General features: G+C 63.8%; 43 protein-coding genes (2 of these 43 running past the window's edge). 20 read left to right on the top strand and 23 right to left on the bottom strand.

The genetic code is table 11. The features are described from left to right. The 6 genes from ACNFBR_RS06495 to gnd all read right to left on the bottom strand — a co-directional run. On the bottom strand, positions 1-289 hold the 5' portion of the coding sequence (locus ACNFBR_RS06495; protein ID WP_416734146.1) for a VOC family protein. Its footprint begins 68 nt before the window's first position; the window shows 289 of its 357 coding nt (coding positions 1-289); its start codon is at positions 287-289; its stop codon lies beyond the left edge, outside the window. Between the two features lie 59 nt (positions 290-348). Continuing rightward, positions 349-636, bottom strand: a complete 288-nt coding sequence (locus ACNFBR_RS06490) for a HigA family addiction module antitoxin (protein ID WP_416734145.1) — start codon at positions 634-636, stop codon at positions 349-351. Between the two features lie 16 nt (positions 637-652). Further along, complete coding sequence (locus tag ACNFBR_RS06485; protein WP_416734144.1) at positions 653-931, bottom strand: type II toxin-antitoxin system RelE/ParE family toxin; 279 nt, start codon at positions 929-931, stop codon at positions 653-655. 116 nt (positions 932-1,047) lie between these two features. Beyond that, entirely contained in the window at positions 1,048-2,844 is a 1,797-nt protein-coding gene (locus tag ACNFBR_RS06480; RefSeq protein ID WP_416734143.1) for a glycoside hydrolase family 15 protein, read from the bottom strand. 141 nt (positions 2,845-2,985) lie between these two features. Next, positions 2,986-4,491, bottom strand: a complete 1,506-nt coding sequence (zwf, locus tag ACNFBR_RS06475; protein ID WP_416734142.1) for a glucose-6-phosphate dehydrogenase — start codon at positions 4,489-4,491, stop codon at positions 2,986-2,988. Next, a complete protein-coding gene (gene gnd / locus ACNFBR_RS06470; protein WP_416734141.1) occupies positions 4,488-5,507 on the bottom strand; it encodes a phosphogluconate dehydrogenase (NAD(+)-dependent, decarboxylating) in 1,020 nt (339 codons plus the stop codon). The genes zwf and gnd overlap by 4 nt, the downstream gene beginning before the upstream one ends. Before the next feature lie 168 nt (positions 5,508-5,675). On the opposite strand from gnd, the gene ACNFBR_RS06465 reads away from it, so the two are divergent. From ACNFBR_RS06465 to ACNFBR_RS06425, 9 genes are all read left to right on the top strand, one after another. Further along, positions 5,676-5,843 (top strand): DUF6026 family protein, encoded by a 168-nt coding sequence (locus ACNFBR_RS06465; RefSeq protein WP_012273250.1) that lies wholly within the window; start codon positions 5,676-5,678, stop codon positions 5,841-5,843. 610 nt (positions 5,844-6,453) lie between these two features. Further along, complete coding sequence (gene glgA, locus ACNFBR_RS06460) at positions 6,454-8,013, top strand: glycogen synthase GlgA (protein ID WP_416734140.1); 1,560 nt, start codon at positions 6,454-6,456, stop codon at positions 8,011-8,013. A gap of 13 nt (positions 8,014-8,026) precedes the next feature. Continuing rightward, positions 8,027-9,769: a malto-oligosyltrehalose trehalohydrolase gene (gene treZ / locus ACNFBR_RS06455; protein ID WP_416734139.1), complete on the top strand. Its 1,743-nt coding sequence runs from the start codon at positions 8,027-8,029 to the stop codon at positions 9,767-9,769. Next, the gene (gene malQ / locus ACNFBR_RS06450) at positions 9,766-11,835 is read left to right on the top strand and encodes a 4-alpha-glucanotransferase (protein WP_416734138.1); all 2,070 of its coding nucleotides are present in this window, start codon (positions 9,766-9,768) and stop codon (positions 11,833-11,835) included. Before treZ ends, malQ begins: the two co-directional genes overlap by 4 nt. Then, on the top strand, positions 11,832-14,606 hold the full coding sequence (locus ACNFBR_RS06445; RefSeq protein ID WP_416734137.1) for a malto-oligosyltrehalose synthase: 2,775 nt from the start codon (positions 11,832-11,834) through the stop codon (positions 14,604-14,606). The genes malQ and ACNFBR_RS06445 overlap by 4 nt, the downstream gene beginning before the upstream one ends. A gap of 14 nt (positions 14,607-14,620) precedes the next feature. Continuing rightward, the gene (locus ACNFBR_RS06440; RefSeq protein WP_416734136.1) at positions 14,621-14,887 is read left to right on the top strand and encodes a DUF2934 domain-containing protein; all 267 of its coding nucleotides are present in this window, start codon (positions 14,621-14,623) and stop codon (positions 14,885-14,887) included. 144 nt (positions 14,888-15,031) lie between these two features. After that, positions 15,032-17,185 (top strand): glycogen debranching protein GlgX, encoded by a 2,154-nt coding sequence (gene glgX, locus ACNFBR_RS06435; RefSeq protein ID WP_416734135.1) that lies wholly within the window; start codon positions 15,032-15,034, stop codon positions 17,183-17,185. 153 nt (positions 17,186-17,338) lie between these two features. Beyond that, complete coding sequence (locus tag ACNFBR_RS06430) at positions 17,339-18,133, top strand: endonuclease/exonuclease/phosphatase family protein (protein ID WP_416734134.1); 795 nt, start codon at positions 17,339-17,341, stop codon at positions 18,131-18,133. 318 nt (positions 18,134-18,451) lie between these two features. After that, the gene (locus tag ACNFBR_RS06425) at positions 18,452-19,528 is read left to right on the top strand and encodes an autotransporter domain-containing protein (protein WP_416734133.1); all 1,077 of its coding nucleotides are present in this window, start codon (positions 18,452-18,454) and stop codon (positions 19,526-19,528) included. A 259-nt stretch (positions 19,529-19,787) separates the two neighbouring features. Here ACNFBR_RS06425 and glgB read toward each other — a convergent pair whose 3' ends face one another. The 3 genes from glgB to ACNFBR_RS06410 all read right to left on the bottom strand — a co-directional run bounded on the left by glgB (position 19,788) and on the right by ACNFBR_RS06410 (position 27,490). Continuing rightward, positions 19,788-21,998 carry a 1,4-alpha-glucan branching protein GlgB gene (gene glgB, locus ACNFBR_RS06420; protein ID WP_416734132.1) on the bottom strand — a complete coding sequence of 737 codons (2,211 nt, stop codon included), beginning with the start codon at positions 21,996-21,998 and terminating at the stop codon, positions 19,788-19,790. After that, positions 21,995-25,315, bottom strand: a complete 3,321-nt coding sequence (treS, locus tag ACNFBR_RS06415; RefSeq protein WP_416734131.1) for a maltose alpha-D-glucosyltransferase — start codon at positions 25,313-25,315, stop codon at positions 21,995-21,997. The genes glgB and treS overlap by 4 nt, the downstream gene beginning before the upstream one ends. A 156-nt stretch (positions 25,316-25,471) precedes the next feature. After that, on the bottom strand, positions 25,472-27,490 hold the full coding sequence (locus ACNFBR_RS06410) for an alpha-1,4-glucan--maltose-1-phosphate maltosyltransferase (RefSeq protein WP_416734130.1): 2,019 nt from the start codon (positions 27,488-27,490) through the stop codon (positions 25,472-25,474). A 139-nt stretch (positions 27,491-27,629) separates the two neighbouring features. Between ACNFBR_RS06410 and ACNFBR_RS06405 the strand changes: the two genes are divergently transcribed. Next, positions 27,630-27,791 (top strand): hypothetical protein, encoded by a 162-nt coding sequence (locus ACNFBR_RS06405; protein WP_015271006.1) that lies wholly within the window; start codon positions 27,630-27,632, stop codon positions 27,789-27,791. Between the two features lie 106 nt (positions 27,792-27,897). Here the strand turns inward: ACNFBR_RS06405 and ACNFBR_RS06400 are convergent, their stop codons facing one another. Then, entirely contained in the window at positions 27,898-29,580 is a 1,683-nt protein-coding gene (locus ACNFBR_RS06400; RefSeq protein ID WP_416734129.1) for an AMP-binding protein, read from the bottom strand. Between the two features lie 323 nt (positions 29,581-29,903). Here ACNFBR_RS06400 and ACNFBR_RS06395 point away from each other — a divergent pair, with 323 nt between their 5' ends. The 4 genes from ACNFBR_RS06395 to ACNFBR_RS06380 are packed head-to-tail and all read left to right on the top strand — an operon-like array spanning position 29,904 to position 35,463. Beyond that, the gene (locus tag ACNFBR_RS06395) at positions 29,904-31,067 is read left to right on the top strand and encodes an isovaleryl-CoA dehydrogenase (protein WP_079227258.1); all 1,164 of its coding nucleotides are present in this window, start codon (positions 29,904-29,906) and stop codon (positions 31,065-31,067) included. A gap of 20 nt (positions 31,068-31,087) precedes the next feature. Then, on the top strand, positions 31,088-32,695 hold the full coding sequence (locus ACNFBR_RS06390) for a carboxyl transferase domain-containing protein (protein WP_416734128.1): 1,608 nt from the start codon (positions 31,088-31,090) through the stop codon (positions 32,693-32,695). Between the two features lie 3 nt (positions 32,696-32,698). Beyond that, positions 32,699-33,514 (top strand): gamma-carboxygeranoyl-CoA hydratase, encoded by an 816-nt coding sequence (locus ACNFBR_RS06385; protein WP_416734127.1) that lies wholly within the window; start codon positions 32,699-32,701, stop codon positions 33,512-33,514. Beyond that, positions 33,511-35,463, top strand: a complete 1,953-nt coding sequence (locus ACNFBR_RS06380; RefSeq protein WP_416734126.1) for an acetyl/propionyl/methylcrotonyl-CoA carboxylase subunit alpha — start codon at positions 33,511-33,513, stop codon at positions 35,461-35,463. The genes ACNFBR_RS06385 and ACNFBR_RS06380 overlap by 4 nt, the downstream gene beginning before the upstream one ends. Before the next feature lie 163 nt (positions 35,464-35,626). On the opposite strand, the gene ACNFBR_RS06375 is transcribed toward ACNFBR_RS06380, so the two are convergent. Continuing rightward, positions 35,627-36,292 carry a LexA family transcriptional regulator gene (locus ACNFBR_RS06375; protein ID WP_416734125.1) on the bottom strand — a complete coding sequence of 222 codons (666 nt, stop codon included), beginning with the start codon at positions 36,290-36,292 and terminating at the stop codon, positions 35,627-35,629. Between the two features lie 129 nt (positions 36,293-36,421). Here ACNFBR_RS06375 and ACNFBR_RS06370 point away from each other — a divergent pair, with 129 nt between their 5' ends. Then, positions 36,422-36,733: a DUF6124 family protein gene (locus ACNFBR_RS06370; RefSeq protein WP_416734124.1), complete on the top strand. Its 312-nt coding sequence runs from the start codon at positions 36,422-36,424 to the stop codon at positions 36,731-36,733. A 437-nt stretch (positions 36,734-37,170) separates the two neighbouring features. Next, positions 37,171-37,683 (top strand): DUF4880 domain-containing protein, encoded by a 513-nt coding sequence (locus tag ACNFBR_RS06365; protein ID WP_416734123.1) that lies wholly within the window; start codon positions 37,171-37,173, stop codon positions 37,681-37,683. A 362-nt stretch (positions 37,684-38,045) separates the two neighbouring features. Here ACNFBR_RS06365 and ACNFBR_RS06360 read toward each other — a convergent pair whose 3' ends face one another. The 4 genes from ACNFBR_RS06360 to ACNFBR_RS06345 are packed head-to-tail and all read right to left on the bottom strand — an operon-like array spanning position 38,046 to position 43,931. Next, entirely contained in the window at positions 38,046-39,428 is a 1,383-nt protein-coding gene (locus tag ACNFBR_RS06360; RefSeq protein WP_416734122.1) for an efflux transporter outer membrane subunit, read from the bottom strand. Continuing rightward, positions 39,425-42,607 carry an efflux RND transporter permease subunit gene (locus ACNFBR_RS06355; protein ID WP_416734121.1) on the bottom strand — a complete coding sequence of 1,061 codons (3,183 nt, stop codon included), beginning with the start codon at positions 42,605-42,607 and terminating at the stop codon, positions 39,425-39,427. The genes ACNFBR_RS06360 and ACNFBR_RS06355 overlap by 4 nt, the downstream gene beginning before the upstream one ends. Continuing rightward, the gene (locus ACNFBR_RS06350) at positions 42,604-43,767 is read right to left on the bottom strand and encodes an efflux RND transporter periplasmic adaptor subunit (protein ID WP_416734120.1); all 1,164 of its coding nucleotides are present in this window, start codon (positions 43,765-43,767) and stop codon (positions 42,604-42,606) included. The genes ACNFBR_RS06355 and ACNFBR_RS06350 overlap by 4 nt, the downstream gene beginning before the upstream one ends. A 26-nt stretch (positions 43,768-43,793) precedes the next feature. Beyond that, positions 43,794-43,931, bottom strand: coding sequence for a hypothetical protein (locus ACNFBR_RS06345; protein WP_416734119.1), 138 nt, complete (start codon positions 43,929-43,931; stop codon positions 43,794-43,796). Between the two features lie 237 nt (positions 43,932-44,168). Here ACNFBR_RS06345 and ACNFBR_RS06340 point away from each other — a divergent pair, with 237 nt between their 5' ends. After that, on the top strand, positions 44,169-45,275 hold the full coding sequence (locus ACNFBR_RS06340) for an alkene reductase (protein ID WP_416734118.1): 1,107 nt from the start codon (positions 44,169-44,171) through the stop codon (positions 45,273-45,275). Between the two features lie 147 nt (positions 45,276-45,422). Here ACNFBR_RS06340 and ACNFBR_RS06335 read toward each other — a convergent pair whose 3' ends face one another. The 8 genes from ACNFBR_RS06335 to ACNFBR_RS06300 all read right to left on the bottom strand — a co-directional run bounded on the left by ACNFBR_RS06335 (position 45,423) and on the right by ACNFBR_RS06300 (position 55,455). Next, a complete protein-coding gene (locus tag ACNFBR_RS06335; RefSeq protein ID WP_416734117.1) occupies positions 45,423-46,100 on the bottom strand; it encodes a GntR family transcriptional regulator in 678 nt (225 codons plus the stop codon). A gap of 121 nt (positions 46,101-46,221) precedes the next feature. After that, positions 46,222-47,268: an ABC transporter permease gene (locus tag ACNFBR_RS06330; protein WP_416734116.1), complete on the bottom strand. Its 1,047-nt coding sequence runs from the start codon at positions 47,266-47,268 to the stop codon at positions 46,222-46,224. Next, positions 47,261-48,772 (bottom strand): sugar ABC transporter ATP-binding protein, encoded by a 1,512-nt coding sequence (locus ACNFBR_RS06325; protein WP_416734115.1) that lies wholly within the window; start codon positions 48,770-48,772, stop codon positions 47,261-47,263. The genes ACNFBR_RS06330 and ACNFBR_RS06325 overlap by 8 nt, the downstream gene beginning before the upstream one ends. Positions 48,773-48,827: 55 nt before the next feature. Further along, positions 48,828-50,069, bottom strand: coding sequence for a sugar ABC transporter substrate-binding protein (locus ACNFBR_RS06320; protein ID WP_416734114.1), 1,242 nt, complete (start codon positions 50,067-50,069; stop codon positions 48,828-48,830). Between the two features lie 32 nt (positions 50,070-50,101). Next, the gene (locus tag ACNFBR_RS06315; protein WP_416734113.1) at positions 50,102-51,610 is read right to left on the bottom strand and encodes an aldehyde dehydrogenase; all 1,509 of its coding nucleotides are present in this window, start codon (positions 51,608-51,610) and stop codon (positions 50,102-50,104) included. Positions 51,611-51,677: 67 nt separating this feature from the next. Next, complete coding sequence (locus ACNFBR_RS06310) at positions 51,678-52,952, bottom strand: carbohydrate porin (protein ID WP_416734112.1); 1,275 nt, start codon at positions 52,950-52,952, stop codon at positions 51,678-51,680. Positions 52,953-53,088: 136 nt separating this feature from the next. Beyond that, positions 53,089-54,261, bottom strand: a complete 1,173-nt coding sequence (locus ACNFBR_RS06305) for an iron-containing alcohol dehydrogenase (protein WP_416734111.1) — start codon at positions 54,259-54,261, stop codon at positions 53,089-53,091. Beyond that, positions 54,262-55,455, bottom strand: coding sequence for a glycerol dehydrogenase (locus ACNFBR_RS06300; protein ID WP_416734110.1), 1,194 nt, complete (start codon positions 55,453-55,455; stop codon positions 54,262-54,264). Between the two features lie 278 nt (positions 55,456-55,733). Here ACNFBR_RS06300 and ACNFBR_RS06295 point away from each other — a divergent pair, with 278 nt between their 5' ends. The 3 genes from ACNFBR_RS06295 to ACNFBR_RS06285 form a co-directional block, all read left to right on the top strand. Then, entirely contained in the window at positions 55,734-56,525 is a 792-nt protein-coding gene (locus tag ACNFBR_RS06295; protein ID WP_416734109.1) for a shikimate dehydrogenase family protein, read from the top strand. A gap of 59 nt (positions 56,526-56,584) precedes the next feature. Beyond that, complete coding sequence (locus ACNFBR_RS06290; protein WP_416734108.1) at positions 56,585-57,277, top strand: SDR family NAD(P)-dependent oxidoreductase; 693 nt, start codon at positions 56,585-56,587, stop codon at positions 57,275-57,277. A gap of 143 nt (positions 57,278-57,420) precedes the next feature. Next, positions 57,421-57,671, top strand: partial view of a glycerol dehydrogenase gene (locus ACNFBR_RS06285; RefSeq protein WP_416734107.1) — the 5' portion only. It continues 841 nt past the right edge of the window; the window shows 251 of its 1,092 coding nt (coding positions 1-251); it begins with the start codon at positions 57,421-57,423; its stop codon lies beyond the right edge, outside the window.

Here is a 57,671-nt window from a genome sequence, read left to right as displayed (position 1 = left end):
CGGGAAAGGCGAAGGTGGCCCGGCTGATTTTTGCCCCGGCGGCTTCGACCCTCTGCTGCGTGGCCTCCAGGTCGTCGGCGTACAGGATCACCAGTGGCCCACCCGGGCGTACCGGCTCACCCGTGGTGAAGCCACCGGTCAACCGGCCATCGCTGAACTCGGTATAGGTTGGCCCGTAGTCCGTGAATGCCCAGCCGAACACGCTGCCATAAAAAGCCTTGCTGCGTGCAATGTCACTGACATTGAACTCGATGTTGTCGATCTGCCGGTCAGTACCGCGAATGCCCATGTGTGCTCCGTGCCGAAGGGGTTTGGCCTAGTCTACTCCGGTCCTTTCACACTTTTACATCAGGCGGCCTGAAACAACCGGGTAATCACAGGCTGCTGTCGGTGGCGCGCCTGCCAGATATCATAATCAGCCTGAATGGCCAACCACAGGCGGGCGGTACTGATACCCGCCATCTCCAGGCGTACCGCCAAGTCCGGAGACAGCGCCGCGCGACCATGCAATACGCGCGAAAGCGCTTCGCGAGAAAACCCAAGATGAGACGCGAAAGCCTTCACCGTCAGGCCTAGTGCGGGTAGAACATCTTCACGCAAGGTTTCACCAGGATGTGGCGGATTGTGCAAAGGCATGATTCAGTTCTCCTTTTCAGTGGTAATCAAGGTAATCGACCAGTTCGACATCCGAACCCACGAAGCGAAAGATCAACCTCCAGTTACCAGACACACTGACTGACCAGAAGTCCGATAGCTCTCCTTTGAGCAGATGCAACTGCCAGCCTGGTACGCTCAGATCTCGCGCAGACATGGCGCACTCAAGAAACTGAAGCTGCCGCCTCAAGCGCTGTGCATGAGAAACCTGAATCCCGCGGGTGTTGCCCGTTTCATGAAAAATTCGCAGTCCCTTGTGTCGAAAACTGATGATCATGGTTAGCTCGCCGCGTCCATTTGGGAGACGAGCCAAGTGTGACCCCATGCATCACACGAAGCAAAGTAACATATGTGACGCAATGCGTCACACAATGATTGCCAAGTGACGCGACGCTATCCGCAATTCGCCCGATCACGCACCGGGCACTGCGCTCTGTGCAGGTTCAGCGCGGTGTTGATGATGCCGATATGGCTGAACGCCTGGGGGAAGTTGCCGAGCATGCGCTGGCCGGCCGGGTCGTACTGTTCGGCCAGTAGGCCGAGGTCGTTGCACAGGCCAGTCAGGCGTTCGTACAAGTCCTGCGCTTCTTGCTGGCGACCCAGCAGTACGTAAACATCGGCCAACCAGAACGAACACACCAGGAACGTGCCCTCGCCTGGCGTCAGGCCGTCGCTGCAGCTGTCACTGTCGTAGCGCAGCAGCAGGCCGTTCTTCAGCAGGCGCTGTTCGATCTGTTCGAGCGTGCGCAAAAAGCGTGGGTCATCTGCTGGCAGGAAGCCGGTCAGGGCAATCTGCAACAGGCTGGCGTCCATTTCGGTCGAGCCATAAGCCTGGACGAAAAACTGGCCGCTGGCGTCCAGGCCGTGCTCGCACACTTCGCGGTGAATCTCGTCAGCCACCTGGCGGTAATGCTGCCCGCGCTCGCGGCCTTCTTCAGTGGTGTCGGCCAGCCCTGCGGCACGGTCGAAAGCGACCCAGGCCATCACCTTGGAGTGCACGAACTGCTGCCGGCCACCGCGCACTTCCCAGATACCTTCGTCCGGATCGCGCCAGATACGTTCGACGTAAGGCAGGATCAAGCGGGAGATGGCGGCGCTGCGCGGATGACGCGGCAAGCCGCCTTTGATCGCCTGGCTCATGGCATCGGCCAGTTCACCATAGATGTCCAACTGCATCTGCTGCGAGGCTGCATTGCCAACCCGCACGGGTTGCGAACGCTCGTAACCGGCCAGCCATGGCAAGGTGTACTCCTGCAGGTCGCGCTCACCGGCCAGGCCGTACATGATCTGCATTTGCTCGGGGTTGCCGGCCACCGAGCGCAGCAGCCATTCACGCCAGGCCTGGGCCTCGTCGAAGTAGCCGAGGTTCATGAAGGCCAGCAGGGTCATGGTCGCATCGCGCAGCCAGCAGAAGCGGTAGTCCCAGTTGCGTTCGCCGCCTACACGTTCGGGTAGCGAGGTGGTGACGGCCGCGACGATGCCGCCAGTGGGGGCATAAGTCATGGCCTTGAGGGTGAGCAGTGAGCGCCGCACCAGCGCTGTATAGGGGCCTACCTGCGGGCAACGGGCGGCGAATGCCTGCCATTGGTCGACCGTTTGGGCAAAGGCCTGGTCGACATCGCTGTCGGGCTGCACCGGCAGGTGCGAAGGCTGATGGCGCAGGCTGAAGACCTGGCGCTGGCCCGCGCTCACGCGAAAACGGGCGACCGTATGGTGGTCGCGGGCATGCGGGGGCACGGTGCTGCACAGGATCAGCCGGTCAGGGCCGGCTACGGCGCTGAGGGTCAGTGGGTCGAGCCGTTCGACCCAAGGCACGCTGCGACCGTAGTCAAAGCGCATGACCAGGTCCATTTCAAAGTTGGTTTCGCCAAACAGGCCTTCGACGATGCGCACCACCGAATTGACTTCACCCAGCGGCATGAAGTCGAGTACGCGGGCCCGACCGGTTGCGGTCACCCAGGTGGTTTCCAGTACCAAGGTATCGTCCAGGTACTGGCGGCTGCTGTGTTCGACCGGGTCGCAAGGTGCCAGGCGCCAGCGGCCATTTTCTTCGTTGCCCAGCAGGGCGGCGAATACAGCGGGGGCGTCGAAGCGTGGCAGGCACAGCCAATCGAGCGAGCCATCGCGGCTGATCAGGGCGGCGCTGCGGCAGTTGCCCAGCAGGGCGTAGTCTTCGATGTGGGCGGGCATTGGGTCTCCATTGTGTGGTTGCCTGTGCCGGCCTCTTCGCGGGCTTGCCCGCTCCCACAGGGGCACCACGCCTTCAAGGGTTGTGGTGTTCCGGTGGGAGCGGGCAAGCCCGCGAAAAGGCCGGCACAGGCTTACAAAAACTCAGCCCAACCGGTGCCACTCGCGCTTGTCCCGCGCCAGCAATTCATTGCCAGCCTCGGGCCCGTCTTCGCCAGCCGGGTACTCATGCACTTCGCCGCCCTGGGCCCAGGCATCGAGAAACGGCTGCACCGCTCGCCAGCCGTTTTCGATATTGTCGGCCCGCTGGAACAGGGTCTGGTCACCGGTCAGGCAGTCGTAGATCAGCGTCTCGTAGCCGGTCGCCGGGGTCATCTGGAAGAAGTCCTTGTAGGCAAAACCCAGCTCGACATTCTCCATCACCAGCTCCGGGCCGGGCCGCTTGGCCTGCAGGTCGAACCACATGCCTTCGTTGGGCTGGATCTGGATTTTCAGGTAGTTGGGCTTGGGCCGCTCCAGCTCCGACTCGCGAAACTGCGCATACGGCGCGGGCTTGAAGCAAATGGCGATCTCGGTGTCGCGCACGCTCATGCGCTTGCCGGTGCGCAAGTAGAACGGCACACCCGCCCAGCGCCAGTTGTCGATCATCACCTTCAGCGCCACGTAGGTTTCGATCTGGCTGTCAGGCGCGACGTTGGCCTCGTGGCGGTAGCCGGGCAACTGCTTGCGCCCCTGCTTGCCGGCGCTGTACTGGCCGCGCGCGGAATTTTTCAAGGCCATTTTCGCCGACCATGGGCGAATGGCGCCGACTACCTTGGCCTTTTCACCGCGCACCGCATCGGCACCGAACGCGGCGGGCGGCTCCATGGCCACCATCGCCAGCAACTGGAACAAGTGATTGGGCACCATGTCGCGCAGGGCGCCGGTGCTGTCATAGAACGCACCACGGGTTTCGACGCCGACGGTTTCTGCAGCGGTGATCTGCACGTGGTCGATGTAGTGGTTGTTCCAGAACGATTCGAACAGGCCGTTGGAGAAGCGGCTGACCAGAATGTTCTGCACCGTCTCTTTGCCCAGGTAATGGTCGATGCGGTAGATCTGCCGCTCGCCCATCACTTTCAGCAAGCAGGCGTTGAGTGCCTCGGCGCTGGCCAGGTCGGTGCCAAACGGTTTTTCCACCACCACCCGGCGAAAGCCACCTCCAGATTCGTCGAGCAAGCCGGCTTGCCCCAAGCGCTGCGCCACCTCGGGGAAGAAGCGCGGCGAAGTGGCCAGGTAGAAAATGGCATTGCCGTGGCTGGTCTTGGCGATGCGCCTGGCCAGGGCCTGGTAGGTGGCCGGGTCGAGGAAATCGCCAGTCTGGTAATCCAGGCGCTTGGCCAGGCGTGCCCAAAGCTTTTCGTCCAGGCACTTGGCGCTGCCCTGGCCGCCTTTGTCACGCTCGAGCATGAACGCATGCAGCCGCTCGGCGAAATCCTCGGCGCTGGCCGGGTTGTGGTCGACGCCGACGATGCGCAGGTTACGGTCCAGCAAACCGTCACGGCTGAGGTTGTACAGCGCCGGCATCAGCAGGCGCTTGACCAGGTCGCCGTTGGCGCCAAACAGGAACAGGGTACAAGGGGGGGCGGGCGCAATGGTCTGTTTAGTCATTCGCCTTTCTTCTCGACGTGGCCACCGAAGCCCAGGCGCATGGCCGAGAGGATCTTGTCACCGTAAGTGCCCTGCTGCTGGCGTGAACGAAAGCGCGCGAACAGTGCGCTGGACAGCACCGGCACCGGCACCGCCTGCTCGACGGCAGCGTCGATGGTCCAGCGGCCTTCGCCACTGTCGGATACCGAGCCACTGAACTGCGCCAGCTGCGGGTCGGCCACCAGCGCATCGGCGGTGAGGTCGAGCAGCCAAGAAGTCACCACGCTGCCGCGCCGCCACACTTCGGCGATTTCGGCCACGTTCAGATCGAAGCGCTGGTCTTCCGGCAGCTCGTTGCCGCCTTTGCTGCGCAGCAGGTCGAAGCCTTCGGCATAGGCCTGCATCAGGCCGTACTCGATGCCGTTGTGCACCATTTTCACATAGTGCCCGGCGCCGGGTGGGCCGGCATGGATGTAGCCGTGTTCGGCGCGCTGATGCTCGCCGCTGCGGCCATGGGTACGCGGGATATCACCTACGCCCGGCGCCAGCGCCTTGAACAGCGGTTCCAGGCGCTCGAACACGTCCTTTTCGCCGCCGATCATCATGCAGTAGCCGCGGTCCAGGCCCCACACGCCACCGGAGGTGCCGACGTCCAGGTAATGCAGGCCGCGCTTGGCCAACTCGGCGGCGCGGCGCATGTCGTCCTTGTAGAAGGTGTTGCCGCCGTCGATGATCGCATCGCCAGGCTCCAGCATTTCGGCCAGCTGGGCGATGGTCTGCTCGGTGGGCTCGCCGGCTGGCAGCATTACCCACACCGCGCGCGGCGCTTTGAGCTTTTGCACCAGTGCACCGAGGTCGTGCGCGCCCTGGGCGCCCTCGCCCTCCAGGCCGCTGATGGCTTCACGGTTGCGGTCGTGCACCACGGTGCGGTGGCCGGCGCGCATCAGGCGCCTTGCGATATTGCCGCCCATGCGGCCCAGCCCGACGATTCCCAGTTGCATGAGCCAATGCTCCCCTTTCGAAATGGATGACGACACAGTCCAGCTGTTCAGATTAGTCCAGCATGCCGCCCGAGGGTTCAGCGACGAACGGCAAGACCACGATAAACAAAAAAGTTCCCAAGGCCTGCGAAAGAATTCAAAATGCGCCCCGCGTGAAGCGTCTACGCTTTGACTTGTCACCAGCCAAAACCGCGAGGTGTGCTCATGGGTACCTTGATGCCTGCCACTCCACCCCAGACTCTCTATGTCTCCGTGCGCCGTGATGAGCTGCGTAAACTGAAGGATGAACGTGACCAGCTTCGCCAGCAGGTCGCCCAACTGAACCTGCTGCTGGCGCAACAGCGTGATGGCGATAAAGCCGTCAGCCTCTGATACCTCCCCTCCGGCCCTGAACCCTACCGGTAACTGTAGGAGCAGCCTTGCGCTGCGAAAGGGCCAGCCCTGCTAACAAAACGCTCCTGCCGCTACGGCCTCTTCGCAGCACAAGGCTGCTCCTACACCACGGGCCACAGTGCACCATAAAGGTGCATTGCGTACTGCAAGCCACAATTTGGCGCAGCTCGAAACCCCCCTGCCCCACCCTCGCACATCTCTTTTCACATTCAGTCACATACGCCAACGTTTGCGTCTATTCCGCACATAACAATAGTGACCAGCGGGTCACCTTTTTATCACTTTCTCTCCTACACTCGGTTTTCGGCCCGCCATTTGCTCATTGGGAAGAGTGACCAAATTAAGTCGAACTTTCAGGAAAGCCGGCGGGTCATGAACAAAGAGGGCCAGACGCATTGGGCTATTCCCAATCCTCGGCCCACACACCCCACCAGTCCAATCGCCTTTGGCCGGAATGCCGATCGCGCTGTGCCTGCGCGCACGACCCTGGGGCATGGAACGCACTAAGCCGCTTCGAATTTAGAGAGAACCAACACGAAACATCGCCACGGGTGCCAGCACCCGGCCAAGCATAGGGACGGAGAGAAGTATGATCAGTGCCGCTGTCGAGCCTCACGTAGATTCATTCAACCCGGACAACCGCGAACCGCTTACCCCGGATTTCGCCACGACAGGCAAGGCACCCGGCGCCCAGCGCCAGCACAACCCGAACATGCGCAAGATTCTGTTCGTGACCTCGGAAATCGCCGACCTGGTGAAAACCGGCGGCCTGGGTGACGTATCCGCCGCCCTGCCCCGTGCCCTGGCGCACCTGCACGATGTACGGGTGCTCATCCCCGGCTACCGCCAGGTTATGGAAAGCGACAACCCGATCCATATCGTGGGTGAACTGGGCGGCCACGCAGCCCTGCCACCGTGCAAGATCGGGCGCATGGACATGGCCGACGGCCTGGTCATCTATGTGCTGATCTGCCCCGAACTGTATCAACGCGACGGCACACCCTATGGTGCCAACAACGGTCGCGACTGGCCCGACAACCACATCCGCTTCGCCCGCCTGGGCCTGGCTGCCGCCGAAATCGCTGCTGGCGAAGGCAAGATCCACTGGACACCGGAAGTGGTGCACGCGCATGACTGGCCCGCGGGCCTGGCCCCGGCCTACATGCACTGGCGCGGGCTGAGCACGCCAACCCTGTTCACCATCCACAACCTGGCCTACCAGGGTGTGTACAGCCGCGGCTGCAGCCCTGAGCTGGCGATCCCCGATCACGCCATGCAGCAAGAGGGCATGGAGTTCTACGGTAAGCTGTCGTTCCTCAAGGCCGGCCTGGCCTACTCCAGCCACATCACCACGGTCAGCGCCACCTATGCGCGGGAAATCACCACCCCGGAATTCGGCTGCGGCCTGGACGGGTTCCTCGCCAGCAAGGCCCAGCAAGGCCTGCTCGGCGGCATCCCCAACGGCATCGACGAAAGCTGGGACTCGGCCACCGACAAGCACCTGCAGCACAACTTCAGCATCAACGACTGGGAAGGCAAGGCGCGCAACACCCAGGAAGTGCGCGAGCTGTTCGGCCTGGAGGTTTCCGACGGCCCACTGTTCGCCGTGGTCTCGCGGCTGGTCTATCAGAAAGGCCTGGACCTGACCCTGGGCGTGGCCGACTACATCGTCGAGCAGGGCGGGCAGATCGCGATCATTGGCCGTGGCGAGCCAGAGGAAGAACAGGCCATGCGCGAGCTGGCGCTGCGTCACCCTGGCCGCATCGGTGTGCGCATCGGTTTCAACGAAACCGACGCCCGGCGCATGTTCGCCGGCAGCGACTTCCTGCTGATGCCGTCGCGCTACGAGCCATGCGGCTTGAGCCAGATGTACGCGCAGCGCTTCGGCTCGCTGCCGGTGGCGCGCAATACCGGCGGCCTGGCCGACACCATCGAGTGCGGCGTTACCGGCTTCCTGTTCAACGAGTCCACCGTCGAGAGCTACCGCCAGGCACTGAGCCGCGCCTTCTATGTCTATGGCAAGAAAGACCTGCTCAATGCCATGCGCTGCCTGTCGATGACCCAGCCGTTCAACTGGTGCCAGGCGGTGGAACCCTACGCCCGCCTGTACGAGGACCTGGTCAAGCAGGCGCAACTGAGCCACTACTGAGCGGGGTCGGAAGATGCACAGGCATGGCGCACACTTGCTGGACGCCACGTCGGCGCGCTTCGCCCTCTGGGCACCCGATGCGCGCAGCGTGAGCGTGGAACTCGAGCAGCAGCCGGCCATCGAACTGCTGCCCGACAACGATGGCTGGTACACCGGCGTGGCCCCGTGCCGTGCCGGTGACCGTTACCACTACCGTATCGACGGTGAACTGCAAGTGGCCGACCCGGCCTCGCGTTTCCAGCCCGACGGCGTACAGGGGCCGAGCCAGGTGGTGGATGTGGCCGGTTACGCCTGGCAACACCCGTGGCAAGGCCGGCCGTGGCATGAAGCCGTCATCCAGGAGGTGCACGTCGGTCTGCTCGATGGCTACGCCGGCGTTGCCCGGCAACTGCCACGTCTGGCCGAACTGGGCATCAGTGCGGTCGAGCTGATGCCGCTGGGGCAGTTCCCTGGCGAACGCAACTGGGGCTACGACGGCGTATTGCCCTACGCACCGCAGAACACCTACGGCAGCCCCGAACAGCTGTGCGCACTGGTCGACCAGGCCCACGGCCACGGGCTGATGGTGCTGGTGGACGTGGTCTATAACCACTTCGGCCCCGACGGCAATTACCTGCACCAGTACGCCAGCCCGTTCTTCCGCGAGGACCGGCAGACGCCATGGGGCGCGGCCATCGACTTCCGCCGCCCGCAGGTGCGCGAGTACTTCATCCAGAATGCCCTGATGTGGCTGTGCGACTACCGCTGCGACGGCCTGCGCCTGGATGCCGTGCATGCCATCGACCAGCCAGACTTCCTGGTCGAGCTGGCGCAGCGCGTACGTGCGGCGGTGGCGCCAGGCCGCCAGGTGTGGCTGGTGCTGGAAAACGAGCACAACCAGGCCGGCCTGCTGCAACAAGGCTTCGACGCCCAATGGAACGACGACGGCCACAATGCCCTGCATGTGCTGCTGACCGGCGAAACCGAGGGTTACTACGCCGACTACCAACAACGCCCCATCGACCAGCTGGCGCGCTGCCTTGGCGAAGGCTTCGTGTTTCAGGGTCAGGCCAACCGGCATGGCACGCCACGCGGTGAACCCAGCGGGCACCTGCCGCCCAGTGCCTTCGTGTTGTTCCTGCAGAACCACGACCAGATTGGCAACCGAGCGCTCGGTGAGCGCCTGACCCGCCTGTGCCCGCCAGCAGCCCTGCGCGCAGCCACCGGCCTGTTGCTGCTGGCGCCGATGATCCCGCTGCTGTTCATGGGCGACGACGACGGCAGCTGCCGGCCATTCCTGTTCTTCACCGACTTCCATGACACCTTGGCCGACGCCGTGCGCGAAGGCCGCCGAGGTGAGTTCGCCCACTTCACCGCGTTTGCCGACCCCGAGCAACGTGAGCGTATTCCTGACCCCAACGCCGAACAGACCTTCGAGTCATCACGCCCGCTCAACAAGGAAGTGATCGCCGGCTGGCACGGCCTTTACCAGCAACTGCTCGACCTGCGCCGCCGCCACGTCATCCCGCACTTGCCTGGCAGCCGTGCGCTGGGCGCCGAGGTACACGGCGACAAGGCGCTGACCGCGCGCTGGCGGCTGGGCGATGGCAACACCTTGCGTATCGACCTGAACCTGGCCGATACCGCGCAGGCCGTCGAGCTACCCGCGCCATCCACACGGCTGTTCGACAGCAGCGACACCCGGCACCCGGATACCCACCTGGCTGCTTACAGCTGTGTGGTCAGCCTGCTTCCCCCTGCCCAGGAGCGCCCATGAGCGAAACCGCCCTGCACCGCCTGGCGACCCGCGTCGGGCTAAGCCGCGACTGGATCGACGCCAATGCCCGGCCCCAGCGCGTCAGCGACGAAGTGCTGCGCAACATTCTCGAAGGCCTAGGCCACCCGGCCAGCGATGACACGGCCATTGCCGCCAGCCTGCGCGCGGTGGAGGCCGCAGAGGACAGCGAACACCTGCCACCGTTGCTGACCGCCGACCAAGGCCAGCCACTGCCGCTGGCACGCTACTTCAGCGCCGCCAGCGTTGCCCACTGCATCCTGGAAGACCAGGGTTCGGTCACCCTCGACCTTGACGAGCAAGCACGTCTGCCGGGCGACCTGCCGGTTGGCTACCACCAAGTGGAAATCGACAACCGCCGCTTCACCCTGGCCGTGGCCCCGCCACGCTGCCACAGCCTGAAAGACAATGTGCAGCAACCACCACCCCGCTGCTGGGGCCTGGCGGTGCAGCTGTACAGCCTGCGTCGCCCCGGCGATGGTGGCTACGGCGACTGCCTGGCCCTGGAGCAGCTGGCCCGAGCGGCAGCCGAGCGCGGCGCCGATGCCTTGGCCATCAGCCCGATCCACGCCCTGTCGGCCATCGAGCAGGAACACTACAGCCCCTATTCGCCTTCCAGTCGCTTGCTGCTCAACACGTTGTACGCCAGCCCTGCGGCCCTGCTGGGTGAACGGGAGGTGCGCATGGCCATCGAGGCCTGCGGCCTGGAGCAACAACTGGAAGAGCTGGAGCAACGCCCCCTGGTCGACTGGCCACGCGCCGCCGGAGCCCGCCTACGCTTGCTCCAAGCGCTGTACCAGGGTTTCAGCCAAGGCGATCACCCGCTGCGCAGAGATTTCGACAGTTTCCGCGAAGCCGGCGGCCAGGCGCTGGAGCACCACTGCCGCTTCGAGGTGCTGCAGGCCCAGGCGGTGGAGCACGGCCTGGGCGCCGACTGGCGCAACTGGCCGAAGGCCTGGCACGACCCCTACCACGCGGAAGTGGAGGCCTTCGCCAATGCCTATCCGGCCAAGGTCGAGTTCCATGCCTTTTGCCAATGGCTGACCGAACGCGGCCTGCAGCGGGCCCACGAAGCAGCCCGCAGCAACGGCATGACGGTCGGCCTGATCGCCGACCTGGCAGTGGGTGCCGACGGCGCCGGCAGCCAGGCCTGGAGCCGCCAGGACGAACTGCTGGCGGGCCTGAAGGTGGGTGCGCCACCCGACATCCTCAACCGCGCCGGGCAGGATTGGGGAATCTGCGCGTTCTCGCCCGAAGGCCTCAAGCGCAACGGTTACCGCGCCTTCATCGAGATGCTGCGGGCCAACCTCGCCCATGCTGGCGGCCTGCGCATCGACCATGTGATGGGCCTGCGCCGGCTGTGGCTGATCCCGCAGGGCGCCAAACCCAGCGAAGGCGCCTACCTCAATTACCCGCTGGACGATTTGTTGCGCCTGCTGGCGTTGGAGTCGGTGCGCCATCAGGCGATCATCCTTGGCGAAGACCTGGGCACCGTGCCTGATGGCCTGCGCGAGACGCTGGCCGAGAAAGCCGTGCTGGGCATGCGCGTGCTGCCGTTCGAGCAGACCCAGCCAGGCCAGTTCAAGCCGATTCTCGACTGGCCGGACACCGCCCTGGCCACCACCGGCACCCACGACCTTGCCCCGTTGGCCGGTTGGCTGAAAAACCGCGACATCGACTGGAGCCACCGCCTGCAATTGATCGACGCCGCTACCGAGCTGCACTGGCGCCACGACCGCCAGAAAGAACATGACGGCCTGCGCCGTACCCTTGAAGCCAACTATGGCGAGCTCAAGGATGACGACGCCGTGATCGATGCCGCTATCCGTTATGTCGGACACACCCGTGCACCGCTGGTGCTGGTGCCGCTGGAAGACTTGCTGGGCTGCGACGAGCAGCCGAACCTGCCAGGCACCACCCGCGGCCACCCCAACTGGCGGCGACGCTTTGCCCGGCCCGTGCGTGAGCTGCTCGACGACGAGGACGCAGCGCGGCGCCTGGAACTACTCGCCCAGGCCCGCGAACAAGCCTGGGAGCGCGACCAATGAAGCCACTGACCGCGACCCTGCGCCTGCAGTTTCACAGTGATTTCACCCTTGATCACGCCGTGCCGCTAGTACCGTACTTCGCCCAGCTAGGCATCAGCCACCTGTATGCCTCGCCCATCCTCAAGGCCCGCGCCGGCTCGCGCCATGGCTACGACGTGGTCGACCCTACCTGCGTCAACCCCGAGCTTGGCGGCGAGGCGGCGCTGGAGCGACTGGTCGCCGCCCTGCGCCAGCACGGCATGGGCCTGATTCTCGACACTGTGTCCAACCACATGGCCGTGGGCGGTGCCGACAACCCCTGGTGGCAAAGCCTGCTGGCCTGGGGCCGGCGCAGTCCGTACGCGGAGTTCTTCGATATCCAGTGGCATTCCAGCGACCCGCTGCTGGCCGGGCAACTGCTGTTGCCGTTTCTTGGCAACGACTATGGCATGGCCCTGAAGAACGGTGAGATACCGCTGCAGTTCGACAAGCAGCAGGGGCTACTGCAAGTGGCTCATTACGCGCATCGCTTCCCGATCTGCCCGGTCGATTATGGCTGGATTCTCGCCCTCAGCCCGGAACCCGTACTCAAGGCCCTGGCCGAGCACTTCACGGCATTGAACGAATCGACCACCCCACTGGCCGATGCCCTCCCGCTGCAAGCCGAACTGGCACGCCTGGTGCGCGAAGGCGCCGACCTTGAATCGGCCCTGGTGGCCTTCGACAGCCGCAGCGAAGCCGGCTTCAAGCGCCTGCACCTGTTGCTGGAGCGCCAGACCTATCGCCTGGCCAGTTGGCGCACAGCCGCCGACGACATCAACTGGCGGCGCTTCTTCGACATCAACGAGCTCGGCGGCCTGCGCGTGGAGCGCGCCGTGGTGTTCGAAGCCACCCATGCCAAGCTGTTCGAACTCATCGAACGTGGCCTGGTGGACGGCCTGCGCATCGACCATATCGATGGCCTGGCCGACCCGCGTGGCTACTGCCGCAAGCTGCGCCGACGGGTCGATGGCCTGCTGGCTCGGCGGCCGTTGCAAGCGGCACTGGAACACTTCCCGATCTATGTAGAAAAGATCCTCGGCGCAGGCGAGCACCTGCACCGCGACTGGCTCACCGACGGCACCACCGGCTACGAATTCATGAACCAGGTCTCGCTGCTGCAGCACGACCCGGCCGGCGAAACGCCGCTGACCGAGCTGTGGGCGAATGTCGCGGAACGACCGGACTTCCCTGAAGAAGTGCGTCAGGCGCGTCATCTTGTGCTCAATGCCAGCCTGGCCGGTGACTGCGAATCGGTAGCCCAGGCGCTGCTGCAGGTCGCCCGCAACGACCTGATGACCCGCGACCTGACCCTGGGTGCGATTCGCCGGGCCTTGCAGGCGCTGGTGGCGCATTACCCGGTTTACCGCACCTACTTCAACGCCTGCGGGCGCCCGGCTGAGGACGAAGGTTTTTTCCAGCAGGCGCTGGCCAACGCCCGCCACGACCTCGGCGAAGCCGATTGGCCGTTACTGGACCACCTTGAACAATGGCTGGGGGGGCAAGCATGGCGGCAATTGCCGCCGGGCCGCGCCCGCAAGCAACTGCGCCACGCCTGCGTGCGCTTCCAGCAGCTGACCGCGCCCAGCGCCGCCAAAGCCGTGGAAGACACCGCCTTCTACCGCAGTGCTCGGCTGCTGTCGCGCAACGACGTGGGCTTCGAGGCCGAGCATTTCAGTGCCCCGCCCATGCACTTCCATAACGAAGCCCAGCGGCGCCTGCGTGACTTCCCCGATAACCTGCTGGCGACCGCCACCCACGACCACAAGCGCGGCGAAGATACCCGCGCACGCCTGGCCGTGCTCAGCGAACGCGGCCCGTGGCTGGCCAGCCGAGTGGAACATTGGCGAGAACTGGCTGGCCCGCTGCGCGCGCAGCTGGACGATGGCCTGGCACCCAGCCCCGGCGACGAGCTGATGCTGCTGCAAACCCTGCTTGGCAGTTGGCCGCTGGGCCTCGACCTGCATGACGACAACGCCCTGTGCCAGTACGCCGAACGTGTCCGCCAATGGCAACAGAAAGCGCTGCGCGAAGCCAAGTTGCGCAGCAGCTGGAGCGCACCGAACGAAGCCTACGAGGGCGCCTGTGCCCGCTATATCGATGGCCTGCTGCTGGACGGCGAGAACCAGCAGCTGCGCAAATCCGTGGCCGATGCAGCGCAACTGCTGGCCTGCCCGGCCGCCCTCAATGGCCTGGTCCAGGCTCTGCTGCGCATGACTACCCCGGGCGTGCCGGACCTGTATCAGGGCAACGAATACTGGGACTTCAGCCTGGTTGACCCGGATAACCGCCGCCCCGTGGACTACGCTTGCAGACGTCGCACCCTCGACGACGCCACAGCGCCTGCCGAACTGCTGGCGCACTGGCGCGATGGCCGCATCAAGCAGGCCCTGATCGCCAAGGTGCTGGACTGCCGCCAGGCACACGCCGACCTGTTCCGCCGTGGCGCCTATCTGCCGCTGACCGTCCAGGGCCGGCACGCCGACAAGGTGATCGCGTTTGCCCGCCTGGGGGATGGCGAGCGTGCCGTCATCGTCGCGCCACGCCTGGCCAGTACCCTGCTCGGTGGCGCCACCACACCGTTGATCCCGGCACAGAACTGGGACGACACCCGGCTGGTATTGCCGTTTGCCGTGTCACCTGCCAACTCGACGGGACTTTTCCCCTGTGCGGCGGTCAGCTCTTCCAAGGAGCTGATGTTGAGCGCCGTGCTGGCGGAGTTTCCGGTCAACCTGTTGATACAACAATCTTGAGCATCAGGAGCGTCATGATGAGTGTCGATGAAAAGCGTATTCGCGAATTTGCCTACCAGATCTGGGAGTCCGAAGGTAAACCCGCCGGCCAGGAAGACCGCCACTGGGACATGGCCCGCAAGCTGGCCGAGGCCGAGGCATTGGCACCCAAGGCGGCGCCACGCAAGCGGGCGCCGGCCAAGCCCAAAGCCCCTGCCGAGCCCAAGGCGGCTGCCCTGCCTGGTGTTAAACCCGCTGCGGCGAAAAAGCCCCGCGCGGTGAAAAAGCCTTCTGCCGGTTAAGCCTGTACTGGCCTCTTCGCGGGCGCGCCCGCTCCCACAGGTACAACATCCACCTCCACCCCTGTGGAGATGCTGTGGGAGCGGGCAAGCCCGCGAAGAGGCGGACTGCACAATCCCCTCCACCACGGCCATACGAGGACCGCCATGAGCCCCCGCACCCCAAAGAAAACCCGCTCAGTTGCCCCATCGCGCATTCGTGAAGGCATGCCCTTCCCCCTCGGCGCCACCTGGGATGGCCTTGGGGTCAACTTCGCCCTGTTTTCGGCCAACGCCACCAAGGTCGAGCTGTGCCTGTTCGATTCCACCGGCGAGCAGGAAATCGAGCGCATCGAGCTGCCCGAATACACCGACGAGATCTACCACGGCTACCTGCCCGACGCTCACCCTGGGCTGGTCTATGGCTACCGGGTGTACGGCCCGTACGAGCCGGAAAACGGCCACCGCTTCAACCCCAACAAACTGCTGATCGACCCCTATGCCAAGCAACTGGTCGGCAGCCTGAAATGGTCGGAAGCCTTGTTCGGCTACACCATCGGCCACCCCGACGGCGACCTCTCGTTCGATGAGCGCGACAGCGCCCCGTTCGTCCCCAAGTGCAAGGTGATCGACCCGGCCTTCACCTGGGGCCGCGACCAGCGCGTGCAGATCCCATGGGAGCGCACGATCATCTATGAAGCGCACACCCGTGGCATCAGCATGCGCCACCCGGCAGTGCCGGAGAACCTTCGCGGCACCTTTGCCGGCCTGGCCAATGACGAACTGCTCAAGCACATCAAGGACCTCGGCGTTTCCAGCATCGAGCTGCTACCGATACACGCCTTCGTCAACGACCAGCACCTGCTGGACAAGGGCCTGAACAACTACTGGGGCTATAACAGCATCGCCTTTTTCGCTCCCCATCCGCGCTACCTGGCCAGCGGCAAGATCGCCGAGTTCAAGGAAATGGTCGCGCACCTGCACGACGCCGGGCTCGAGGTGATCCTGGACGTGGTCTACAACCACACCGCCGAAGGCAACGAACGCGGCCCGACCCTGTCCATGCGCGGCATCGACAATGCCTCGTACTACCGCCTGATGCCGGACGACAAGCGCTACTACATCAACGATTCCGGCACCGGCAACACCCTGGACCTGAGCCACCCCTGCGTGCTGCAGCTGGTTACCGATTCGCTGCGCTACTGGGCCGGCGAGATGCACGTGGATGGCTTTCGCTTCGACCTGGCGACCATTCTTGGCCGTTACCACGACGGCTACAGCGAGCGCCACGGCTTCCTCGTCGCCTGCCGCCAGGACCCGATGCTGAGCCAGGTGAAGCTGATTGCCGAACCCTGGGACTGCGGCCCGGGCGGCTATCAGGTGGGCAACTTCGCCCCCGGCTGGGCGGAATGGAACGACCGCTTCCGCGACACCGCGCGCGCCTTCTGGAAAGGCGATGAAGGCCAGCTGGCCGATTTTGCCGCACGCATGACCGCCTCGGGCGACATGTTCAACAACCGTGGGCGTCGGCCATATTCCTCGGTCAACTTCATCACCGCCCACGATGGTTTCACCCTGCGCGACCTGGTGTCGTACAACCACAAGCACAACGAAGACAACGACGAGAACAACCAGGACGGCACCGACAACAACCTGTCGTGGAACTGCGGCGTCGAAGGGCCCACCGACGACCCGGCGATCAATGCCCTGCGCATGCGCCAGATGCGCAACTACTTCGCCACGCTGCTGCTGGCCCAGGGCACGCCGATGATCGTCGCGGGAGACGAGTTCAGCCGCACCCAGCATGGCAACAACAACGCCTACTGCCAGGACAGCGAGATCGGCTGGGTGAACTGGGACCTGGACCAGGACGGTAAAGAGCTGCTGGCCTTCGTCAAGCGCCTGACCCGCCTGCGCCTGGCTTACCCGGTGCTGCGTCGCTCACGCTTTCTGGTGGGTGACTACAATGAGGCGATCGGGGTCAAGGACGTGACGTGGCTGGCACCGGATGGCAGCGAGATGAGCGTGGAACAGTGGGAAGACCCTCACGGGCGCTGCCTGGGCATGCTGATCGACGGCCGCGCGCAGGTCAGCGGCATAGCCCGGCCCGGCGCCGAGGCCACGGTGCTGCTGATCGTCAATGCCCACCATGACATCGTGCCCTTCAAGTTGCCGTCCGTGCCTGAAGGCGAATACTGGAGCTGCCTGGTGGATACCGACCGGCCGGAGTTGCGCAAGGGGCAGCATTTGCCGTTCGACAGCATGTTCGAGGTCAAGGGGCGGTCGATGCTGCTGATGGTGCTGCAGCACGACGAGGAGTGAACCCTGGATACCTGACACGTGTCCCTTGTAGGAGCAGCCTTGTGCTGCGAAGAGGCCATTACAGGCGCAGAAATCGTTTGCCTTGACGGCCCTTTCGCAGCACAAGGCTGCTCCTACAAGGCACCGCGCACACTGATCGAGTGAGGAGGAATCGTGAGTTCCGAAGCCGGCAGTAAAGGTTTCGCCAGCGTCAACCAGGCACCCGCTGTAAAGCGCCTGCGGGTGCTGACTGTGAATACCCACAAGGGCTTCACCGCGTTCAACCGGCGCTTCATCCTGCCGGAGCTGCGCGAGGCGGTGCGCAGCACCCAGGCCGACATCGTCTTCCTCCAGGAAGTGCTCGGCAGCCATGACCGCCACGCTGCCCGCTACCCCGGCTGGCCACAGACCTCGCAATACGAATTCCTCGCCGACAGCATGTGGAGCGACTTCGCCTACGGCCGCAACGCGGTCTACCCCGACGGCCACCACGGCAATGCGTTGCTGTCCAAATACCCGATCATCGAACACCGCAACCTCGACGTGTCAATCACCGGGCCCGAACGCCGTGGCCTGTTGCACTGCGTGCTGGATGTACCAGGGCAAGGCCAGGTGCACGCGGTCTGCGTGCACCTGTCGTTGCTGGAAAGCCACCGGCAAAAGCAGCTGCAACTGCTGCGCAGATTGCTCGACGCCTTGCCCGCCGATGCCCCAGTGATCATCGCCGGCGACTTCAACGACTGGAAAAGCCACGGCAACCGCACGCTCGGCCTGCAACGCGACTTGCACGAAGCGTTCGAGCGCCACCATGGCCACCTCGCCCGCACCTACCCAGCCCGCCTGCCGCTGCTTCGCCTGGACCGCATTTACCTGCGCAACGCCGAAAGCCATGGGCCACGGATTCTGGGGCACAAACCTTGGTCGCACCTGTCTGACCACCTGCCGTTGGCGGTTGAAGTGCGGCTCTAGCAATCATTCTTCATAGCCAGGGCACGGCAAATAGCGAACCCCGCTATACCCTACCGTTTTACTCAACAAAACAAGGGGTTGAGCATTGCCACACAACATCGACACTCCCTTCACGCTTTCTTGACGCAAGCGGCGACCTCTCCTTAGCTGAACATTACCAAGTAGTAAAGATCTCGCGCCGGGCCTCTAGCTCGCGCCTTTGTGCGCGTTTGCGAAAGCTGGCGTGCTGGTTTGGGTCGCCCACTGTTTTTGCCGTACAGCTCGTGACAACAGGCCAGGTCCTCGGGCTGTACCTCACAAAAACAAAGGAGATCCGCCATGAAATGCACCTCGAACCCCCTGCGCTTCGACAGCATTTTCTACGCGGTTTCCACGTCGCTGCTTCTGGCAACCCCGGTGGAAACTTTCGCGTACGAACTGCAGGATGACCCCATTTCGCCCGGCTTTCTGCAGCAGACAGCGGTGCCGCAGCTGTCACTCGACCCGATCAGCGCCAGTGGCTTGAGCATCGGCACCCTGAACGCGTTCTCGCAAGCCATGACTGCGCGTCACGGGCAGGCGGCACCGGACCTGGTCGCCAGCCAGTGGGCGCAGTTTTTCCCCAGCACCTCGCGCAGCGGTACGCAACCGCCCGACCAGCTGGAGGCGCCCAGCCAGCAACTGACGATCGGCCCGGACCTGTTCGTGCGTGAAACCGCAGCGGGCAATGTGCACCGCGCGGGTATTTTCGTGGGGCACAACAACCTGCAGAGCAGCTTCAACGGCATGCGCCCGCTGCTGGGCGACAAACAGCGCAATGCGGTGAACCTGAGCGGGGAAAGCCTGGGGGTTTACTGGAGCATGACCCATGAACAGGGCTGGCACCTGGACGCCGTGGCCATGGGCTCGCGGATCGATGTGCTGGGCCGTGGCGAAAATGGCCAGCGCCTTGACGACAGCGGGCACGCGATGACCTTCTCGGTGGAAGGCGGTTATCCGATCCGCTTGGGCGGCAACTGGGTAATCGAGCCCCAGGCACAGTTGATCAACCAACAGTTCTTCCCCGGTAACCAGGTGCAGGAAGAAACACTGAAGGCGTTCGACAGCCAGCCGAGCTGGAGTGGCCGGGTCGGTGCGAAATTGTCCGGACGCTACGAAGTGCGGGGCATGCCTATCGAGCCCTATGTAAGGACCAACGTGTGGTATGACTTCAGCAATGCCGATGAGGTGAAGCTGGACCAGGTCGACAAGATTTCCAGCTCGCGCTACTCGACCACGGTGGAGTTGGGTTTGGGGCTGGTGGCGCGGGTGACGCCTTCGGTGGCTTTGTTCGTCAGCGCCGATTACAGCAGTGATGTGGATGACAACGATTTGAATGGGCTGATTGGTAGCCTTGGGGTGCGGATGCGGTGGTAGGCAGGTTTGGCCTCTTCGCAGCACAAGGCTGCTCCTACACAGAACCGTGTGGGAGCAGCCTTGGGGTACGGATGCGGTGGTAGGCAGGTTTGGCCTCTTCGCAGCACAAGGCTGCTCCTACACAGAACCGTGTGGGAGCAGCCTTGGGGTACGGATGTGGTGGTAGCCAGGTTTGGCCTCTTCGCAGCACAAGGCTGCTCCTACACAGAACCGTGTGGGAGCAGCCTTGTGCTGCGAAGAGGCCGGAACAGGCAGCAGATCAGGCGGGCTTCATCACCAGTACCCCAAGCGGCGGCAGGTTCAGGGCCAGCGACAATGGTTGGCCATGGCTGGCCACGTCATCACTGGCCACCACACCCAGGTTGCCCACGTTGGACCCGGCATACAGCTCGGCATCGCTGTTCAGCAGCTCCTGCCAGCGCTCGCCAAACGGTACGCCAATGCGATAACCCTCACGCGGCACCGGGGTGAAGTTGGCCACCACCAGCACCGGCTCGCCGCTGCTGCTCCAGCGCAGCCAGGCATAAACACTGTTCTGCGCGTCATCACCGATCAGCCACTGGAAGCCCTGCGGCTGGCAGTCCTGCTCGTGCAAGGCCGGCACTTCGCGGTACAGCCGGTTGAGGTCACCCACCAAACGCTGCACGCCCTGGTGCTCGGGATACTGCAGCAGGTACCAGTCCAGTTCGCTGTCGTGGTTCCACTCACGCCACTGGCCGAATTCGCAGCCCATGAACAGCAGTTTCTTGCCTGGGTGCGCCCACATGAACGTGAGGTAGGCGCGCAGGTTGGCGAACTTCTGCCAGCGGTCGCCGGGCATCTTGTCGATCAGCGAGTGCTTGCCGTGCACCACTTCATCGTGGGAGATGGGCAGGATGAAGTGCTCGGAATAGGCATAGATCAGCCCGAAGCTCATCTCGTTGTGGTGGTAGGTGCGGTGCACCGGGTCGTTCTGGATGTAGTGCAGGGTGTCGTGCATCCAACCCATGTTCCACTTGTAGGCAAAGCCCAGGCCGCCCTGCTGGGCCGGCTGGCTGACGCCGGGCCAGGCGGTGGACTCCTCGGCGATGATCAACGCCCCTGGGGCCTCGTGGGCAGCCACGCCGTTGAGGTGGCGGATGAAGTCGATGGCTTCCAGGTTCTCCCGCCCGCCGTGGCGGTTGGGCACCCATTCACCGGCCTTGCGTGAATAGTCGCGGTACAGCATCGAAGCCACTGCATCGACGCGTAGGCCATCGATGTGGAAATGCTTCAGCCAGTGCAGCGCCGAGGCCATCATGAAACCGCGCACTTCATTGCGCCCGAGGTTGTAGATCAGCGTGTTCCAGTCCTGGTGATAACCCTCCAGCGGGTTGTCGTATTCGTACAGGGCGGTGCCGTCGAAACGCGCCAGGCCGTGTTCGTCAGTGGGGAAATGCGCTGGCACCCAGTCCAGCAGCACACCAATGCCGCCTTGGTGGCAGGCATCGATGAAGGCGGCGAAGTCCTCGGCGCTGCCGTAGCGCGAGGTGGGTGCGAACATCGACAGTGGCTGATAGCCCCAGGAACCGCCGAATGGGTGCTCCATGATCGGCAGCAGCTCGATGTGGGTAAAGCCCAGCTGCTGCACATAGGGCACCAGCCGCTCGGCCAGCTCGCGCCAGTTGTAGTAGCGCCCCACTTCGCCCGCCTCGTCCAGTTCGCAACGCCATGAACCTGGGTGCAGTTCGTAGATCGACAGTGGCGCGTTGTAAGCATGGCGCTGCGCGCGTTGCGCCATCCACTCATGGTCCTGCCAAGCGTGCTTGAGCTCACCGGCTACCTTGGACGCCGTGCTCGGCGGCAGCTCGGTGGCACGGGCCAGCGGGTCGGCCTTCAGCGGCAGTATGCCGTCCTTGCCGAGCACTTCGAACTTGTAGGTTTCGCCCACGCCCAGGCGCGGAATGAACAGTTCCCACACCCCGGCGCTGTGGCGCAGGCGCATGGGGTGGCGGCGGCCGTCCCAGTTGTTGAAGTCACCCACCACCGACACGCGCCGGGCGTTCGGTGCCCACACCGAAAAGCACACGCCATCGATGCCATCGACCTGAGTCGGCTGGGCACCGAAGCGCCCGGACAGATCGCGATGGTTACCCTCGGCGAACAGGTGCAGGTCCATGTCCCCCAATTGCGGGCCGAAGCTGTAGGGGTCTTCGGTAATCTGTTCACCACCGGCCCAACCGATCTGTAGCTGGTAGGGTTGTGCCTCATCGAGGTGCGCACTGAACAACCCGGGCAGGCTACCCTGCTCCATTTCGGCGAGGGTACGCCCATCATGCCGGGCCAGGATGCGCACATTTAGCGCATTGGGCAGGAAAGCGCGGACCACCTGCCCGCCTGCGCCGTCGCCATGGGGGCCGAGCACCGCAAATGGATCGGCGTGTTCGGCGCGGGCCAGGGCGTCGAGGTCCCGTTGCCGAAGGCCACCGTTTTCACGCGTTGTAACGTTCATTCTGACTCTCCCCAGGTACTGATCAGTCCATGCAGGCCATGCAAAGGCACGGCCAGCCAGCTCGGACGGTTCTCGGCTTCGTATGTGATCTCGTAGGCGGCTTTCTCCAGGCAGAACAGTTCCAGTGCCGCGCGCTCACCCTCGGCCTGCTGCCAGGCATGGGGCATGGCCGCGGTGGCCAAACCATAGGCTTCGACGAACGCATGCCGCGACTGGTGCAGGTACTGCCTGGCCACCCGTTGCCGGGCCTGCCGCGCAGGCTCGGAAAGGTCCACCGCAGACGCGCTGCGCAAGATCATCGCAGCAGCATAGTCGAAGGATCGCAGCACGCCGCTGACATCCTTGTACGGGCTGTGCCGTGCCCTGCGTTCCTCAAGCGGCCGGGCCGGTTCGCCTTCGAAATCGATCAGGTAGGCATCGCCCTGCACCACCAGCACCTGGCCCAGGTGCAGGTCGCCATGCACACGCATCAGCAGGCCCCCCTGAGCCTGATCGGCCAGGTTGTCGATGTGCTGGGCCAGGCCGTCGCGCTGTTGCTGCAGGTCGTCGATCAGGCCTTGGCTGTCGCTGTCGAGCGTGTCGCGATGCTGGGCCAGCAGGTCGAGGGCATGGGACACCTCGGCACTGATCTGTGCACTCCAGCGCTGGCTGTCCTGCGCACCGCTGGGGCGCGGCTGGAAGGCCGGGTCTTCGGTTGGCGCGGCCAGCAACAGGTGCATTTCGCCCAGCCGCTGGCCAAGCAAGGCGGCAAAGCCGCTGAGTTCAGCCAGTGCGTCGGTGTGCGCCTCGGCGTCGCTGCGGGCGGGCTCCATCTGGTCGCGAATGGCTCGCTCCAGGGTGTTCTGGGTCCAGCTCCAGGCGTCGCCCTGGTTGTTCAGGTAACCCTGGGCGATCATCAGCAGGTGCGGAGCCTGCTGCTCATCCACCCGGCTGACCCAGGCCAGCAGCGGCGAGATGTTGGCAAAGCCGGCGGCGGTCAGGTACGCGCTCATTTCCAGCTCGGGGTGAATACCCGGGTTGACCCGGCGGATCAGCTTGAGTACCACACGGTCGCCGATCACTACCGAACTGTTGGACTGTTCGGCGCTGAGGTAGCGCACTTCGCTTTGGTCGTCGAGCCCCAAGCTGGCCAGTTGCTCCGTGCAGGTGAAGCGCAGTTCACCCTCGCCGTTGCCGCACGGCAGGCGCAGGCCATCCTGGCACGCGTGCATCACGGCGCGGATGAACGGTTCAAGGACGAACGCATCGGTGATCAGGCCAACCTGGTGGGCACGGCGCACTCGCGACAACGCCAGCTGTTGCGGCAACGCGGTATTGATCTGCTCCTCGCGCAGCAAGCCGAGCGGCAGCTGGTAGCGGGTGGCCGTGCCATGACTGAGCACTTCGATTTCGCTGAGCAGCACCGGCGTGGTGGCGGTACCCAGGCGCACGCCGTAACACAGGCGCACGGCATCGATCGGCCCCTCCTTGCCCGCGAACCAACGCCGCTTGGGCAGGTATTGCGGCAGGATGGTGGTTTGCAGGGTATCGCTCGAAGGTGCTTCCAGCAGTTCTTCCATGCGTTTGCGCAGTACCAGCGTAGTCAATTCGGGTAACCCCTCGGTGGGCTGGATGTGCCAGCTGGGCATGCGGTCGTGGCTGGCCAGCAGGAACCAGTAGAACGCATAGGGTGGCAAGGTCAGCAGGAACGGCAGTTGCCCAATCGGCGGGAAGGCACTGCCGCCGAGCATCTCCACCGGTACTTTGTCGGCGAATTGTGACAATTCCAGTTCGGCGGCCTGGGCGGCGCGGGAAACGTTGGCCACGCACAGGATGACCTCGGTGTTGCCGTCGGCGTCGGTGTACTCGCGGATATAGGCAAGGATGCGCCGATTGCTGGGCGTGAGGGTGCGCAGGCTGCCGCGGCCAAAGGCCTTCTGCTGCTTGCGCACCGCCAGCATGCGTCGGGTCCAGTTGAGCAACGAGTGCGGATCGTGGCTTTGCGCTTCGACGTTGACGGTCTGGTAGCCGTACAGCGGGTCCATGATCGGCGGCAGCACCAGGCGCTGCGGGTCGGCGCGGGAGAAACCGCCGTTGCGGTCCGGCGACCACTGCATGGGGGTGCGAACGCCATCGCGGTCCCCCAGGTAGATGTTGTCGCCCATGCCCAGCTCGTCGCCGTAGTACAGGGTTGGCGTGCCAGGCATCGATAGCAACAAGCTGGTGAGTAGCTCGATGCGCCGGCGGTCACGCTGCAGCAGGGGTGCCAGGCGCCGCCGAATGCCCAGGTTGATGCGCGCGCGGCGGTCTTCGGCGTAGTAGTTCCACAGGTAGTCGCGCTCGCGGTCGGTGACCATTTCCAGGGTCAGTTCATCGTGGTTGCGCAGGAAGATCGCCCACTGGCAGTTGCCGGGAATTTCCGGGGTCTGTCGAAGAATGTCGGTGATCGGGAAGCGGTCTTCCATGGCAAGGGCCATGTACATGCGCGGCATCAACGGAAAGTGGAAGGCCATGTGGCATTCGTCGCCGTCGCCTTCGCCGAAGTACGGGCGGGTGTCTTCCGGCCACTGGTTGGCTTCGGCCAGCAACATGCGGTCGGGGTAGTTGGCGTCGATTTCGGCGCGGATCGCCTTGAGCACGTCGTGGGTTTCGGCGAGGTTTTCGTTATTGGTGCCGTCGCGCTCGATCAGGTACGGGATGGCGTCCAGGCGCAGGCCGTCGACACCCAGGTCGAGCCAGAAACGCATGACGCCGATCACCGCCTTGAGCACCTGCGGGTTGTCGAAGTTGAGGTCTGGCTGGTGCGAGTAGAAGCGATGCCAGAAGTATTGGCCGGCGACCGGGTCCCAGGTCCAGTTGGACTTTTCGGTGTCGAGGAAGATGATGCGCGTGCCGTCGTATTTCTGGTCATCGTCCGACCACACGTAGAAGTCGCGCGCCTTGCTGCCACGCTTGGCGTGGCGGGCGCGCTGGAACCACGGGTGCTGGTCGCTGGTGTGGTTGATGACCAGCTCGGTGATCACCCGCAGGCCGCGCTTGTGGGCCTCGGCGATGAAGCGGCGGGCGTCGGCCAGGCTGCCGTAGTCGGGGTGCACGGCCTTGTATTCGGCGATGTCGTAGCCGTCATCGCGCCGTGGCGAGGGGTAGAACGGCAGAAGCCACAGGGTGTTGACGCCCAGCTCGGCGATGTAGTCGAGCTTGCTGATCAGGCCGGCGAAGTCGCCGATGCCGTCGTTGTTCGCGTCGAAGAACGACTTGATGTGCAACTGGTAGATGACGGCATCCTTGTACCACAGCGGGTCGTCGATGAAGGCTGCCGGGCGGGCACGCTTGGCCATGTGCGACTCCTTGCATTTTCCAGGTTGCTCTGGCCCAGTGCAGATGCAACTGACTTGACACCATCACTGTGGGAGCGGGCATGCCCGCGAAGCAGACAGCGCGGTGTTTGGCACCGGCTCTGCCGGTGTTCGCGGGCATGCCCGCTCCCACAGGTTTTATCGGGCTTTTTCGATACGCCAGATGCCAAAGGGCTGGTGCCAGGGCTCGATGCGCATGAACTGGGTCTTGCCGTACCACGACCACCGATGGCCGTTCATCAGGTCTTCGCCATGGGTTTCGGCATGGTCGTCCAACCCCAGCTCCCACAGCGGCAGTTCGAAATGCGCTTCCTGGGCGTTGTGCGGGTCGAGGCTGATCGCCACCAGGATGTAGTTGTCGCGCTCGGGCGTGCGCTTGGCGAAATACAGGATGTTGTCGTTCCAGCAGTTGAAGAACGCTACGCCCAAGTGGGTTTGCAAGGCGCGGTTCTGCCGGCGAATGCGGTTGAGCTGGGCTATTTCGGCAATGATGTTGCCGGGCTGACTGAAGTCGCGTGGGCGTAGTTGGTACTTCTCCGAATCCAGGTACTCCTCCTTGCCGGGCAGCGGTGTGCCTTCGCACAGCTCGAAGCCCGAATACATGCCCCACAGGCCCGAGCCCATGGTCGCCAGCGCGGCGCGGATCAGGAAGCCAGCGCGGCCGGAGGTGTGCAGGAAATACGGGTTGATATCCGGTGTGTTGACGAAAAAGTTGGGCCGGTAGCACTGGCTCCACGGCGGCTGGTTGAGCTGCTCGAAATACTCGCGCAGTTCCTGCTTGGTGTTGCGCCAGGTGAAGTAGGTATAGCTTTGCGCGTAGCCAACCTTGCCCAGCCGCGCCATCATCGCCGGCCGGGTAAAGGCTTCGGCGAGGAAGATGACATCGGGGTGCTGGCTGCGCACATTGGCGATCAGCCATTGCCAGAACGGCAGCGGCTTGGTGTGCGGGTTATCGACGCGGAAGGTCTTCACGCCCTGCTCGACCCAACCGACCACCACGTCGCGCAGGGCCAGCCACAGCGAGGGCACGGCGTCCGGGGCATAGAAATCGACGTTGACGATATCCTGGTACTTTTTTGGCGGGTTCTCGGCGTAGCGGATGGTGCCGTCCGGGCGCCAGCTGAACCAGCCGGGGTGCTCCTTGAGCCAAGGGTGGTCCTGGGAGCACTGGATGGCGAAGTCCAGGGCGATCTCCAGGCCGTGATCGGCAGCCGCGGCGACCAGCCGGCGGAAGTCGTCGCGGCTGCCCAGTTGCGGGTGGATCGCCTCATGGCCGCCTTCCGGGCTGCCGATGGCATACGGGCTGCCAGGGTCGCCCGGCTCGGCCTTGAGTGCGTTGTTGCGGCCCTTGCGGTGTTGCATGCCAATGGGGTGGATGGGCGGGAAGTACAGCACGTCGAAGCCCATGTCGCGGATCATCGCCAGGCGTTCGTGCACGTCGTTGAAGGTGCCGTGGCGCTGCGGGTCGTCGGTGATCGACCGGGGGAACAGTTCGTACCAGCTGGCGAACTGCGCCGCCGGGCGGTCGACATCGACCGGGAATTCACGGCTACGGGCCAGGTAGCTGCGGTGTTCGGCTTCGCTCATCAGGCGGGCGGTGGTCGGGTCGAGGAACAGGGCAACCTGGTCGTCGGTACCAAGCGTGGCCAGGCGCTGCTGCAGCGCCTCGAGTTCATCGCGCAGGGCGCCGCTGCACAGCTCAAGGCCTTTGCCCAGCATCAAACGGCCCTCTTCCAGCTCCAGCGTTACCTCGACACCGGCGTGGTACTTTTTCTCCAGGTCGTGGCAGAAGGTGGCGAACGGGTCGATCCAGGCCTCGATGCTGAACAGGTGCGGGCCCAGCTCCGCGGGTGTGAATTCGCCCAACCACAGGTCGTTGCCCGCCGACTGCATCGGTACACAATGCCAGCGCCGGCTGTGCGCCTGGCGCCAGTTGAGCATCACCGCCAGGCGGTCGTGGCCATCGCTGTAGACCTTGCTGCTGACCGCCACTGGCTGGCCGCTGATGGCCTTGGCGGCGAAGGTGCCGGCTTCGAGCACAGGTTGGGTGTCTTCGATCACGATACGCGGCGCCAGCAGCGCTTGGGACAGGCTGATGGCCTGGTCCGGGTGATCGTTCGCCATGGGCACGCTTTCAAAGGGCTCGTTACGTGACATCGACCTTGCTCCCTCAGGCTGGTGGCGGTAAGGGTTCAGAGCCGGGCACAGGCGCGGGGTTCAAAAAAATTGAGCGAATGGCAGCTGCGCGAAGTCGAAGCCTGCAGCACCTCTTCATTCACCCACGCGAGGTCAGGCCATGAACATTCCCATTCCACCGGAAACCCCCGATCCCAACATCGACGACCCGAGCTTGCCGCCACCCGTGCCGGAGGAAGAGCCGGACGAGCTGCCGATCAAGCCGACCGTGCCGCCGACGGTGGGCGACCCGCCGAGCCAGGAGCCACCGGTGAAGGCTTAAGGGTAGACCAGGATTTTGCACTGCCAGGTCTGGCCTCTTCGCGGGCAAGCCCGCTCCCACAGGTTCAGAGCTTACCTCAAGCGAAGAGGCCGGCCGAGCCAGCGCATCAACCCACAGCTACAGCCGAGATCTCCGCCACGCTGATCTCCCGCATGCGGAATTTCTGCACCTTTCCAGTCACCGTCATCGGGTATTCATCAACGAAGCGGATATGCCGCGGCACTTTGAAGTGCGCGATGCGTGCCTTGCACCAGCCCTGCAGTTCCTCGACCGTGGCGCTGTGCCCGGGGTGCAGCTTGATCCAGGCCACGATCTCTTCGCCATAGCGGCTGCACGGAATACCGATCACCTGCGCGTCAGCCACCGCCGGGTGGGTGTAGAAGAACTCTTCCAGCTCACGCGGGTAAATGTTCTCGCCGCCGCGAATGATCATGTCCTTGTTGCGCCCAACGATGCGCACGTAGCCCTGCTCGTCCATTACCGCCAGGTCGCCGGAATGCATCCAGCCAGCCGGGTCGATGGCGTCCGCCGTGGCCTGCGGGTTGTCCCAGTAGCCGAGCATCACGCTGTAGCCGCGTGTGCACAGCTCCCCAATCTCACCGCGCGCGACGATGCAGCCGTCGGCGTCCACCAGTTTGTTTTCCAGCTGCGGCTGGGTGCGGCCGACGGTGGTCACGCGCAGTTCCAGGTTGTCGTCGGGGCCGGTCTGCAGGGACACCGGGCTGGTTTCGGTCATGCCGTAGGCAATCTGCACTTCGGCCATGTGCATCTGGTCGATGACTCGGCGCATCACCTCGATCGGGCAGGTGGCACCGGCCATGATGCCGCTGCGCAGGGTCGACAGGTCCAGCTGCGTACGCGACGGGTGGTCGAGCATGGCGATGAACATGGTCGGCACGCCATACAGGATGCTGGCACGTTCTTCGGCCACGGCGCGCAAGGTGAGCTCGGCGTCGAAGGCGTCGTTGGGGTAGATCATGGTGCTGCCGTGGGTGATGCAGCCGAGGTTGGCCATGACCATGCCGAAGCAATGGTACAGCGGCACCGGGATCACCATGCGGTCGCGCTCGGTCAGGCCCAGGCTTTCGCCGACCATGAAACCGTTGTTGAGGATGTTGTAGTGGCTGAGCGTGGCGCCCTTGGGCGCACCGGTGGTGCCGGAGGTGTACTGGATGTTCACCGGTTGGTCGAACTGCAGGCTTTGCTGGCGGGCGCTGCAGGCCTCGGGCGAGGTCTGCCCTGCCCGCTCGGCCAATGCGTGCCACGGCAGGAAGCCGGCAGGCGGGTTGGCGGCCAGGCTGATCACACCGCGCAGCTCAGGCAAGCCCTCACTGGCCAGCTCACCTGGCGTGGCGCTGGCCAATTCTGGCACCAGCGCCTGAACCATGGCGTGGTAGTCAGACGTCTTGAAGGCATCGGCGCATACCAGCCAACGGCAGCCGGACTGGCGCAGCACGTATTCCAGTTCGCCCACGCGATAGGCCGGGTTGATGTTGACCAGAATGGCGCCAACCTTGGCACTGGCCAATTGCAGAATGCACCACTGGGCGCAGTTGGGCGACCAGATACCGACACGCTCGCCGGTGTTAACGCCCAAGGCCATCAGCGCGCGGGCGTGTAGTTCGACCTGTTCGGCCAGTTGCCGCCAGCTATAGCGCAAGCCTTGGTGGCGTGACACCAGTGCCTCGCGCTCGGCACAGCGGGCTACCGTGGCATCGAACACCTGGCCGATGGTCTGGGTCAGCAAGGCTTGGTCCTGGCGACCGCGGGTATAACTCGGTTGACTCATGGGTGTCCCTTCTTGTGGTTGTTCTGGGCACGACTGAAGCAAGCGGGAATACTCTGGCGCAGATTTACGTTTACGTAAAGGTGATGAGTGGATTGACAGTGATCGCACGCAGGTTTACGTTAACGTAAAGGTGATGAACGACACCGACCCTCAGGCTTGACGCCGAACCCTGTGGGAGCGGGCTTGCCCGCGAATGCGATCTCTCAGGCAATGACGGTGGTCCTGCTGACGCATTCGCGGGCAAGCCCGCTCCCACAGGGTCCGGCGCAAGATCCTTGAGCTAGGGTGTTTCCCATATTTCAAGAACAAGAAGGTGCCCCAGCATGCATTACCCCTCCCTGAACTTCGCCCTGGGCGAAACCATCGACATGCTCCGCGACCAGGTTCGTACCTTCGTCGCCGCGGAACTGGCCCCGCGCGCCGCGCAGATCGACCACGACAACCTGTTCCCCGCCGACATGTGGCGCAAGTTCGGCGACATGGGACTGCTGGGCATCACGGTACCGGAAGAATACGGTGGCGCAGGCCTGGGCTACCTGGCCCACGTGGTGTCGATGGAAGAGATCAGCCGTGGCTCGGCCTCGGTGGCACTGTCCTACGGCGCTCACTCCAACCTGTGCGTCAACCAGATCAACCGCAACGGCACCCATGAGCAGAAGCTCAAGTACCTGCCCAAGCTGATCAGCGGCGAGCACATCGGCGCCTTGGCCATGAGCGAGCCCAATGCCGGCTCCGATGTGGTGTCGATGAAACTGCGTGCGGAAAAACGCGGCGACCACTACGTGCTCAACGGCAGCAAGACCTGGATCACCAACGGCCCCGACGCCAACACCTACGTGATCTACGCCAAGACCGACCTGGACAAGGGCGCCCACGGCATCACCGCGTTCATCGTCGAGCGTGACTGGAAAGGCTTCAGCCGCAGCAACAAGTTCGACAAGCTGGGCATGCGCGGGTCCAATACCTGCGAGCTGTTCTTCGATGACGTTGAAGTGCCGGCAGAAAACATTCTTGGCCAGCTCAACGGCGGCGTGCGCGTGCTGATGAGCGGCCTGGACTACGAGCGTGTGGTGCTGTCCGGCGGCCCGACCGGCATCATGCAAAGCTGCATGGACCTGGTGGTGCCGTACATTCACGACCGCAAGCAGTTCGGCCAGAGCATCGGCGAGTTCCAGCTGATCCAGGGCAAGATCGCCGACATGTACACCCAGCTCAATGCCAGCCGCGCCTACCTGTATGCCGTGGCCCAAGCCTGCGACCGTGGCGAGACCACCCGCAAGGACGCTGCCGGGGTCATTCTGTACACCGCCGAACGTGCCACGCAAATGGCCCTGGAGGCGATCCAGATTCTCGGTGGCAACGGCTACATCAACGAATTCCCGGCTGGCCGCCTGCTGCGCGACGCCAAGCTGTACGAAATCGGCGCTGGCACCAGCGAAATTCGCCGGATGCTGATCGGCCGCGAACTGTTCAACGAAACCCGCTGAGCATAAGGGGACGGGCGCACATGGCTACCTTGCACACCCAGATCAACCCGCGTTCGGCGGAATTCGCCGGCAATAGCGCGGCCATGCTCGAACAGGTCCAGGCCCTGCGCGGCCTGCTCGCCCAGGTTGCCCAGGGCGGCGGGCCCAAGGCCCAGGAACGGCATACCTCGCGCGGCAAGCTGCTGCCGCGCGAACGCATCGACCGCCTGCTGGACCCGGGCTCGCCGTTCCTCGAAATCGGCCAGCTGGCCGCCCATGACGTGTACGGCGAAGACGTACCGGCTGCGGGCGTGATTGCCGGCATCGGCCGCGTCGAAGGCGTGGAATGCATGATCGTGGCCAATGACGCCACGGTAAAAGGCGGTTCGTACTACCCACTGACGGTGAAGAAGCACCTGCGTGCGCAAACCATCGCCCTGCAAAACCGCCTGCCGTGCATCTACCTGGTGGACTCGGGCGGCGCCAACCTGCCGCGCCAGGACGAAGTGTTCCCCGACCGCGAGCATTTCGGGCGGATTTTCTTCAACCAGGCCAACATGAGCGCGCAAGGTATTCCGCAGATTGCCGTGGTAATGGGCTCGTGCACTGCCGGCGGCGCCTACGTACCGGCCATGGCCGACGAAGCGATCATGGTGCGTCAGCAGGCCACCATCTTCCTCGCCGGCCCGCCCTTGGTGAAAGCCGCCACCGGTGAAGTGGTGAGCGCCGAAGACCTGGGTGGCGCTGATGTGCACTGCCGCACCAGCGGCGTGGCCGACCACTATGCCGACAATGACGAGCACGCCCTGGCCATCGCCCGGCGCAGCGTGGCCAATCTCAACTGGCACAAGCTGGGCAAGCTGCAGCGCCTGGCACCGGTGGCGCCGCTGTATGCCGCCGATGAGCTGTATGGCGTGGTGCCAGCGGACGCCAAGCAGCCGTTCGACGTGCGCGAAGTGATTGCACGGCTGGTCGATGGCTCGGTATTCGATGAGTTCAAGGCGCTGTTCGGCACCACCTTGGTGTGCGGCTTCGCCCACCTGCACGGCTACCCGGTAGCGATCCTGGCCAACAACGGCATCCTGTTCGCCGAAGCCGCGCAAAAAGGCGCGCACTTCATCGAGCTGGCGTGCCAGCGTGGTATCCCGCTGCTGTTCTTGCAGAACATCACCGGCTTCATGGTCGGCAAAAAATACGAAGAAGGCGGCATCGCCAAGCACGGTGCCAAGCTGGTTACCGCCGTGGCGTGCGCCCAGGTGCCGAAGTTCACGGTAATCATCGGTGGCAGCTTCGGCGCCGGCAACTACGGCATGTGCGGCCGCGCCTACGACCCGCGCTTCCTGTGGATGTGGCCCAACGCACGCATCGGCGTGATGGGCGCCGAACAGGCCGCCGGGGTACTGGCCCAGGTCAAGCGCGAACAAAGCGAGCGCAGTGGCCAGGCGTTCAGCGCCGAGGATGAGGCCAGGCTCAAGCAGCCGATCCTCGACCAGTACGAGCACCAAGGCCACCCCTACTATTCCAGCGCCCGCCTGTGGGACGACGGTGTCATCGACCCGGCACAGACCCGCGACGTGCTCGGCCTGGCGTTGTCTGCCGCGCTGAACGCGCCGATCGAACAGAGCCGCTTCGGCATTTTCCGGATGTGACCCATGAGCGATTTCAGCACCCTCAAAGTGATCCGCGACCCGCGCGGCTTCGCCACCCTGTGGCTGAGCCGCGAGGACAAGAACAATGCCTTCAACGCGCAGATGATCCGCGAGCTGATCGTGGCCATCGACCAACTGGCCGAAGATGCCAGCCTGCGCTTCGTGCTGCTGCGTGGCCGTGGCCGGCACTTCAGCGCCGGCGCCGACCTGGCCTGGATGCAACAGTCGGCGCAGTTGGACTTCAATACCAACCTGGATGATGCCCGCGAACTGGGCGAGTTGATGTACGCGCTGCACCGCCTCAAGGCCCCTACCCTGGCCGTGGTGCAAGGTGCGGCGTTCGGCGGCGCGCTGGGCCTGATCAGTTGCTGCGACATGGCCATCGGCGCCGAAGACGCCCAGCTGTGCCTGTCGGAAGTGCGCATCGGCCTGGCCCCGGCCGTGATCAGCCCGTTCGTGGTCAAGGCCATCGGCGAGCGTGCCGCGCGCCGCTATGCCCTCACCGCCGAGCGTTTCAGCGGCGTGCGCGCCCGCGAGCTGGGCCTGCTGGCCGAGGTGTATCCGGCCAGCGAACTGGACGCTCAGGTCGAAGCCTGGGTAACCAACCTGTTGCAGAACAGCCCACAAGCGTTGCGTGCGACCAAAGACTTGCTGCGCGAAGTGGACGATGGCGAGCTCAGCCCAGCCCTGCGCCGCTACTGCGAAAACACCATTGCCCGCATCCGCGTCAGTGCCGAAGGCCAGGAGGGCCTGCGCGCCTTCCTGGAAAAACGCCGCCCCGCCTGGCAAACCGATGACAAGAAGGAGCCGCGCCCATGAGCCGCCCCGCTTTGACCACCCTGCTGGTTGCCAACCGTGGCGAAATCGCCTGCCGGGTGATGCGCACCGCCAAGGCCATGGGCCTGACCACCGTCGCCGTGCACAGCGCCACCGACCGTAACGCCCGGCACAGCCGCGAAGCCGATATCCGCGTCGACCTCGGCGGCACCAAGGCTGCCGAAAGCTACCTGCTGGTCGACAAACTGCTGGCCGCAGCCAAGGCCAGCGGCGCCCAGGCCATCCACCCGGGCTACGGCTTTTTGTCCGAAAACGCAGGCTTCGCCCGGGCGATCGAACAGGCCGGGCTGATCTTCCTTGGGCCACCGGCCAGCGCCATCGACGCCATGGGCAGCAAGTCGGCGGCCAAGGCGCTGATGGAGGCTGCCGGAGTGCCGCTGGTGCCCGGCTACCACGGTGAAGCCCAAGACCTGGATACCTTCCGCGCCGCAGCCGAACGCATTGGCTACCCGGTGCTGCTCAAGGCCAGCGCCGGTGGCGGTGGCAAGGGCATGAAGGTGGTCGAGGAGGAAAGCCAACTGGCCGACGCACTGGCCTCGGCCCAGCGCGAAGCACTGTCGTCATTCGGCGATGCGCGCATGCTGGTGGAAAAGTACGTGCTCAAACCGCGCCACGTCGAGATCCAGGTGTTCGCCGACCAGCACGGCAACTGCCTGTACCTCAACGAGCGTGACTGCTCGATCCAGCGCCGCCACCAGAAAGTCGTCGAAGAAGCCCCCGCCCCAGGCCTTTCGCCAGAACTGCGCCGGGCCATGGGCGAGGCAGCCGTGCGCGCAGCCCAGGCAATCGGCTATGTGGGCGCCGGCACCGTTGAATTCCTGCTCGATGCCCGTGGCGAGTTCTTCTTCATGGAGATGAACACGCGCCTGCAGGTGGAGCACCCGGTTACCGAGGCCATTACCGGCCTGGACCTGGTGGCCTGGCAGATTCGTGTGGCCTGCGGCGAAACCCTGCCGATCACCCAGGACCAGGTGCCGCTGATCGGCCATGCCATCGAAGTGCGTCTGTATGCCGAAGACCCGGCCAACGAATTTTTGCCCGCGACCGGCAAGCTGGCGTTGTACCGAGAGTCGGCGCCAGGCGAAGGCCGGCGGGTGGACAGCGGGGTCAGCGAAGGCGATGTGGTGTCGCCGTTCTACGACCCGATGCTGGGCAAGCTGATTGCCTGGGGCGAAGACCGCGAACAGGCGCGCCTGCGCCTGCTGGCCATGCTCGATGAGTTCGCCATTGGCGGGCTGAAGACCAACATCGCCTTCCTGCGCCGCATTCTTGCCCACCCGGCGTTCGCTGCCGCGGAGCTGGATACCGGCTTCATTCCGCGCCACCAGGACGCCCTGCTGCCGGCACCACAGGCATTGCCAGCAAGCTTCTGGGAGGCGGCAGCCGAGGCGTGGCTGCAAGGCCAGGCCGGGCATCAGCGCGATGATGACCGTAGTTCGCCGTGGGGGGAGCGCACCGGCCTGCGCTTGGGCCTGCCATCGCGTAGCAGCCTGCACCTGCTGAGTGCCGGGCAGGATCAGGCGGTGGCCCTGGAGCGCAGCGCTGCGTCTACCTGGCAGCTATTGGGCGAACAGCTGGTGCATGACCAGGACGGCGTGCGTCGCCAGCATCTGGCAATCCGCCGAGGTGGCACGCTGTACCTGCACTGGGATGGCGAGATGCATGCCATCGAGGCCTTCGACCCTATCGCCGAGGCGGAGGCCAGCCACAGCCATCAGGGCGGGCTGGGCGCGCCCATGAACGGCAGTATCGTGCGGGTGCTGGTGGAGCCGGGGCAGGTGGTGGAAGCCGGTACCGCGCTGGTGGTGCTGGAGGCCATGAAGATGGAGCACAGCATTCGTGCACCGCATGGCGGCACGGTGAAGGCTCTGTTCTGCCAGGAGGGGGACATGGTCAGCGAAGGGACAGTGCTGGTCGAGCTGACGGAATGAGGTAGGTATCAACTCCAAGACTGGCGCATGACCCAGTAGGAGCAGCCTTGTGCTGCGAAGAGGCCCGCATGGCAAACGACGTCCTGTGGCCGTGCGGGCCTCTTCGCAGCACAAGGCTGCTCCTACAAGGTCATGCGCCAGCCTGGGGGCCACGGCCGGCAAGCTAGAAGGCCCCATGCACTCGCACGACCACCCCAAGAAACTCGCAGCCGTCTTCACACAGCAGTGCCGGGTAGTTACTGTTCAGCGCCTTCAGGTACCGCTGCCCGCCCTCCTCGACCAACTCACGGAAAATTGCCGGCTTGCCCGGCTGACGTGCGATAAGCAAGCGACCGGGCTCGGCTTCGACCCCAGGGTCAACCAGCATCCGCATGCCTTGCGGCACGCTGCGGCCGCTGACGGCACTCATGGCATCGTTTTCAACGGTCAGCCAGAAGGCCTTGCCTTGGGCCAGGTAGTCCGTCTGCTCGAACACACCCGGCTCCGCTATCGCCGTGCTACCTAGCTCAGCCCAATCCAACACCGGGTAACGGAAGCAGACGATGTACTGCATGAGGTCCAGTTCATCATCCTGGTCATCAACCTCGTAAACGCCACGCTCCTCGCCAATCTGGCCCTGAATGCGCAGTTGCAAGCTGACGTTGTAATGAGGCATGCCGATCTCGACGAACGTGCGGTTCATCGACTCGATCTTCGGCTGTCGCCGCTTGTTCACCCAATGTCCCACGCTGCCTTGAGACACGCCAACGCGCTCGGCAAGCTGCTCTTGAGTGAGCCCTAGTTCCTCCATCCGATCACGGACGAGGGCAATCCATTTATCCATATTCATCGCTGGCACGATACGGACTGCCTTCTAGCGCTCAATAAACATTCAGTATTATTTATCTGAAAGCACAAAAATACTTGAAGTATTAGTATCGACCTGACCCCATTTCCACTGGCTCTAGCAGGTATCAGGATGAGACCACCGAAAAACGACGAAACAGTTCTCGACAGCGAAGCCGCTCGCCGCGCCCTCGACTACTACCTCAACCCCAACCCACCACGGCCAACCCTGGACAACAGGATCTGGACCTTGCACGAAGGCGTAACCAACGACCAAGCGCAGCAGCACGCCATCGCCCTGCTGCGCTCCGCGACCGCCATCGCCCAGGAAACCGCCAGCCACCAGCACGGCAGCCAGCGCGAGCTGACCTTCGCGCTGATGCATATGATGGACATGGCTTGCGCGCTGCTGGAGCACAAACACACTGAAAAATCGGTTGTGTAGGTAAAAAGGAAGGGAGAAAACGTGATGGCCGGGCAACGGCAAAGCCCCGATTGCCGGGACAAGGAAGCACATCGGTAAAACTTTTTTACCGAATCGACGAAAATTCATTTGACTGGCAAATGATAACGATTATTATTGCACTCAGCTGATCGCGAGATCCGCTGGATAACCTGGAGCTTAGGTCGCTCTCAGATTATCTCCTCATCAGGCTAATCACGGTTTTTGACCCGGCTTTTTGCCGGGTCTTTTTTTTGGCTCTTCAGGCTAATGAAGATCGTGATGGCGCGCATGATAGCAAAGGTGTTTCAGGGCGTGAACGCTCATTACAAAACTTTGCGGAATCAGCACTTGAGAATCAATCTCGTTTCGCCTACGCTGATCACGCATCAAGGAAGATGCCCCCACCCCTCCCCCCTTTGTAGAGCAAGGAGCTGTTCATGACCCGTCTGCTGCTGCCCCTTGAACACCCAACCGCCGCCGAAGCGAATGCCGACGACGTCCTCCTGCATGCCCTGAAGCGCCTGCCACGGCGCGTGCAGCAAGTGTTCCTGCTCAACCGCCTGGACCAACTGGACTTCGCTACCATCGCTACCCGCCTTGACCTGCCGCTGGCAAGTATCGAGCGGAACATGGACCAGGCATTGCAGGTTGGCCGTTCGCGTCGGAATGTGCTGGCGAGTGTTGCCGGGCAATGGTATGTGCGCTTGCAGAGCCCGCAGGTGACGGCGTGCGAACGGATCGACTTCCGCCGCTGGCTGGATGCGGACCCGGCGAACCTGCAGGCGTTTCACGAAACAGAATTACGCTGGCGCAGCCTGTTGGCACCGGCTCGACAACTGGGCCACGACGGCTGGTATCGGCAAGGCCGGGCGGCGCTGTCGCTGGGCGGCTGTTCGGTTGCGCTCGGGCTTGGTGTTGCGGCACTGCTACTGTTTGGCTTCTGGGCTTGACCGCCATCAGGCAAGCCGCCCGCTTGATTTCAGGCTTCGCGCTTTTCAGCTCAATCACCTCATCACTCGCGTCGTGGTGGACAACCCGTTCAGCTTTTGAAACGTCCGCACCCACGATCAAACGCTTACCTGCATTACCCTAGGCGGTTCTCCACGATAAGGTTTTTGGACTTGAAGGGGTTTCACCAAGAGGCGCTGGCTAGCATCTATAGTCGCTTGCAAACGATGCATTCTTTATCGGCGCTTTGGTGGAAGCCCACGCTCTGTACTGCGCCAACAGTCAGAATCGGGCATTTAGTCCCCCTTCAAGTCTAACCATACAAGCGGGCTTACCCGCAAAGCATTCACCGCGCCTTGAAGCCTTACCCCCCCAGCGCACTTACCAACACTGCTTGGTTCTGCCACTGTGCGGTGCGCACCATTGCCAGCGCATTCTGTGCACGGAGCTGACTACGCTGGGCCTCCAGCACATCGAGCAATGGCGCCTCGCCTGCCTGCCAAGAACGGCGAATCTGCTCCAGCGCCGAGCCCGCCTGCTCGGCTGAGCGGGCGAGCAACACCTGACGCTCAGCATTGCGCTGCGCCGCCGCCAACGCCGACTCCACCTGCGCCACTGCCACCAGTACCGTGCGCCGATATGCCAGCAACGCCTCGCGGGCCTCGGCATCCCGCAGCGCCACCTGAGCTTTGCGCCGACCACCATCGAACAACGGCGCACTGGCATTCACCCCTCCCAGCCAGAAGGTCGAACTGGCCAGGTTGGCAGCACTCATGCCGTTGATCAAAGACCCTATTGCCGCCGACAGGCTCAAGCGCGGCATCAGCTCGGCTTTGGCCACGCCCACTCGGGCATAGGCGGCAATCACCCGCGCTTCCGCCGCTTTCACATCCGGTCGCTGGCGCAGCAGATCGGCTGGGGTACCGGCGTCTTGCACGGCCACTTCGCGCACGCTGACCGGGCTCTGCTGCATCTGCCCATACAGCTCGGCACTGGGCATGGCCAGCAGTACCGAAAGCCGATGCACAGTACGCTGCCACTCCAGTTGCAACGCCGGCACCCGCGCCGCAGTGCTATCAGCCTGGGCCCGCGCGCGCAGCACATCAGCTTGCGGGCTGCTGCCGGCTGCATACAACTGCTCACTCAACTGCGAGGTCTCAGCCTGGCTCTGCGCGCTCTGTCGAACGATGGCCAGGCGTTGCTCCAAGCCACGCGCCTGTGCATAGGCCTGGACCACATCGCCTACCAAGGCGACGCGCACTGCGCGCGCCTGCTCCTCGCTGGCAATCATTTCGGCATCGGCGGCCCGCACACCTTCGCGGATGCGTCCAAACAGGTCGAGTTCCCAACTGGCGCCCAGCCCCAGCGACACCGGCTCATCGATCACGGCGTCGCTAAAACCAGTCTGGTAGGCCGAGGTGCGCTGGCGAGCCGCGCTGGCGCCGAGGTCCAGATTCGGACTACCAGCGGAGGCGCTGACCTGACGCAAGGCGCGCGCCGCATCGATGCGCGCCAAGGCAATCTGCACATCGAGGTTGTCGTCCATAGCGCGCTGCACCAAGCGGTCGAGTAGCGGGTCATGGTAGCCACGCCACCACTGTGTGGTGATCGTCAGCGGTGCCGTGGACGGGGCATTGATGTACTGCGCGGGCGGCGCTGCGCTGTCCGGCGGCAAGCTCGGCGCGGCACAGGCGCCAAGCAGCGCCGCAGTGAAAGCCAGCAGGGGAAAACGAAGACGAGTATTCATGGCTGGATGTCCTGTTCAGCAGCCGCAGGCTGCGCCGAAAGCCGCTGCTCGCCACCGGCCAGGCGGCGAATCAGCACATAGAAGACTGGGGTGAACAGCAGGCCGAACAAGGTCACGCCGATCATCCCGAAGAACACCGCCGAGCCCACCGCCAGACGCATTTCAGAACCGGCGCCTTCAGACAGCACCAGCGGCAGCACACCGAGGATGAACGCCAGCGAGGTCATCAGGATCGGCCGCAAGCGCAAGCGACAGGCCTCGACCACGGCGGTAACGATGGCCTGCCCTTGCTGCTCCAACTGGCGGGCGACTTCGACGATGAGGATGGCGTTCTTCGCTGCCAAGCCCACCAGCACGATGAAGCCGATCTGGGTGAGGATGTTGATATCCAGGCCCATCAGGCGCACGCCACCGGCCGCCGCCAACAGACACATCGGCACGATCAACAGGATGGCCAGGGGCAGGCTCCAGCTGCCGTACTGCGCCGCCAACACCAGATAAACGAACACCACACACAGCGGGAAAACCAAAAGGCCCATGTTGCCAGCGGTGGTCTGCTGGTAGCTGAGGTCGGTCCATTGATAGCTGATACCCGCTGGCAGATGCTCGCCTGCCAACCGTTGCATGGTCTGGATGGCGTAGTCCGAGCCCAGGCCCGGCAAGGTGTCGCCGTTGATCTCAGCAGTCGGAAACAGGTTGTAACGCGGGAAGCGCTCGACGCCGAGGGCTTCGTGCAGTTGGGTTACGCTGGCCAACGGCACCATCTGCCCAGCCTCGTTGCGCACCTTGACCCGCGCCAGGTCCTCAGGGCTGACCCGATACGGCAAGTCAGCCTGGGCAGTGACCCGATAGGTACGCCCGACCAGGTTGAAGTCATTGATGTAGGTCGAGCCAAAGTAGGTCTCGATGGCCTGGTTGATCTGGCTGCTCGGCACCCCCAGCATCTCGGCGCGCTCACGGTCGAGTTCGACGAACACCTGTGGCGTGCTGGCCGAGAACGGCGAGTACACCCCGGTCATGCCCGGCGTAGCGTTGGCCGCGGCGATCAGCTCGGCGGTGGCCTTGGCCAGCGCCTCGCTGCCCAGCCCAGCGCGGTCTTGCAGACGCAGGGAGAACCCGCCGGTGCTGCCCAGCCCCTGTACCGGCGGCGGCGTGGCGACAATCACCGAGGCCCCCCTGACGGCCTTGAGCCGCTCGCGCAGGTCGACGGCGATCTTGTCTGCAGTCAGCCCGTGCAGCTTGCGCTGGGACCAGGGCTCGAACACCGGCGCCAGGCCCGCTGAATTCGACGAGTTGGTCCCGGTGACCATCGAGAAACCGGAGAAGGTCGGCACCCGATCGACACCCGGCACCTGCAGGGCAATCGCTTCGATCTGTTGAGAAATGGCGTTGGTGCGCTCCAGCGAGGCGCCCTCGGGCAGTTGCACGATCACCACCAGGTAGCCTCGGTCCTGCGCCGGGATGAAGCCCTTGGGCGTGCTCACCAGCAGGTAGCCGGTGACGGCGATCAGTGCCGCGTACAGCGCCAGCATCAGCGGCGTCCTCGCCACCAGGCCGCGGACGCTGCGGGCATAGCCATCAGACAACCGGGCAAAGCCACGGTTGAACGCCTCGGCAGCGCGCTGCGACACGCCAAGCACACCACGGCGCAGCGGCGCAGGGCTGCCATGGCCGCCATGGCGACGCAAGATCATCGCTGCCAATGCCGGCGACAGGGTCAGCGAGTTGAACAGCGAGATCGCCGTGGCCACCGCGATGGTCACCCCGAACTGGCGGAAGAACTCACCGGAAATCCCCGGGATGAACGCGGTGGGAATGAACACCGCACACAGCACCAGGGTGATCGCCACCAGCGCGCCACCGATTTCCTGCATGGTCAGGATAGTCGCCTCACGCGGGCCCTTGCCCTCGGCCAGATGCCGCTCGACGTTTTCCACCACGACGATGGCGTTGTCGACCACGATCCCCACCGCCAGTACCAGGCCGAACAGGGTCAGGTTGTTGATCGAATAGCCAAGCATAGCCATGACCGCGAAGGTGCCCACCAGCGATACCGGGATTGCCAGGATCGGGATGATCGATGGCCGCCAGCCCTGGAGGAACAACAGCACCACCAGCACTACCAGGATCACCGCCTCATAGATGGTCTTGCCCAGCTCGCCAATGCTGTCGGCGATGAACGCGGTGGGGTTGTAACCGATGCTGTACTCGATGCCTTCAGGGAACTCCTGGCTCAGCTGCGTCATGGTCTGCTCGACCACTTGCATGGTCGCCAAGGCGTTGGCACCGGGGCGCTGCAACACTTGCAAACCAATCGCCGGATGGCGCAGGTAGTAGGTATTGTTGACGTAGGCAAGACCGGCGATTTCAGTGCGGGCAACATCTTTGAGGCGCACCAGACGTCCCGCCTCACCCGACTTGAGCACGATGTTGTCAAAGTCTGCCGGCTCTTTGAGACGACCTTCGAAGATCAAGTTCGGCTGGAACGCCTGGGACGCTACCGGAGGTTGAGCGATCACCCCACCGGCCACCTGGGTGTTTTGTGCGCGTACCGCCGCAATGATGTCACCTGGGGTCAGGTTGAACGCAGCGACCCGTTCCGGGTCCAGCCAGATGCGCATCGAATACTCGCGAGCGCCTAGCGGGTTGATGTCCCCTACCCCATCGATACGCTTGAGCGTGTCGGCCACTGTACGAATGGCGAAGTTCGACACGTACAGCTGATCGTGAGTGCCCTTGGGTGAAGAGATGAAGATGGTCGACAGCTGGGTCGGCGACGACTTGCGCACCGAAACGCCGCTGCGCTGCACCGGTTCCGGAAGCCGTGGCGTGGCCAGGGCGACGCGGTTTTGCACCAGCACCTGGGCCTTGTCGACATCGGTGCCGCTCTTGAAGGTCACGGTCAGGTTGAGGCTGCCATCGGAGGTCGCCTGGCTGTACATGTAGAGCATGTCCTCGACACCGTTGACCTCCTGCTCCAACGGGATCGCCAGGGTCTGGGCCACGGTCTGCGCCGAGGCGCCCGGATAGGTCGCCTGGACCACCACCGTCGGCGGCGCGATGTCGGGGTACTCGGAGGTCGGCAACACCAGGTAGGCCAAGCCACCCACGATCAGCATCACCACCGAAAGGACGATGGCCAGCACAGGCTGGTCGATCGACGTGCGTCCCAGGTTCATAGCGGCGCCTCCCCCGTTGGGTTGGCACTGGCCACCCGGCTCAGGCTGCGCGGCTCGCCAACGGCGCTGTCGCCTGCGCGTACCCGCTGCAGGCCATCGACGATGACCCGCTCCTGCGCCTGCAAACCGCTGACCACTTCGCGCAAGCCGTCATGCAGCTTGCCCAGTTGCACCGGGCGCAGCTCGACCCGGTTCTGCGCATTGAGCACGTGCAGCACCTTGCGCGTGGCATCCACGCCGACTGCTGTGTCCGGCACCAGCAACGCCTCATAGGCAGAGCGTGCGGAAAACTGCACGCGGCCGAACTGGCCCGGGCTCAAGGCCAGGTCTGGATTGCTCACCCGCGCCCGCTGACGCAGGGTGCCGGTGGAAGGGTCGAGGCGGTTGTCGATGAAGTCCATGCGCCCGCTCAGCGAGGGCTGGGCCTCACCCGGCAAGGCGATACGTACCTGGCTGCCGGTGAGGTTGCCGGAGGACTGGCGGCGGTACTTGAGGTAGCTCTGCTCGTCGATGTCGAAATAGATGTCGATCGGGTCGAGCGAGACAATGGTGGTCAGCAAGGTTGCGCCACTGCTGCCGCCATTGACCAGGTTGCCTTCGCTGATCAGCTTGCGGCTGATGCGCCCGCTCATGGGCGCGGTGATGCGCGTGAACTCCAGTTCCAGGCGCGCATTGGCCAGCACCCCTTCGGCGCTGAGCACTTCGGCCTTGGCCGCGTCGCGCGCTTGCAGGCGTTGGTCGTAAAGGCTCTGGGCGATGGTCTTGGAATTGATCAGCAGCCTGGCCCGGGCATACTCCTGCTCGGCCAGCGACAACCGCGAACGGGCCTGGGCCAGTTGGCCCTGCGCTTGGGTGACGGCAGCCTGGAAGCTGCGCGAGTCGATGACGAACAGCAGGTCGCCCTTCTTGACGATCGCGCCATCGGTAAAGGCGACCTTTTCCAGGTAGCCACTGACCCGCGAGCGCACCTCTACCGAATCGGTGGCCTCGAAGCGGCCGGTGAAGCTGTCCCAGTCACTGACGGTGGATTTCAAGGGCTGGCTGATCACTACGCTTGGCAGCGCCGGTGCGCTGTGCTCGGCCTGCGGGCCGCAGCCGACCAGCACGGCGGCCAGGGTCAAGGCGAACGCTGCGGCTGCGCCACTTCTGGAGAGTTTCATGTGGATGGATTCCATGCAGAACAGCATCAGTTTTTCAGGGCGCGGGCGCTGAGCATTTGCGTACGCTCGACAAACGCTGACGACTCTTCGGCCTGGACAGCCAGGGCGGACGACAGGCTGGCCAGGGTGGCGAGCAGGAGCAGGGCGTGCTTGATAACGGTCATGGAGGATGCCTCGGTGAGCGGAAAGTGAGGCGGATTCTCAGCAAATGGCTGCGGGACAAAAATAGCGGCGCGTAGAAATCAATTTTGTGCGCCGAGCACGAATGGCTTGTGCAACTAAATAAGCGACACCGCGTGCCCACTCGTGCCGTGGCGGCAAAAGTGATTGTCCTCACGACGGCTGTTTCCCTCGTGCGCCGCTGCCGAGAATCACCCCATCGACTTTCCCCGGAGACCGCCATGCGCAACGACCCGCTGTTCCAACCCCTGCCACTGGGTGGCCTGCAGTTGCCCAACCGCATTCTTATGCCGCCGATGACCCGCTCACGCGCCGCGCAACCGGGTGACGTGCCCACGGCGCTGATGGCCGAGTACTACGCCCAGCGCGCCAGCGCCGGTTTGATCGTCAGCGAAGGCACCTGGATCTCGCCATTGGGCAAGGGCTATGCGCGCACGCCAGGCATCTACAGCCAGCAGCAGATCGACGGCTGGCGGCTGGTTACCGAAGCAGTGCATGCCGCGGGCGGGCGGATCTTTGCCCAGCTGTGGCACGTCGGTCGCTTGAGCCACAGCAGCTTGCTCGGCGGCCAGGCGCCAGTGTCGTCCTCGGCGGTGCAGGCGGTCGGGGTCAATGTGTTCATCGACAACCCCGATGGCAGCCCAGGCTTTGTCCAGGCATCGCAGCCGCGAGCACTGACTGAAGAGGAGATCGGGCAAATTGTCGAGCAGTATCGCCAGGCCGCGCGCAATGCCATGGCAGCTGGCTTCGATGGCGTCGAGCTACATGCCGCCAATGGCTACCTGGTCAACCAGTTCCTCGACTCTGAGGCCAACAACCGCACCGATGGCTATGGCGGCTCGCTGGAAAACCGCCTGCGCTTTCTCGATCAAGTGACCCGCGCGTTGGTCGATGGCACTGGCGAGCGCAGCCGGGTCGGCGTACGCCTGGCGCCGCTGACGACCCTCAATGGCTGTGTCGATGCAGATCCAGTCACCACTTATACCGCAGCCGCCAAGCGGCTGGGCGAGATCGGTATTGGTTACCTGCATATCGCCGAGGCCGACTGGGATGATGCGCCAGACATGCCGGTGGCCTTCAAGCAACAACTGCGCGAGGTGTTCCCAGGGGTGATGGTGTATGCCGGCAAATACACTGGCGAGCGTGCGCGTGAGGCGCTGCAAGCGGGCTGGGCTGACTTGATCGGTTTTGGCCGGCCGTTCGTGGCCAACCCAGACCTGCCCGAGCGCCTGCACCAGCATGCGCCGCTGGCCGAGCATGAACGCGCCACCCTGTTTGGGGGTGATGCCCGAGGGCTGACTGATTACCCAACGTTGCAGTCAGCCTGATCGTGACTCGGGACAGATCCGGCTTGCCCGCGAGGAGGCCACACGCCCTAAACCCGAGGACGCCCTCATTTCCAACACCTACCAAGCCTGGGGCTGGACCCCAGGCGCTGGCCTTGATGGCCTGCCTCGCGATAGGGCCGGTACTGCTCAGGCCGGGCTCAGCGACTTGCGCTCCAGCCACTCCAACATCAATTCGCCCCAGGCGATATCTGCTTGCAAAGCCGCCTTGGCCTTGGCTGAATCACGTTTGCGCAAGGCCTCCAACACTTCGAAATGCTTGTGCTTGGCGCTGGCCAACTCCGCCTTGGGCACTTCGGCGTGGAAGGTGCTGAGCAGCGGCCCCATCATCACCCACATATTCTCCAAGGTCTTGAAGATCACCGGCATGCGCGCTGCGGCAATCAGCCCAAAATGAAACTCGCGGTTAAGCAGCGACGCCTTCTTGTAATCGACGCTGACCGCCGCCTGAAACGCCGCCTGCACCTGCTCCAGATGCTCCAGCTCAGCGGCAGAAATACGCTCGGCGGCAATCCCCGCCGCCTCGCCTTCGAGTAGGTGGCGAATCAATTGGATCTCGCGCAATTGGCTAACGGTCAGCTCTGGCACATAGATCGACGTCGCCGCCTTCATGTCCAGGGCATGGTCGCTGACCAGGCGGAAAATCGCCTCGCGCACCGGGGTGATCGACACCCCGAACTCCTCGGCCAGGGTACTGATGCGCAGGCGGTCACCCGGTTGGTACTGGCCGTCCATCAATGCCGTGCGGATGATGCTGTAGACCCGCTCGCTCAGGTTGCCTTTATCCAGGGGCTTGTGAACTGTCACGCTGATTCTCTCTCGTCTGGTGAATGGCCCGGCGCCAGCTTCCAGTGATGGCGCCGCTGGGCGAGATGGCGAAAACGCATGATACATCATCATTCATGCGCCGCCAGCACGCCCGCCGGTATCAGATGCGCGCGTCGCGCCTGCCCACCCCTTGCAGCAACACCGCCACCACGATGATCGCGCCTTTGATGATCTGCTGTGGGTAAGCCGGGACACTGAGCAAGTTCATGATGTTGCCGATCAGGCCCAGCACCAGCACGCCAACCACGGTATAGAACAAACTGCCCTTGCCGCCGGACAACAGCGCCCCGCCAATCACGCAGGCAGCAATGGCATCAAGTTCGAGGGCCATGCCGGCACTTGGCGTGGCGACACCGGAGCGCGAGGCGATGACCACCCCGGCCAATGCACTCAACCCGCCGCAGATGGCATAGGCAGCAAGCTTGTAGCGCTCCACCGGGATCCCTGCCAGGCGCACTGCGGTTTCGTTGCTGCCGCTGGCGATGATCAGCCGGCCAAAGGCGTTGTAACGCAGGATAAGCGCGAACACTACGATCACCAGCACCGCCAACCATACCGGCCAAGGCACGCCGAACAGGCCGTCCGCCTGGCGACCGAAGTCGCGCAACAGCCCAGCGGCGCTCTGGCTGTCGGCGAGGCGTTGCGGCTGGCCATTGGAGAGTATGAACGCCAGGCCCCGGGCCACCGTCATCATCGCCAGGGTGGCAATGAACGGCGCCATGCGAAAGTAGGCGACGAAGCTACCCGTCACCAGGCCCATCAACACCCCAGCCGCCACGGCGATGGCGACCGCCAAAAACAGCCCGGCGCCACCCGCCAGCGGCACCAGGTTCAGGCTCATCGCCACGACGATACCGCCCACCGCCGCCACCGACGCCACCGACAAGTCGATGCCGGCGGTGAGGATGACGATCAGCATGCCGATGCTCACCAGCATCAACGGCGTCGATTGGCGTAGCAGGTTGCCCAGGTTCTGCCAGGTGAAGAAGTCCGCCGACAGGCTGCTGGCAACCACCACCAGTACCAGCAGCATGACCAACGCGTTGTGCTGCAAAAACAGACGCTGCAGCGAGCGCCCCCAGGCCTGCGGCTGGGCAGGCTCGCCCGGCAGGTTGCCGGCGGCCAGTTTGCTCAGGTTGTTATCCACGGTGTTCGACTCCCATCGCCAGACAGATCATTGCGTGTTCTTCGATCGCGCTGCCGCCGAGCTCGCCAGCGATGGCGCCATCGCGCATCACCAGCACCCGGTCGCACATGCCGATCAGCTCAGTCATTTCCGAAGACACCAGGATGATCAATACCCCGGCCTCGGCCAGTTCATTGATGACCCGGTAGATCTCGGTCTTGGCGCCGACATCGACGCCGCGGGTCGGCTCATCGAGAATCAACACCCGACAGCCGGCATCGACCCACTTCATCAGCGCGACCTTTTGCTGGTTGCCGCCTGACAGGTCGCCCACTGCCTGCTCGATCGAACCGGTCTTGAGCCGCAGTTGCTTGCTCAGCGCCTCGACCCCGGCGCGCTCGCGCCGGCCGTCGATCCAGCCGCAGCGGCCGGTGTAGGGCGAATCAGGCCGCAAGGCGGCGTTGATCCGGATCGACATCTCCAGCAGCACGCCTTGCTGTTTGCGGTCTTCGGGGAGCAAGCCAATGCCGTGGCCGATGGCTTCACGCGGGTTGCGATTGCGCAGCAGCTGGCCATCCAGGCGGATGCTGCCGGCACTGCTGCGCTCGGCGCCGAACAATGCGCGCATGGTTTCGGTGCGGCCCGAGCCGACCAAGCCGCTGAAACCCAACACTTCGCCGGCACGCGCCTGGAAGCTGATATCGCGCACCAGCGGCCCGGCGCACAAGCCCTCGACCTGCAAGCGCACCTCACCCAGACTGGCCTTGCGCGGCGGAAACAGATCGCTCAGTTCACGGCCGATCATCATCTGCACCAGGCCGCGTTCATCAATGGCCGACAGCGGCAAGGTGCCCACCGTGCGGCCATCCTTGAGCACTGTGGCGCGGTCACAGATCCGGAAGATTTCGTCCATGCGGTGCGAGACGTAGATGATGCACACGCCCTTGCGCCGCAGCTCATCCAGGATGCGAAACAACTGCTCGGTCTCGTGCGAGGTGAGCACCGCCGTCGGCTCGTCGAACACCAGCACCGAAGCGTTGCGTGACAGCGCCTTGGCGATTTCCACCGCCTGCTGATGGGCTACCGGCAACGCGCCGACTGCGCGGCGCTCGTCGATATTGGCAAAACCCAACTCGTCGAGAATGCGCCGCGCCTTGGCCCGCAGCGTGGCCCACTGCACCAGGCCCTTGCGCGCGCCGAGGTCATCGATGCAGATGTTCTCGGCCACTGACAGGTGTGGCGCCAAGGCGAACTCCTGGTAGATCACCGATACCCCCAGGCGCAGGGCGTCGGCCGGCTTGGCGATGCTCGCCGGTTGCTGGTGCAACAGCACCTCGCCGGCATCGCGCAGGTAGGCGCCAGCGAGGATTTTCATCAAGGTCGATTTACCCGCGCCATTCTCGCCCATCAGTGCGTGAATCTCACCGGCTTGGGCGCTGAAACTGGCTCCACTCAGCGCGCTGATGCCACCGAAAGCCTTGTGGATGTCGCGCAGTTGCACCGCGGTAGTGTTTGCTGCATTCATAGGTCATGCCTCTGCAAGCGGCGCGCTGCCTGGGCAGGCGCCGCATCCGCGGGGGTCAGCGCATGGCTGCCTTGAGCTGGTCGATGGAGCGGAACGCCGGCAATCGCTCGACACTGGCCGGGGCCTGTTCGAGCCGGATGAACTGCTCGACATTGGCCGGGGTGATCAGCTCGACCGGAAAGTACGAGGCCAACGGCAAGTTGTTGGCGGCAAGCCGGCCATCGAGGATTTGATGGATCAGCTCGATAGCCGCCACGCCAGTTTGCGAACCACTGTTGCTGGCGGTGACCAGCAGCTTGCCCTGCTTGATCAGCTCCAGCGCGACCTTGAAGCTGCCAGCTGCGGCAGCGACTCGCACCTGTCCGGCCTTGCCGGCGTTGTCGACGGCGTTGATCGCACCGATGGCGATGAAGTCGTTCTCCGCCAGGATCAGGTTGAGGCGTTCGCCGTGGGCACTGAGGATGTCTTCGCTGGCAGCCAGGCCGCCCTCCTCGGTCCAATCGCCACGCCCCCAGGCAAGCACATTGAAGCCCCCTTCGGGCCAGCTAAAACTGCCCTTGGCCTTGACTTGCTGGAACAGCTCGAACCCTTTGAGCAGGGCATCCTCCCTGGACAATCCGAGCTTGCGCTGTTCGGCGCGGGCCTGGACGATCCCGGAGATCATGCCGTTGAGGCGGCTCTCGGAAGTGGAGTTGCCCATCACCCCGATGACCATGGCCGCGTTGATCTCGCTGGCCGGATCGCTGTGCTCGACCACGTAGCGCCCCGCCTCGACACCGCTGCCGTAGGGGTTACCGGTACTGGTGGTGATCACCGGCGCTTGGGCGTCCGGCGCGGTACCGACGGTAATTACCGGGATCCCCGCCGCCACTGCCCGCTCGACATCGGCCACCGAGCCGAGGATGTCGGTGGGGTCGATGACGATCACATCGACGCCAAGGGTGATGAAATTGTCGACCTGGGCGCTCTGGCGCGCGACATCGCTGTCGGCGACCTGCACCTGCATGTCATAGCCATAGCGTTCGGCCAGGCTACGGGCGTCGTCGATCATCGACACGAACCAAGGGTTGCCGAGGGTGATCTCGGTCCAACCGATACGCAGGCGCTCGCCCTTCTGTTTCAGCGGCAGGGCCTTGTCGACCTGGCTACGATCAGCCATTTGCGGATCGACCAGGCCCGACAGCGCGGTATTGGGGATCAGTTGGTACAGCGGGTGGCGCGCCTCGGCGGAGGCTGGGCCGGCCAACAGCGCAGTCATGGTCAGGGTGGCAAAAGTACGGGCAACGGTTTTGTTCATCTTATTGTTCTCCAAGGTTGCCGGGCGAAGGCTCACAGCTCGATCCAGGTGGACTTGAGCTCGGAGTACTTGTCCAGGGCGTGCAGCGAGCGGTCGCGGCCGTTGCCCGATTGCTTGAAACCACCGAACGGCATGCTGATGTCGCCACCGTCGAAGCAGTTGACCCACACGCTGCCGGCACGCAGGCCACGGGCCATCTGGTGGGCGCGGGACAGATCGGCGGTCCACAGGCTGGCGGCCAGGCCATACGGGGTGTCGTTGGCGATACGCAAGGCCTCGAGATGATCGCGGGCAGAGATCACCGACAGCACCGGGCCGAAGATCTCTTCGCGGGCGATGGTCATGTCATTGCTGACGTTGTCGAAAATGGTTGGCGGGATGTAGTAGCCCTCGGCGCCCAGGCCATGCTTGACCCGCTCGCCGCCAAGAATCAGCTGGGCGCCCTCCTGCACGCCCTTGTCGATGTAGCCCAGTACCCGCTGCAATTGACTGGCATCGACCATCGCGCCCAGCTCGGTGGTTGGGTCCAGCGGGTCGCCAACATTGATCGCCCGGGCCACCTTGAGCACCTCGGCAACGAACTCGGCGCGGATACCCGCCTCGACGATCAGCCGCGACGGCGCCACGCAAACCTCGCCCTGATTGAAGAACATCGATCGCGCTGCGGTGGTCGCGGCTTTTTCCAGGTCGCGGCAGTCATTGAGGATGATGTTCGGCGTCTTGCCGCCACACTCGAGCCAGACGCGCTTCATGTTCGACTGGCCGGAGTACTGCAGAAACAACTTGCCGACTTCGCCGGAGCCGGTGAATACCAGGGTGTCGACATCCATGTGCAGACCGAGGGCCTTGCCGGCGGTGGGACCAAAGCCGGGCAAGACATTGAACACCCCCGCCGGAATGCCTGCCTCTGCGGCCAGCTGGGCGATGCGCAGGGCCGTCAACGGCGACTGCTCGGCAGGTTTGAGGATCACTGAGTTGCCCATGGCCAGGGCCGGCGCGACCTTCCACATGGCCATCAGCATGGGGAAGTTCCACGGCGTTACCGCCGCCACCACGCCAATCGCTTCGCGGGTCACCAGCCCCAATGCTGCAGGGCCCGAGGGGGCGACTTCGTCGTAGAGCTTGTCGCAGCTTTCGGCGTACCACTGCAGGCAATCGAGCACAGCGTGAACGTCGAAACCTGCGCTTTCGCTGATCGGCTTGCCCATGTCGAGGGTTTCCAGCAGCGCCAGCTCATCCATGTGCTGCTCGAACAGTGCAGCAAAGCGCAGCAGGACTTTCTTGCGTTCCTTGGGGGTGCGCTGCGCCCAAACGCCGCTGTCGAAAGCACGCCGCGCGGCCTTGACGGCAAGGTCGACGTCTGCGGCCTGGCACGAGGCGACTTGGTTGAGCACCCGGCCATCGCGGGGCGAAATGTTGTCGAAGGTTTCGCCACTCTGGGCATCGACAAAGCGGCCATCGATAAATGCTTGGCCCAGCAGCGTGAGCTGGCTGGCACGTTGCTGGACGCTGGTGAGGTCAACGAAATTGGCAAGGCTCATGATTCACTCCGTTCATACATGATGCATCATTAAAAAAGTGACACGGCGTCGTGTTGGCTGTATCGCCTTAGAAGCTCACTTCGGTTTTCAGGCCCCAGACCACCACGCTGCGGTCATGCTCGAAACCGCCGGGGTTGCGTACGTACTGCACATTAGGTCTGAGGGTCAGCGCCGGGCTCAGGCTCAGGCCGTAATACAGCTCAAGTGGGTACTCGACATCAGCGCGCTGCGGTTGCCCACTGGCTTGCTGCACACGCTGGGCCGAACGCGGGTTGACCTCCAGGCGGCCCAAGGCAACGCCAATCTCGTCCTGCGGGCGCTGGGCCAATGGCCCACTGATGAAGGCGCCCACATGCCAAACCCGCTCGATGCTGGAAACATCCCGGTCAGACTGGATGAAGTTGGCGAACAGGGTCAGGCCGCGCGCGGGGTTGCGCGCACTCTGGTAGACGCGCTGTTCGGCCATGGCGTAATAGCCGTTGGCCTGATCGTGCTGCTTGGCTTGCGCGCCAGTCAGGCCGATGGGCTGGCCGTCGACATCGCGGTAGATATCGGCGTAGTCGCCCGTGTTGCGCCACAGCCCGAGCCGATAGCTGCCCGGCAGGCCATTGAAGCTCGGTTTCCAGGCCAGCTCACCTACAGCCAGGTAGCCGCTGGTGCCTGACGGGCTGGCGAAATTCAACCCTTGGCTGTTTTCGGTGAAGCGTGGGTTGACCTGATAGATCGCGGTATTGAGCCACCAGTCATCGGTCAACTGCGCAGCCAGGGTGGCGCCCCATTGGCTGACCGGCCAGGTGAACCAGTTGGGGGTGATGTAGCCCGGAACGGCGCCGCAAAAGGTGAGGTTCTGAAACTTGCAGGAGAACGGGAACACATCGCCGCTCATCGGCAGCCGCCCGACTTTGAGCAGCAGGCGTTCATTGAGCAGCGCCTGCTGGTAATACATCTGCACCAAGCGGGTGACGCTGCCGTAGCCGTAGATTTCCTGGGCGGCCAACAACGTACCGGTGTTGGCCTCTTGGGTCAGGCTCTCGCCATTGCGGTTGCTCAGGGTCAGGCGAAACGCCGCGCCCTGCCAGCCCAGCAGGCGCTGTAGGTCGAAGCGCGCATCGGCCATCAGCTGATCGCTGTAAGTGCCCTTGTGCTGCTCGCCGCCCTGGGTGTTGTAGGCCAGCTCATTGACATAGGTGAACTGCAGGTCCACGCCCTGCTCATGCAGGCGGGTACGCTGGCCTTGCCAGTCGCCGAAGAGAAAGTTGGCCGGTGAATAGCTGTCGGCCTGGGCAGGAGGCAAGGCGCACGCGCCCAGTAGCCCGACCCCGATCAAGGTGGATCTTGCCATTGCGTCGAATTCCCGAAACTGGTTGTTGTGGTTGTTGTTCAGCGGTTCGAGTGTGCAAAGGTGGTGCTTGGTATTGAGTGCAGTGGTGCACGCGTCGCGGCTTTAGCCGCGACGCGAAATGTTCAGCCGATCCGATCTAGAGGCACTGCCTGACGATCTCGGCCACCTCCTGCTGGTCACGAATCGGTTTCGGGTGGCACGCCAGGTCCTGGTTGAAACTGGTCCAAACCACTTGGGCAAACTCATCGACCTGCTCGGGCTTGAGGCCATAGCTGCCGAAAGTGTCGCGCACGCCCAGGCGAGCGAAGTGAGCGCTGACAATCTCCGGCAACCGAGCGGCACGCTGGCCCTCGGCCAGTGTCTGGGTGCTGGGGTCAAGAATTTCGGCCACGCGGGCGAACTTGTCGGCGGCCACCGGCAAGGTCCAGCGGATCACCTGCGCGGTGCTGGCCGCTACCGTGCCGCCATGCGGGGCATCGGTCATCGCCCCCAGTGGCTGGCCGAGCGCGTGCGACACGGTAACCCCAGCGCCAGCGATGGCCATGCCGCCCAAGGTCGAGGCAAAGGCCATGCGCGCCCGCGCCTCCAGATCATCACCCTGTTCGACACAGCGCAGAGCATTGGTCGCGAACAGCCGAATCGCCTCCAGCGCGACCATCTCTACCCAGGGCGTGGCGTGGATGCTGATATAGGCCTCAAGGGCATGGCAGAAGGTATCGACCGCGGTCAGCGCGGTTAGCCGCGGCGGCTTGGAAACCAGAATCTGCGGATCGATCAAGGCCACATCCGGATAGATGTGCGGATTGACGATGGCACACTTGAGGCCCAGCGCAGGATTGTTGATGACGGCAAACGGCGTTGCCTCGGTGCCGGTGCCGGAAGTCGTCGGCACTACCAGCAACGGCAGGCCGCGTGTCTGCGGACGGGTCACCGGCTCACCGAGGCGCTCGGTGTAGTCCCAGCAACTGCCGCCATGCACGGCGACGAAAGCCACCGCCTTGGCCGAGTCGATCGCACTGCCGCCGCCAATCGCCACCACCACCTGGCAGCCACTGTCACGCACCAACGTCACTGCACGGTCGATGGTGGTGTGCCGTGGGTTGGGCACGATGTCGTAGAACTCCACTGCGCTGATGCCGCGCTCGGCAAAACTGCCCAGCACCTGGGCGACCAGCTCGCTGCCTTGCAGGAACGGGTCGACCATCAGCAGCACCTTGTTGCCATAGGGGGCTACCTTTTCGCCCATGCGGCGGATCGCCCCGACCTCAAAATCCAGTTTGACCGGCAGGCTTGCCTGAAATGCTTTCATCTACTCACCTCTGCTAATGGCCGATGGCAGATCCCGAGCACCCGATGTGCTCAGGATCGATCCGCCTTTTTTGTAGAATTCACCCAGGTCGCTGGCGGCGATCAGCGCCGCGCGAATTTCCCAGGCGGTGACTTCGAACGGCTCTACCCGGCTGGTCTGCTGCGGTGATGCGGCGATTTGGACCACTTGCTGCAACTCCTCTTCGCTGAGGTCGGCGAGGCCCAGATCGGCAAAACACACCGGCAGGCCGATCGCCAGGCACAGCCTCAGCAATTGATCCAACTCGCTGGCCGGTGCGCCTTCCAGAAGCAGCATCACCAGGGTGCCGAAGGCGACGTACTCCCCGTGGTAGGCCGTGGCGCGCGCACCCAGCACGCTGAATCCGCAATACACCGCATGGGCAGTAGCCACGCCGTTGCTCTCAAAGCCGATGCCGCTCATCAACGCATTGGCCTCGATCACCCGATTGAGCGCCTTGGTGACGATCTGCCGGGAACAGGCCATGACCGCTTGCACGGCGTCGGCCTGGAGTACCTGGTGGCACAGCTGGGCAATCGCCATCGAGGTGAGGGTGGGTTTGCCGCCGCCCTCGCTCGACTGCAATCCGCCACCGGCCAGGCCGAGGAAGTTGTCGTTGTCACCTTGCACGCAGGTACGCGCTTCGTAATAGGTAGCCAAGGCGTCGCCGATGCCAGCAACCAACAAGCGCACCGGCGCCTGAGCGATCACCCAGGTGTCGACCACCACTACATCCGGGCTGCGCTCATGAAACAGCACGTCATCGAAACTGCCATCTGGGTGATACAGCACCGACAAGGCGCTGGTCGGGGCGTCATTGGAGACCACGGTGGGCACGATGCACAGCGGCAGGCTCGCTTGCTGTGCCACTGCCTTGGCGGCGTCGAGCACCTTGCCGCCGCCCACGCCAATCACCCCATCGCAGCCCAGGCTGTGCTGCAGCGCAACCAAGCGCTGGACCTCGGCGCGGGTGACTTCGCCATCGAAGACGGCGTAGTGAAGGCTCAGGTCGGGTTGATCGAAGCTGATGGCCAGGGTCTGTTTGAGGCTATCCAGGCGGCCCTGGCTGGTGATGATCAGAAAGCGTTGGCCAAACCAGGCGATATGCCGGTAGAGGCGTTCAAGCTCTTTGTAGCCCTGAATGTAGCGGCCGGGTGCGGCGAAGATCTGGGTCATTCGCACCTCCCGCCACGTTCGAGCGGCAACGCACAACGCACTGCTTGCATGGGTTCATCCTCGCCTTTTCTTAGGCTTTTGTTGTTCTTGCTATCAGGACGTTCACCGGCTGGGGGCCAAGTGAAAACATGATATATCATATTTATTTTTTGCATACCAATCGCTATTCTTTGACTTCAAAGCAAAACACTTTTGCTTGCGACGCTATGCTAAACAAAAGATATATGATGCATTAATTGGCGCGTATTCCCTGAACCTGTCCGCAAAAGGAAGCAACCATGCTAATCACCGGCACCACCCGGGTCGTGGTCCACCTGACCTACCCGGCCAAGCATTTGCGCACGCCGTCCTTCTTCAACCCGCTCCTTGAACGCCTGGGCCATGACGGCGTGCTGGTGCCTTGGGAGGTTTCGCCCGCCAACCTGGCCTCAGCCTGGCAAGGCCTGCGCGGGATCGAGAACCTCGCCGGGGTGATCGTCACCGTGCCGCACAAGATCGAAGTCGCTCATCTGTGTGATGAACTCCAGGGCACAGCGCAGTTGCTCAAGGTGTGCAACGTCGCCCGCCGTTTAGCCGATGGGCGCTTCACTGGGCGGATGTTCGATGGCGAAGGGTTTGTCCGTGGCCTGAAAAACCAAGGCCACAGCCTGGCTGGCAAACGCGTGCTACTGCTTGGCGCCGGTGGCGCCGCCACGGGGATAGCCCACGCCCTGCTGGCCGAGCCGTTGGAACAGTTGGTGATCAGCAATCGCTCCGCGGCCAAGGCCCAGGAGCTGGCGAACCAGCTGCAAGGCCTGGTGCCTGGTCGTCAGGTGGCAGCCGGTGCCGCCGATGGGCGTGGCTTCGATGTGGTGATCAATGCCACCGCCTTGGGGCTGAAGGCCAATGACCCGTTGCCGCTGCCGGTGGAAACGCTCGATCCGTGCACGCTGGTCGGCGAAGTGGTGATGAACCCTGATGTCACCGCGTTGCTCGAGGCCGCTCAGGCGCGTGGCTGCCAGATTCACAAGGGCGTGCACATGCTCACCGGGCAGGTTGAGTTGTTGGCTGATTTTCTGTTCGGCCACTAATGCCCGGTCAAAACCCGCTGTCTTGCCCCTACACAAAAACCTCTATAACGGAGCACTACATGACCAAGATCGCAATCATCACCGGTGGCGGCTCAGGCATCGGCCTGGCCACTGCCCAGCGCCTGCTCGCCGACGGTTACCAGGTGCATACCCTGGGCCTGGGCGAACCTGAGCAATCGATTGCAGGTATTCACTACCAGGAACTGGATGTCACCAGCGACGCCGCGGTCAACGATTTCTTCAGCCGTTTCGAACGTATCGATGCGCTGATCAATGCCGCCGGCGTCATCGACCACAGCCGTGAATGGCAACTGGGCGGTTTCAGCCGCGTGCTCGAGGTCAACCTCACCGCCGTCATGCGCATCAGCAACGCCGCCCTGCCCGCGCTCAAGCTGGCTCGCGGCGCGGTGATCAATTTCGCTTCGATGTGGGGCATCTTCGGCTCGGCCAAGACCCCAGCCTATGCCTCGAGCAAAGCGGCTATCGCTGAACTCACCCGCTGCCAGGCCGTGGCCTGGGCGGGCGACGGGGTGCGTTCGAATGCCGTGGCACCAGGCTGGATCGTGACCCAGCTGTCACGCCGCGCCTACGAAGACCCAAGCCGCTCAGCCAGCATCCTGTCACGCATTCCAATGCAGGCCTGGGGCCAGCCTGAAGACGTGGCCAACGCCATCGCCTTCCTGGTCTCTGCCAACGCTCGCTACATCACCGGCACCACCCTGGCCGTCGACGGTGGTTATTCGATCGCCTGATTCACCACTGAACTGACCTACGGCCGTCACTGCTAGCGGAAGTCGCTTGACGGTCAAAACACATGATATATGATGCATCACATATGACCGAAATCCTCGCGGATCTCGCATAACAACAACAAGCAGTCACAAAGAGGTGCCGTATGAATCTGGTATTCGGATCGCCCGGGCGCTACGTGCAAGGCCCTGGTGTACTTGATGAGACAGGCCAATACCTGGCCCATTGCGGCCGCAGCGCCGTGGTGGTCATCGACAGTTTCGTCATCGGCCTGGTCAAGGAGCGTCTGGACGCCACCTGCGCCCGCGCCAACGTCCACCTGCACTACATCACCTTCAATGGTGAGATCACCGCCCAGGGCATCGCCGCCCTGCGCCAGTCCGCCGCGCGGTTTGC

Source organism: Pseudomonas sp. NY11955 (assembly GCF_048068035.1).
Lineage (GTDB): Bacteria > Pseudomonadota > Gammaproteobacteria > Pseudomonadales > Pseudomonadaceae > Aquipseudomonas.
Note: the sequence above shows the minus strand (reverse complement) of the source record. Positions and strands in the feature narration are given on the sequence as shown.

Excerpts from the sequence above, each read along its gene's own strand:
- zwf (WP_416734142.1), bottom strand. The coding sequence starts at position 4,491 with ATGACTAAACAGACCATTGCGCCCGCCCCCCCTTGTACCCTGTTCCTG.
- treS (WP_416734131.1), bottom strand. The coding sequence starts at position 25,315 with ATGGCCAAGCGTGCCCGCCCGGCAGCCTTCATCGACGACCCGCTGTGG.
- ACNFBR_RS06490 (WP_416734145.1), bottom strand. The coding sequence starts at position 636 with ATGCCTTTGCACAATCCGCCACATCCTGGTGAAACCTTGCGTGAAGAT.
- treZ (WP_416734139.1), top strand. The coding sequence starts at position 8,027 with ATGCACAGGCATGGCGCACACTTGCTGGACGCCACGTCGGCGCGCTTC.
- ACNFBR_RS06295 (WP_416734109.1), top strand. The coding sequence starts at position 55,734 with ATGCTAATCACCGGCACCACCCGGGTCGTGGTCCACCTGACCTACCCG.
- ACNFBR_RS06410 (WP_416734130.1), bottom strand. The coding sequence starts at position 27,490 with ATGTCACGTAACGAGCCCTTTGAAAGCGTGCCCATGGCGAACGATCAC.
- ACNFBR_RS06380 (WP_416734126.1), top strand. The coding sequence starts at position 33,511 with ATGAGCCGCCCCGCTTTGACCACCCTGCTGGTTGCCAACCGTGGCGAA.
- ACNFBR_RS06390 (WP_416734128.1), top strand. The coding sequence starts at position 31,088 with ATGGCTACCTTGCACACCCAGATCAACCCGCGTTCGGCGGAATTCGCC.
- ACNFBR_RS06370 (WP_416734124.1), top strand. The coding sequence starts at position 36,422 with ATGAGACCACCGAAAAACGACGAAACAGTTCTCGACAGCGAAGCCGCT.
- ACNFBR_RS06290 (WP_416734108.1), top strand. The coding sequence starts at position 56,585 with ATGACCAAGATCGCAATCATCACCGGTGGCGGCTCAGGCATCGGCCTG.
- ACNFBR_RS06310 (WP_416734112.1), bottom strand. The coding sequence starts at position 52,952 with ATGGCAAGATCCACCTTGATCGGGGTCGGGCTACTGGGCGCGTGCGCC.
- ACNFBR_RS06395 (WP_079227258.1), top strand. The coding sequence starts at position 29,904 with ATGCATTACCCCTCCCTGAACTTCGCCCTGGGCGAAACCATCGACATG.
- ACNFBR_RS06325 (WP_416734115.1), bottom strand. The coding sequence starts at position 48,772 with ATGAATGCAGCAAACACTACCGCGGTGCAACTGCGCGACATCCACAAG.
- ACNFBR_RS06445 (WP_416734137.1), top strand. The coding sequence starts at position 11,832 with ATGAAGCCACTGACCGCGACCCTGCGCCTGCAGTTTCACAGTGATTTC.
- ACNFBR_RS06425 (WP_416734133.1), top strand. The coding sequence starts at position 18,452 with ATGAAATGCACCTCGAACCCCCTGCGCTTCGACAGCATTTTCTACGCG.
- ACNFBR_RS06360 (WP_416734122.1), bottom strand. The coding sequence starts at position 39,428 with ATGAATACTCGTCTTCGTTTTCCCCTGCTGGCTTTCACTGCGGCGCTG.
- ACNFBR_RS06485 (WP_416734144.1), bottom strand. The coding sequence starts at position 931 with ATGATCATCAGTTTTCGACACAAGGGACTGCGAATTTTTCATGAAACG.
- ACNFBR_RS06405 (WP_015271006.1), top strand. The coding sequence starts at position 27,630 with ATGAACATTCCCATTCCACCGGAAACCCCCGATCCCAACATCGACGAC.
- ACNFBR_RS06365 (WP_416734123.1), top strand. The coding sequence starts at position 37,171 with ATGACCCGTCTGCTGCTGCCCCTTGAACACCCAACCGCCGCCGAAGCG.
- ACNFBR_RS06385 (WP_416734127.1), top strand. The coding sequence starts at position 32,699 with ATGAGCGATTTCAGCACCCTCAAAGTGATCCGCGACCCGCGCGGCTTC.
- ACNFBR_RS06340 (WP_416734118.1), top strand. The coding sequence starts at position 44,169 with ATGCGCAACGACCCGCTGTTCCAACCCCTGCCACTGGGTGGCCTGCAG.
- glgX (WP_416734135.1), top strand. The coding sequence starts at position 15,032 with ATGAGCCCCCGCACCCCAAAGAAAACCCGCTCAGTTGCCCCATCGCGC.
- glgA (WP_416734140.1), top strand. The coding sequence starts at position 6,454 with ATGATCAGTGCCGCTGTCGAGCCTCACGTAGATTCATTCAACCCGGAC.
- ACNFBR_RS06350 (WP_416734120.1), bottom strand. The coding sequence starts at position 43,767 with ATGAAACTCTCCAGAAGTGGCGCAGCCGCAGCGTTCGCCTTGACCCTG.
- glgB (WP_416734132.1), bottom strand. The coding sequence starts at position 21,998 with ATGAACGTTACAACGCGTGAAAACGGTGGCCTTCGGCAACGGGACCTC.
- ACNFBR_RS06355 (WP_416734121.1), bottom strand. The coding sequence starts at position 42,607 with ATGAACCTGGGACGCACGTCGATCGACCAGCCTGTGCTGGCCATCGTC.
- ACNFBR_RS06315 (WP_416734113.1), bottom strand. The coding sequence starts at position 51,610 with ATGAGCCTTGCCAATTTCGTTGACCTCACCAGCGTCCAGCAACGTGCC.
- ACNFBR_RS06440 (WP_416734136.1), top strand. The coding sequence starts at position 14,621 with ATGATGAGTGTCGATGAAAAGCGTATTCGCGAATTTGCCTACCAGATC.
- ACNFBR_RS06300 (WP_416734110.1), bottom strand. The coding sequence starts at position 55,455 with ATGACCCAGATCTTCGCCGCACCCGGCCGCTACATTCAGGGCTACAAA.
- ACNFBR_RS06320 (WP_416734114.1), bottom strand. The coding sequence starts at position 50,069 with ATGAACAAAACCGTTGCCCGTACTTTTGCCACCCTGACCATGACTGCG.
- ACNFBR_RS06345 (WP_416734119.1), bottom strand. The coding sequence starts at position 43,931 with ATGACCGTTATCAAGCACGCCCTGCTCCTGCTCGCCACCCTGGCCAGC.
- ACNFBR_RS06480 (WP_416734143.1), bottom strand. The coding sequence starts at position 2,844 with ATGCCCGCCCACATCGAAGACTACGCCCTGCTGGGCAACTGCCGCAGC.
- ACNFBR_RS06305 (WP_416734111.1), bottom strand. The coding sequence starts at position 54,261 with ATGAAAGCATTTCAGGCAAGCCTGCCGGTCAAACTGGATTTTGAGGTC.
- ACNFBR_RS06465 (WP_012273250.1), top strand. The coding sequence starts at position 5,676 with ATGGGTACCTTGATGCCTGCCACTCCACCCCAGACTCTCTATGTCTCC.
- malQ (WP_416734138.1), top strand. The coding sequence starts at position 9,766 with ATGAGCGAAACCGCCCTGCACCGCCTGGCGACCCGCGTCGGGCTAAGC.
- ACNFBR_RS06375 (WP_416734125.1), bottom strand. The coding sequence starts at position 36,292 with ATGAATATGGATAAATGGATTGCCCTCGTCCGTGATCGGATGGAGGAA.
- ACNFBR_RS06400 (WP_416734129.1), bottom strand. The coding sequence starts at position 29,580 with ATGAGTCAACCGAGTTATACCCGCGGTCGCCAGGACCAAGCCTTGCTG.